Annotated in this window: 56 protein-coding genes (2 of these 56 running past the window's edge); 35 read left to right on the top strand and 21 right to left on the bottom strand. The window is 68.0% G+C overall.

From position 1 onward, the window contains the following. The 3 genes from AB0J62_RS14195 to AB0J62_RS14185 form a co-directional block, all read left to right on the top strand. Positions 1-1,252: the 3' portion of a ferredoxin reductase family protein gene (locus tag AB0J62_RS14195; RefSeq protein ID WP_363869229.1), read on the top strand. 170 nt of this gene lie to the left of the window's left edge; 1,252 of the gene's 1,422 nt are visible here — the last part of the coding sequence; its start codon lies beyond the left edge, outside the window; its stop codon occupies positions 1,250-1,252. 271 nt (positions 1,253-1,523) lie between these two features. Continuing rightward, positions 1,524-1,802: an FMN-binding protein gene (locus tag AB0J62_RS14190; RefSeq protein ID WP_363869225.1), complete on the top strand. Its 279-nt coding sequence runs from the start codon at positions 1,524-1,526 to the stop codon at positions 1,800-1,802. Further along, positions 1,799-2,251 (top strand): FMN-binding protein, encoded by a 453-nt coding sequence (locus AB0J62_RS14185; RefSeq protein WP_363869222.1) that lies wholly within the window; start codon positions 1,799-1,801, stop codon positions 2,249-2,251. The genes AB0J62_RS14190 and AB0J62_RS14185 overlap by 4 nt, the downstream gene beginning before the upstream one ends. Before the next feature lie 16 nt (positions 2,252-2,267). Here the strand turns inward: AB0J62_RS14185 and AB0J62_RS14180 are convergent, their stop codons facing one another. The 4 genes from AB0J62_RS14180 to AB0J62_RS14165 all read right to left on the bottom strand — a co-directional run bounded on the left by AB0J62_RS14180 (position 2,268) and on the right by AB0J62_RS14165 (position 8,732). Then, complete coding sequence (locus tag AB0J62_RS14180) at positions 2,268-3,959, bottom strand: SulP family inorganic anion transporter (protein ID WP_363869219.1); 1,692 nt, start codon at positions 3,957-3,959, stop codon at positions 2,268-2,270. A 366-nt stretch (positions 3,960-4,325) separates the two neighbouring features. After that, positions 4,326-4,586, bottom strand: coding sequence for a hypothetical protein (locus AB0J62_RS14175; protein WP_363869216.1), 261 nt, complete (start codon positions 4,584-4,586; stop codon positions 4,326-4,328). 116 nt (positions 4,587-4,702) lie between these two features. After that, positions 4,703-6,010, bottom strand: a complete 1,308-nt coding sequence (locus AB0J62_RS14170) for a cation:proton antiporter (RefSeq protein WP_363869213.1) — start codon at positions 6,008-6,010, stop codon at positions 4,703-4,705. Between the two features lie 100 nt (positions 6,011-6,110). After that, positions 6,111-8,732 (bottom strand): LuxR C-terminal-related transcriptional regulator, encoded by a 2,622-nt coding sequence (locus tag AB0J62_RS14165; protein WP_363869210.1) that lies wholly within the window; start codon positions 8,730-8,732, stop codon positions 6,111-6,113. 318 nt (positions 8,733-9,050) lie between these two features. Between AB0J62_RS14165 and AB0J62_RS14160 the strand changes: the two genes are divergently transcribed. Further along, complete coding sequence (locus tag AB0J62_RS14160) at positions 9,051-9,767, top strand: hypothetical protein (protein WP_363869207.1); 717 nt, start codon at positions 9,051-9,053, stop codon at positions 9,765-9,767. A 124-nt stretch (positions 9,768-9,891) separates the two neighbouring features. Here the strand turns inward: AB0J62_RS14160 and AB0J62_RS14155 are convergent, their stop codons facing one another. The 5 genes from AB0J62_RS14155 to AB0J62_RS14135 form a co-directional block, all read right to left on the bottom strand. Further along, complete coding sequence (locus AB0J62_RS14155) at positions 9,892-10,341, bottom strand: hypothetical protein (RefSeq protein WP_363869204.1); 450 nt, start codon at positions 10,339-10,341, stop codon at positions 9,892-9,894. Between the two features lie 104 nt (positions 10,342-10,445). Beyond that, positions 10,446-11,099 (bottom strand): hypothetical protein, encoded by a 654-nt coding sequence (locus AB0J62_RS14150; protein WP_363869201.1) that lies wholly within the window; start codon positions 11,097-11,099, stop codon positions 10,446-10,448. After that, positions 11,080-11,904 (bottom strand): hypothetical protein, encoded by an 825-nt coding sequence (locus AB0J62_RS14145; RefSeq protein WP_363869198.1) that lies wholly within the window; start codon positions 11,902-11,904, stop codon positions 11,080-11,082. The genes AB0J62_RS14150 and AB0J62_RS14145 overlap by 20 nt, the downstream gene beginning before the upstream one ends. A gap of 32 nt (positions 11,905-11,936) precedes the next feature. Then, positions 11,937-13,241: a hypothetical protein gene (locus tag AB0J62_RS14140; protein ID WP_363869195.1), complete on the bottom strand. Its 1,305-nt coding sequence runs from the start codon at positions 13,239-13,241 to the stop codon at positions 11,937-11,939. 88 nt (positions 13,242-13,329) lie between these two features. Then, the gene (locus tag AB0J62_RS14135) at positions 13,330-13,629 is read right to left on the bottom strand and encodes a hypothetical protein (RefSeq protein ID WP_363869192.1); all 300 of its coding nucleotides are present in this window, start codon (positions 13,627-13,629) and stop codon (positions 13,330-13,332) included. 234 nt (positions 13,630-13,863) lie between these two features. Between AB0J62_RS14135 and AB0J62_RS14130 the strand changes: the two genes are divergently transcribed. After that, on the top strand, positions 13,864-14,376 hold the full coding sequence (locus AB0J62_RS14130; RefSeq protein ID WP_363869189.1) for a DUF1269 domain-containing protein: 513 nt from the start codon (positions 13,864-13,866) through the stop codon (positions 14,374-14,376). Positions 14,377-14,439: 63 nt separating this feature from the next. Beyond that, positions 14,440-16,281: a glycoside hydrolase family 15 protein gene (locus AB0J62_RS14125; RefSeq protein ID WP_363869186.1), complete on the top strand. Its 1,842-nt coding sequence runs from the start codon at positions 14,440-14,442 to the stop codon at positions 16,279-16,281. Between the two features lie 80 nt (positions 16,282-16,361). Here the strand turns inward: AB0J62_RS14125 and AB0J62_RS14120 are convergent, their stop codons facing one another. From AB0J62_RS14120 to AB0J62_RS14095, 6 genes are all read right to left on the bottom strand, one after another. Then, positions 16,362-17,249: an HAD family hydrolase gene (locus tag AB0J62_RS14120; protein ID WP_363869183.1), complete on the bottom strand. Its 888-nt coding sequence runs from the start codon at positions 17,247-17,249 to the stop codon at positions 16,362-16,364. Between the two features lie 304 nt (positions 17,250-17,553). Continuing rightward, on the bottom strand, positions 17,554-19,326 hold the full coding sequence (gene sulP / locus AB0J62_RS14115) for a sulfate permease (protein ID WP_363869180.1): 1,773 nt from the start codon (positions 19,324-19,326) through the stop codon (positions 17,554-17,556). A 21-nt stretch (positions 19,327-19,347) separates the two neighbouring features. Next, complete coding sequence (locus tag AB0J62_RS14110; protein WP_363869177.1) at positions 19,348-20,280, bottom strand: polyphosphate kinase 2 family protein; 933 nt, start codon at positions 20,278-20,280, stop codon at positions 19,348-19,350. 101 nt (positions 20,281-20,381) lie between these two features. Continuing rightward, positions 20,382-23,168, bottom strand: a complete 2,787-nt coding sequence (locus tag AB0J62_RS14105; protein WP_363869173.1) for a cation-translocating P-type ATPase — start codon at positions 23,166-23,168, stop codon at positions 20,382-20,384. Positions 23,169-23,185: 17 nt separating this feature from the next. Continuing rightward, positions 23,186-24,421 carry a SulP family inorganic anion transporter gene (locus AB0J62_RS14100; RefSeq protein ID WP_363869171.1) on the bottom strand — a complete coding sequence of 412 codons (1,236 nt, stop codon included), beginning with the start codon at positions 24,419-24,421 and terminating at the stop codon, positions 23,186-23,188. 13 nt (positions 24,422-24,434) lie between these two features. After that, on the bottom strand, positions 24,435-25,976 hold the full coding sequence (locus AB0J62_RS14095; protein ID WP_363869168.1) for a DUF2252 domain-containing protein: 1,542 nt from the start codon (positions 25,974-25,976) through the stop codon (positions 24,435-24,437). Between the two features lie 278 nt (positions 25,977-26,254). Between AB0J62_RS14095 and AB0J62_RS14090 the strand changes: the two genes are divergently transcribed. The 4 genes from AB0J62_RS14090 (at position 26,255) to AB0J62_RS14075 (ending at position 29,157) form a co-directional block, all read left to right on the top strand. Beyond that, positions 26,255-27,553 carry a diacylglycerol kinase family protein gene (locus tag AB0J62_RS14090; RefSeq protein WP_363869165.1) on the top strand — a complete coding sequence of 433 codons (1,299 nt, stop codon included), beginning with the start codon at positions 26,255-26,257 and terminating at the stop codon, positions 27,551-27,553. Positions 27,554-27,599: 46 nt separating this feature from the next. Then, positions 27,600-28,184, top strand: coding sequence for a phosphatase PAP2 family protein (locus AB0J62_RS14085; protein ID WP_363869162.1), 585 nt, complete (start codon positions 27,600-27,602; stop codon positions 28,182-28,184). Further along, positions 28,181-28,642 (top strand): DUF6069 family protein, encoded by a 462-nt coding sequence (locus AB0J62_RS14080; protein ID WP_363869159.1) that lies wholly within the window; start codon positions 28,181-28,183, stop codon positions 28,640-28,642. Before AB0J62_RS14085 ends, AB0J62_RS14080 begins: the two co-directional genes overlap by 4 nt. Positions 28,643-28,737: 95 nt before the next feature. After that, positions 28,738-29,157 (top strand): hypothetical protein, encoded by a 420-nt coding sequence (locus AB0J62_RS14075; protein WP_363869156.1) that lies wholly within the window; start codon positions 28,738-28,740, stop codon positions 29,155-29,157. A gap of 24 nt (positions 29,158-29,181) precedes the next feature. On the opposite strand, the gene AB0J62_RS14070 is transcribed toward AB0J62_RS14075, so the two are convergent. Both AB0J62_RS14070 and AB0J62_RS14065 read right to left on the bottom strand, forming a co-directional pair. Then, positions 29,182-29,799, bottom strand: coding sequence for a hypothetical protein (locus AB0J62_RS14070; RefSeq protein WP_363869153.1), 618 nt, complete (start codon positions 29,797-29,799; stop codon positions 29,182-29,184). Positions 29,800-29,809: 10 nt separating this feature from the next. Then, positions 29,810-30,988, bottom strand: a complete 1,179-nt coding sequence (locus AB0J62_RS14065) for an AI-2E family transporter (protein WP_363869150.1) — start codon at positions 30,986-30,988, stop codon at positions 29,810-29,812. A gap of 241 nt (positions 30,989-31,229) precedes the next feature. Between AB0J62_RS14065 and AB0J62_RS14060 the strand changes: the two genes are divergently transcribed. From AB0J62_RS14060 to AB0J62_RS14030, 7 genes are all read left to right on the top strand, one after another. After that, positions 31,230-31,640 (top strand): hypothetical protein, encoded by a 411-nt coding sequence (locus AB0J62_RS14060; protein ID WP_363869147.1) that lies wholly within the window; start codon positions 31,230-31,232, stop codon positions 31,638-31,640. After that, on the top strand, positions 31,624-33,681 hold the full coding sequence (locus AB0J62_RS14055; protein ID WP_363869142.1) for an alkaline phosphatase family protein: 2,058 nt from the start codon (positions 31,624-31,626) through the stop codon (positions 33,679-33,681). Before AB0J62_RS14060 ends, AB0J62_RS14055 begins: the two co-directional genes overlap by 17 nt. Positions 33,682-33,736: 55 nt before the next feature. Further along, positions 33,737-35,332, top strand: a complete 1,596-nt coding sequence (locus AB0J62_RS14050) for a phospholipase D-like domain-containing protein (RefSeq protein WP_363869139.1) — start codon at positions 33,737-33,739, stop codon at positions 35,330-35,332. Between the two features lies 1 nt (position 35,333). Further along, the gene (locus tag AB0J62_RS14045) at positions 35,334-36,422 is read left to right on the top strand and encodes a hypothetical protein (RefSeq protein ID WP_363869136.1); all 1,089 of its coding nucleotides are present in this window, start codon (positions 35,334-35,336) and stop codon (positions 36,420-36,422) included. A gap of 88 nt (positions 36,423-36,510) precedes the next feature. Continuing rightward, on the top strand, positions 36,511-37,077 hold the full coding sequence (locus tag AB0J62_RS14040; RefSeq protein ID WP_363869133.1) for a hypothetical protein: 567 nt from the start codon (positions 36,511-36,513) through the stop codon (positions 37,075-37,077). Beyond that, on the top strand, positions 37,074-37,556 hold the full coding sequence (locus tag AB0J62_RS14035) for an RDD family protein (RefSeq protein WP_363869130.1): 483 nt from the start codon (positions 37,074-37,076) through the stop codon (positions 37,554-37,556). The genes AB0J62_RS14040 and AB0J62_RS14035 overlap by 4 nt, the downstream gene beginning before the upstream one ends. 10 nt (positions 37,557-37,566) lie before the next feature. Continuing rightward, complete coding sequence (locus tag AB0J62_RS14030; RefSeq protein ID WP_363869127.1) at positions 37,567-37,986, top strand: hypothetical protein; 420 nt, start codon at positions 37,567-37,569, stop codon at positions 37,984-37,986. A 34-nt stretch (positions 37,987-38,020) separates the two neighbouring features. On the opposite strand, the gene AB0J62_RS14025 is transcribed toward AB0J62_RS14030, so the two are convergent. Then, positions 38,021-40,480, bottom strand: a complete 2,460-nt coding sequence (locus AB0J62_RS14025) for a LuxR C-terminal-related transcriptional regulator (RefSeq protein WP_363869123.1) — start codon at positions 40,478-40,480, stop codon at positions 38,021-38,023. A 399-nt stretch (positions 40,481-40,879) separates the two neighbouring features. On the opposite strand from AB0J62_RS14025, the gene AB0J62_RS14020 reads away from it, so the two are divergent. The 5 genes from AB0J62_RS14020 to AB0J62_RS14000 all read left to right on the top strand — a co-directional run bounded on the left by AB0J62_RS14020 (position 40,880) and on the right by AB0J62_RS14000 (position 43,872). Further along, positions 40,880-41,146 carry a hypothetical protein gene (locus tag AB0J62_RS14020; RefSeq protein ID WP_134101504.1) on the top strand — a complete coding sequence of 89 codons (267 nt, stop codon included), beginning with the start codon at positions 40,880-40,882 and terminating at the stop codon, positions 41,144-41,146. Next, a complete protein-coding gene (locus tag AB0J62_RS14015; protein ID WP_363869119.1) occupies positions 41,133-41,396 on the top strand; it encodes a hypothetical protein in 264 nt (87 codons plus the stop codon). The genes AB0J62_RS14020 and AB0J62_RS14015 overlap by 14 nt, the downstream gene beginning before the upstream one ends. Positions 41,397-41,495: 99 nt before the next feature. Next, positions 41,496-41,942 carry a DUF6325 family protein gene (locus tag AB0J62_RS14010; protein ID WP_363869116.1) on the top strand — a complete coding sequence of 149 codons (447 nt, stop codon included), beginning with the start codon at positions 41,496-41,498 and terminating at the stop codon, positions 41,940-41,942. Positions 41,943-41,952: 10 nt separating this feature from the next. Beyond that, positions 41,953-42,291 carry an SHOCT domain-containing protein gene (locus tag AB0J62_RS14005; protein WP_363869113.1) on the top strand — a complete coding sequence of 113 codons (339 nt, stop codon included), beginning with the start codon at positions 41,953-41,955 and terminating at the stop codon, positions 42,289-42,291. A gap of 9 nt (positions 42,292-42,300) precedes the next feature. Beyond that, entirely contained in the window at positions 42,301-43,872 is a 1,572-nt protein-coding gene (locus AB0J62_RS14000) for an MFS transporter (RefSeq protein WP_363869110.1), read from the top strand. Here AB0J62_RS14000 and AB0J62_RS13995 read toward each other — a convergent pair. Beyond that, the gene (locus AB0J62_RS13995) at positions 43,856-44,392 is read right to left on the bottom strand and encodes an ion channel (protein ID WP_363869107.1); all 537 of its coding nucleotides are present in this window, start codon (positions 44,390-44,392) and stop codon (positions 43,856-43,858) included. The genes AB0J62_RS14000 and AB0J62_RS13995 overlap by 17 nt on opposite strands. Positions 44,393-44,533: 141 nt before the next feature. Here AB0J62_RS13995 and AB0J62_RS13990 point away from each other — a divergent pair, with 141 nt between their 5' ends. Next, positions 44,534-46,027 carry a DUF2252 domain-containing protein gene (locus tag AB0J62_RS13990; protein ID WP_363869104.1) on the top strand — a complete coding sequence of 498 codons (1,494 nt, stop codon included), beginning with the start codon at positions 44,534-44,536 and terminating at the stop codon, positions 46,025-46,027. A 39-nt stretch (positions 46,028-46,066) separates the two neighbouring features. Here the strand turns inward: AB0J62_RS13990 and AB0J62_RS13985 are convergent, their stop codons facing one another. After that, positions 46,067-46,447 (bottom strand): PLDc N-terminal domain-containing protein, encoded by a 381-nt coding sequence (locus tag AB0J62_RS13985; protein ID WP_363869101.1) that lies wholly within the window; start codon positions 46,445-46,447, stop codon positions 46,067-46,069. A gap of 162 nt (positions 46,448-46,609) precedes the next feature. Between AB0J62_RS13985 and AB0J62_RS13980 the strand changes: the two genes are divergently transcribed. The 6 genes from AB0J62_RS13980 (at position 46,610) to AB0J62_RS13955 (ending at position 51,033) form a co-directional block, all read left to right on the top strand. Then, complete coding sequence (locus AB0J62_RS13980) at positions 46,610-47,176, top strand: HdeD family acid-resistance protein (RefSeq protein WP_363869098.1); 567 nt, start codon at positions 46,610-46,612, stop codon at positions 47,174-47,176. A 128-nt stretch (positions 47,177-47,304) separates the two neighbouring features. Then, positions 47,305-47,502, top strand: coding sequence for a three-helix bundle dimerization domain-containing protein (locus AB0J62_RS13975; protein WP_363869095.1), 198 nt, complete (start codon positions 47,305-47,307; stop codon positions 47,500-47,502). 27 nt (positions 47,503-47,529) lie between these two features. Continuing rightward, complete coding sequence (locus AB0J62_RS13970) at positions 47,530-48,501, top strand: ring-cleaving dioxygenase (RefSeq protein ID WP_363869092.1); 972 nt, start codon at positions 47,530-47,532, stop codon at positions 48,499-48,501. Next, on the top strand, positions 48,501-49,130 hold the full coding sequence (locus AB0J62_RS13965; protein WP_363869089.1) for an alpha/beta hydrolase: 630 nt from the start codon (positions 48,501-48,503) through the stop codon (positions 49,128-49,130). Before AB0J62_RS13970 ends, AB0J62_RS13965 begins: the two co-directional genes overlap by 1 nt. A gap of 186 nt (positions 49,131-49,316) precedes the next feature. After that, a complete protein-coding gene (locus AB0J62_RS13960; protein WP_363869086.1) occupies positions 49,317-50,291 on the top strand; it encodes a glycoside hydrolase family 16 protein in 975 nt (324 codons plus the stop codon). A gap of 64 nt (positions 50,292-50,355) precedes the next feature. Continuing rightward, entirely contained in the window at positions 50,356-51,033 is a 678-nt protein-coding gene (locus AB0J62_RS13955) for a GntR family transcriptional regulator (RefSeq protein WP_363869083.1), read from the top strand. Positions 51,034-51,097: 64 nt separating this feature from the next. Here AB0J62_RS13955 and AB0J62_RS13950 read toward each other — a convergent pair whose 3' ends face one another. Beyond that, entirely contained in the window at positions 51,098-52,429 is a 1,332-nt protein-coding gene (locus tag AB0J62_RS13950; protein ID WP_363869080.1) for a vanadium-dependent haloperoxidase, read from the bottom strand. Positions 52,430-52,564: 135 nt separating this feature from the next. Here AB0J62_RS13950 and AB0J62_RS13945 point away from each other — a divergent pair, with 135 nt between their 5' ends. The 6 genes from AB0J62_RS13945 to AB0J62_RS13920 all read left to right on the top strand — a co-directional run. Beyond that, the gene (locus AB0J62_RS13945; protein ID WP_363869077.1) at positions 52,565-53,197 is read left to right on the top strand and encodes an RNA polymerase sigma factor; all 633 of its coding nucleotides are present in this window, start codon (positions 52,565-52,567) and stop codon (positions 53,195-53,197) included. Positions 53,198-53,199: 2 nt separating this feature from the next. After that, positions 53,200-53,895: a Rieske (2Fe-2S) protein gene (locus tag AB0J62_RS13940; RefSeq protein WP_363870451.1), complete on the top strand. Its 696-nt coding sequence runs from the start codon at positions 53,200-53,202 to the stop codon at positions 53,893-53,895. Between the two features lie 363 nt (positions 53,896-54,258). Next, positions 54,259-54,555 (top strand): cupredoxin family copper-binding protein, encoded by a 297-nt coding sequence (locus AB0J62_RS13935; RefSeq protein WP_363869074.1) that lies wholly within the window; start codon positions 54,259-54,261, stop codon positions 54,553-54,555. Further along, a complete protein-coding gene (locus AB0J62_RS13930; RefSeq protein WP_363869071.1) occupies positions 54,552-55,499 on the top strand; it encodes a metallophosphoesterase in 948 nt (315 codons plus the stop codon). Before AB0J62_RS13935 ends, AB0J62_RS13930 begins: the two co-directional genes overlap by 4 nt. Continuing rightward, positions 55,496-55,912: a hypothetical protein gene (locus AB0J62_RS13925; protein WP_363869068.1), complete on the top strand. Its 417-nt coding sequence runs from the start codon at positions 55,496-55,498 to the stop codon at positions 55,910-55,912. Before AB0J62_RS13930 ends, AB0J62_RS13925 begins: the two co-directional genes overlap by 4 nt. Before the next feature lie 40 nt (positions 55,913-55,952). Beyond that, positions 55,953-56,251, top strand: partial view of a hypothetical protein gene (locus tag AB0J62_RS13920; protein WP_363869064.1) — the 5' end (the start) only. The gene runs 1,072 nt beyond the window's last position; 299 of the gene's 1,371 nt are visible here — the first part of the coding sequence; its start codon is at positions 55,953-55,955; the stop codon falls past the right edge of the window.

Below are 56,251 nucleotides of genomic sequence, written 5' to 3'. Positions count from 1 at the left end.
CGCGAGCGGACCGGCAGATCTGTTCACGTCGCTCGGCAGGCTGTCCGGACTGGTCGCGGCTGACCTCTTGCTGGTGCAGGTGTTCCTGATGGCGAGAGTGCCGATGATCGAGCGGAGCTACGGTCAGGACGAGTTGGCGCGCCGCCATCGGCTGGTCGGTTTCTGGTCGTTCAACCTCCTGCTGGTGCACATCGCGTTGATCCTCATCGGGTACACACTGCGCGATCACGACAATCTGGTGCGGGAGACCTGGGACGTTGTCACGACGTACGGCGGGATGCTGCTGGCGGCCGCGGCGAGCGTGGCGCTGACGTTGGTCGTCGTGACGTCGCTCCGGGCGACGCGGAAGGCCTTGCGGTACGAGTCGTGGCACCTGCTGCACCTGTACGCCTACATCGGGGTCGGGCTGTCCATACCGCACGAGATCTGGACCGGTGCGGACTTCACGTCCTCGCGGGTGGCGCGCCTGTACTGGTGGTCGGCGTACGGCGTGGCGCTCGGCGCGATCGTGCTGTTCCGATTCGCCTTGCCGTTGTGGCGGACGTTGCGGCACGGGCTGACCGTGCGCGAGGTGGTCCACGAGGCGCCTGGTGTGGTGACGGTGCTGCTCGGCGGGCGTGGGCTGCACCGGATGCCGGTCCGGGCTGGGCAGTACTTCGTCTTCCGGTTCCTCGACGGTCCGGGATGGTCACGGGGCAACCCGTACTCGTTGTCGGCGTCCCCGGCGCCGGACCGGCTCCGGGTGACCGCGAAGGCGGCGGGCGATGGCAGCAGCCGCCTGGCGCGGTTGCGGCCCGGCACACGGGTCGCTGTTGAGGGGCCGTACGGCCGGCTGACCGCGGAGCGTCGGGTCACCGACCGGGTGGCGATGTTTGCCTGCGGCATCGGTATCACTCCGCTGCGGGCTCTGCTGGAGGAGCTGGACTATCGGCCGGGCGATGCGGTCCTCGTCTACCGCGCACACAGTCCAGAGGACCTGGTGTTCCGCGACGAGCTGGAACAGCTCGCGGTGCGACGCGGGATCACCTTGCGGTATGTGCTCGGGCCCCGGCAGCGGAAGCGGGTGTCGTGGCTTCCGGAGAGTGCGAAGGCGTGGTCCGACGCGGATGCGATGTGGGATCTCGTGCCTGGGATCGAGCGGTACGACGTCTATGTCTGCGGTCCGGACCAGTGGATGGACGCAGTGTGTGCGGCTGCTCTCGAGCTCGGGCTGCCGGCGAATCAGCTGCATCAGGAGCGGTTCTCGTGGTGAAGGGAGTGCGTGCGTGAGGCGTGGGATCAAGCTGCTGATGACGGTGGCGACCACGGCGGTGGTCGCCGTCGCGTTCCGGGCGAGCGTCCAGCCCCAACACTCAGTCGGTGGATCAGCCGCAGTCGTCAGCTCCTCGCCACCTGGACGGACCGTCGGCCGTGTATCGCCGCCGTCCAGCAGAGGCCGGGCACGAACCCCTGCGCCGCGACCGAAGCCGACTACCCGCACGTCGACTCCGCAACCGACGACACCTGCTGCCACGTCGGTTGTCGTGGCAGGCGGCGTTGTCGACACGCAGTACGGGCCGGTGCAGGTCGGGATCACTGTGCGCGGCGGGCGGATCAGCAAGGTCCACACGCTGCAACATCCGAGCGGTGACGGGCAGACGGACCAGATCAACGGTTACGCCGTACCGCAGCTCAACCAGGAGACGATGGCCGCACAGAGCGCACAGATCGACACGGTGTCGGGAGCAACCTTCACCTCGGAGGGGTATCGCCAATCGCTGCAGTCGGCGCTGGACGCCGCGCACAAGGCGGGGGCGCGATGACGGCGCACTCGGAGCGGCTTCGGCGCAATCTCCTGGTCGGCGGAAGCACCGGCGTACTGCTCGTCGTGCTCTTCCTGTTTCCGACGAGCCGGAACCACGTCTCCAGCCGGCCTGTTGCGACGGCGACGCCAGGCGTTGTCAGCACGCCATCGGGGACCGGCGATCTGACGGCGAACGGTACGTCGGAAGGCACGCGGTACGGGCCGGTGCAGGTGCGGATCACGATCCGGAGCCACCGGCTGGTCGGTGTGAACGCACTGGTGTATCCGTCGTCGGGCGGTCGCGACCGCGAGATCAGCTCGTTCGCGCTGCCGCAGCTGGAGCGGGAGGCGATCTCCGCGCAGAGCGCCCACATCGACACGGTGTCAGGGGCAACGTTCACCTCGGACGGCTACCGCCGCTCGCTGCAGTCCGCCTTGGACGCCGCACATTTCCGGGCCGCGGGCTGAGGCGTTCCAAGAAACCTTACTGATCCGGGACGTCGCCGCGGTGCCCGACTGCCCAGGTTTCCGCTTCGTGTAAAGCCTTCGCGGTCGATTCACCGACAAGCTCGCTCGCCTCGAAGACCTGGACCGGGCCGGATACGTCCACGCGGTCGGTGCGACGCAGCAGTTCGGCGAGGGCGTGGTCGACGCCGCTGAGGTACAGCCGGCCGCCTACCGTGTGCAGGGCGGCGGCGTAGTCGGCGAGAACCTTCACGAAGGTTGCACCGACGGCTGTCCGGCCACGAAGCCGGAGTACGACGGCAGGTGCCTCGGCGCCGGCCGGGTCGGGCAAGTGGACACCGAGAGTGCGGGAACCCGCGTAGAGCAGGCTTCCGTACACGTCGAGCACGATCGTCTGATGGCTCGACAGCACCTCGGGCGCCGGTTGCTCGATCCACCGGCCGTCGCCGGTGGGCTTCAGCTCGACGACCTTGAGATCCATCGCTCCCTGGTTGAGCTGGAGCAGCAGCGACAGCGTCACGCCGATCCCGACGGCGGCGGCGACCGGAAGGAACAGTGTCGCGAGGAAGGTCGAGACGATCGCGATCTGCGACGTCGGGCCGGTGCGCAGGATCGTCCTCAGTTCGCCCGGCCGGAGCGAACCTGCGGCCGCGAAGACGAGTACTGCGGCCAGGGTCGGCATCGCGACAAGGCCGACCACGCCGGAGAAGGCCGCGAGGATGACCAGCATCCACAGTCCCGAAAAGATCGCGGCCCATCTGGTGCGGCCGCCGACTGCTTGGTTGAGAGCGGTCTGGCCGACGGACCCGCCGACCGGTTGACCGCGGAAGAAGCCGGCCGCGAGGTTACCGACGCCCTGGGCGATGAAGTCCTGGTTCGCGTTCGAGACGGTCGCGTCGCGGTTGGGTGCGGCTTCGGCGACCCCGCTGCCCTGGACGAGAACGATGGCCGCAACGGCCAGGGCCCCGGTCACCAGTGAGAACGACAACAGGCTGAGGCCCGGCAGGTGCGGCAGCGGAACACCGCTCGGAATCTGCCCGACGTCCTCCACCCGTGCCACCGAATCGCTGCCGACGATCATCACGATCGCGGTCGGGACAACCAGCGCGACCAGTGCGCTCACCGCTCGCAGCCTCGTCCGGGACAGGCCGACGAGGATTCCGAGGGCCGTCAGCCCGGCCAGCAGTGACGTGATGTCGATCCGCGACGGATGGAGTACGACGTACAGCGCCTTGGCCAGCGCGAATCCGCCACTGGCCTCCGCGCCGGTGAGGTCGGGGATCTGGCCGAAGAAGATGTTGGCCGAGATCCCGGTCAGGAAGCCGATCATGACCGAGTGCGACACGAATCGCGTGTAGCGCCCCAGCCGTGCGATCCCCGCCACGACCATCGCCACGCCAGCGATGATCGTCAACAGGATCAGGGCATCCGGCCGGTCTGCGGGGTCGACACCTTCCAGTGCCGACCCGGCCGCCAGCGATGCCGCGGTGGTCGTGGTGATCACCATCAGCCGGGTGCTCGACGTCAGCCCGCCCGCGACCGGACCGGCGAAACTCGCATACAGGCCGTGGATCGGGTTCACCCCGACGAGTACCGCGCATGCCATCCCGTCCGGCACGCTGCCGATCGCGCCCGGCAGACCGGCGACCACATCGGCACGCAGGTCCGGCCGCTCCGACCGCAGGTAACGGAGTACGGGATGTGCGACCACGTCGGGGTGCCTCCTTCACAAGGCCCGTCCCGGCGCGGTCCGTCGTTGCCGCGTCCGCTCCGGAGGACTCTGCTGACGAGCACTCCGCACGCCAAGACTGGTTGTCGAGCGTAGGGACCGGCGACCTCCGGGGCCTCATCCCAGCGGGACGAGCCCGGCGGGCGGGACGAGTTCGTCCACCAGGGATGAGGCGCAGGCGTCCGGGCGGATCTAGCGTTGACAATGCAGGCGGAGCGTGCGATCACGGACGGGGCATCGATCCGCACTCTGACCGTCGCCGGCTCTTGACGTCATCCTCTGAGGGGCGGATGGCGCCAAGAGCCGAAACCAGGTGGGGACAGCACGCTCGCGCGCGTACTGGAAGTCCTACTCCGGAGCGAGGTCCTCGGCCTGAGGCGGATCATCGATCGCCGCGCGGCGCGCGGCTGCCCTGTCGAGGATCTCAGCGGCTACGGCGTCGGCCGAGCGGCCGAGGTACTCCGCCAGCACGAACAGCAGCGTGCGTGCCTCGCTCGGCTCGATGTGGTGTTGCTCGGCCAGTACACCGACGGCCCGTTCTCTGAGCGCGGCAGCCTCCGCGCTGTCGATCAGTGAAGGATCGACCTCATCACCGGGCTCGGAGCCCACGATTTCAAGCCTTCTGACTCTCCGCGTCCCCGCGGCATTCCCGGAACTGAACGGGACCACCGTACCCCTAAACGGTGAACCCGATGTCGGACGGTGTTGCCAGCCGTGCCCCGCCGTCATGGCTGGTCACTTCGGAAGGGTGTCGGAGGTTGCGCAGAGTTCTGGGCGGGGCGTCGGGATCGGGGGCCGGCGCTCTGGTCTTCGTCAGCCTGTTCGAGGTGGACGTAGCGGCGTCCGAGCGGACCGGCCGTGACGCCGTGGAGGACCACACTCACGAACACCGTCAGCGCGACGACCGCGACGGCTCGCTCGACCACCGGGATGTCGCCGAGCTGCTCGATCGCCAGCAGGGCGAACACGACCGATGCCAGACCGCGCGGGCCGAACCACCCCATGAACACAACGGTTCTGCGGTCGAGGCCCGTTCCGATCAGCGACAGGGCGACCGGAACCATGCGGACGACGGTCAGACTCAGTACGGCGTACGCGAGGAGCGTCAGGTCGAAGTTGTGAAGGGCGATCGGCACCAGCGCGGCTCCGAAGAGGAACCAGGCGGCGAGTGCCAGGACCTCACCGAGCAGCTCCGGTAGCTCGACGGCGGTGTCCGCGTCGACAACTTCCTGGTCCAGTGCGGCCCTGAAGGCGATGCCGGCGACGAACGCCGCGATGAAGCCGTTGCCGCTGAACGCGACGGCGAGCGCGAAGCTGCTGAGGGCAGCCGCGAGTGTGCCGAGCCGCCGTGCGCCCGTACTCATCCAATGGCGCCGGGAGCCGACCGTCAGGAGCCAGGCGCTTCCTGCCCCGATCACCAGGCCGACGAGGAGACCGACGGCCAGTTCGAGCAACGCTCCGCCGCCGTGGTCGGCGACGCCGTCGTGACCCGCTATCCCGAGTTGGCCCGCGGCGACAGCCAGCGTGAACGTGACGACAGGTGTGACGATGCCGTCGTTGAGACCACTTTCCACATTGAGTGCGCGACGCAGGCGCAAGGGGATCCGGCGATCGTTGATCACCTGGGCGCTGAGTGCAGCGTCAGTCGGCGCCAGCGTGGCGCCCACGAAGCCTGCAAGCGCCCAGGTGAAATCGTCGAAGAGCCAGGCGGCCAGCAGAGAGCCCAGGATCACGGACAGCGGGAGGCCGAACGCCAGCAGACGACCGGGCAGACGAAGATCTCGCTTCAGTCTTGACACGTTGACTCTGGCAGCGTCCGAGAACAACAGCAGCGCCAGCGTCAGTTCCGCGATCAAGTGGATGGACGGCGCCTTGACGTCCACTGAGAGAAGGCCGCTGTCAGGACTCCCCAGTGCGTAGCCGGCGACGGTGAACACGAGCGGGCCGGTGATGTTCAGGCGGGCCAGGAGATCCGACGTCACTGCCCAGACAAGGACGAGGAGCGCGAGGGCCGCGAAGGTGGCCTCTGTCACCTCTCACCTCCGGGGACCGGCGGACCCTTTCAAGCTAGTGCGGCGGCTTCTCCCGCAGCTTCATCCCAGCAGGATGACGGCGCGGAGGCTGCCCTGCTCGTCAGGTCTCCGGGCGTTGGGGCAGCAGTCCGAGGTCCCATGCTCGCCGTACTGCCTCATTGCGCCGGGAGGCGCTCAGCTTGCGCAGGATGCTCCGCACGTGGCTGCGGACCGTGTTGACCGAGACGTGCATGGTGTTGGCGATCTCTTCGGTCGTCAGCAGTTCGGCGAGGTACTCCAGCACCTCGTGTTCCTTGCTGCTCAAGGTGACTGTGACTACCAGTTCGTAGCGTCTCCGCCGATTCGCCTGATCCGCCGCGCGGTCGTGCTCCGATGCCGGCGGCCGGAGCCAGGCGTGACGCCGCATCAGTTCGCCGGTCGGCTGGAGCAACTTTCGCAGTCGTGGCGGCGCGTCCGAGAACGGACGGCGGAGCTGCTCGGGCGCGGCGAGCCTCAAGGCGTGCTCCACCTGGAGGCCGCTCCTGCCGGAGTCACCGGCCCGGATCGACTCCGCGGCTTGAACCAGCCACCGGTCGATCTGCGTCGCCAGGGATGTGGCCCGCTGCCTGAGCTGGGACGGCAGGGGAGGCCCCTGCCCACCGGCCTCGGTCGCCGCCCGCCGCAGTACCAGGATCGATTCGACCTGGGTGCGGCCAGGAGAGTCCTCGATCACGGCGATTGCCTCATGTGGCAGGTGCTGAGCGACGAGAATCTTCGCCTCGTCCACGACGAGCAACTGGCCGAGCCAGTCGTCGATCCCCAGGCCGTAGCTGTCGGCGGCCGCCCTGAGCTCGGCCTGGGCCAGCTCGGCGTCCCCTTCGGAACGGAGCACTCGTGCGCGGACCAAAGCCTCGAAGACGGCCAGAACCCGCGCATCGAACGTCGGTTCGGCATTCCGGGCGCGATGCACCAGTTCCCGGGCTGACGTGACGTCGCCCCGGTCGGCACTCACCCAGGCCTGGGCCACGATCGCCGACTGCGGCTCATCCAGGTGACCATCGGACTCGGCCAGCGTGGTCGCCTGCAGTGCGAGCTCGCCGGCCCGACCCAGATGTCCCCACACCGCCTCCACCAGCGCGGCCATCCCCAGGACGTCCGCGAGGGCCTCGTGCAGACCGGCGTCGTCGGCGATCGCGATCGCCTCGGAGAACGCCTCGGAGGCTCCGCGGAGATCCCCTCGCTGCAGGAGTGTCCGGCCGTTGCATCCGGCAACGAGTATCTTCACCTCCGGATGCGGGGTCGATTCCACCGATGCCGCCGTCACGGCCTCCTCGGCGGCGAGCGTGGCGTCCAGCGCCGTCGTGACGTCCGCCTCGAGACTTGTACAGATCGCGTGCAGCACTGTGATCGCCAGATCATAGAAGTTGGTCCGACGCGGGACGTCTTGGTCCAGGCTGGTCCGGGCCTTGTTCAGTTCCGCGGCGCACAGGTCGACATCGAACTCGGCGAGTGCCCGGGCGGCCCGGACGACCGCAGGACCCGCTCCGTCCAGGTGGTCCGGAAGGTCGGCGACCAAGCTCGTCAGTAGCTCACGTCGCCGGCCGACAAGTAGCTTCGCGAAGTCGAGGTCTTCCACCAGATACTGCGACGCTTCGCCCCATTCCCCGGCCGTGATGGCGTGGCGGACCGCTGTGAGCCGGTGCCCGTTCTGCGCGAACCAACCGGCGGCGGTCCGGTGAAGCTCCAGGACCAGATCCGGTCGCTCGAACATCAGCTGCGCCCGGAGGAACTCTCGGAACAGTGACTGGTAGCTGTAACAGTCGTCGGTCCCGGGAACCGGCTGGATGAACGCGTTCCCGTGCGACATGAACTCCAACGACCGCCGGTCGCACACTCGACCGGTCAATGCCTCGGCCAGCGCGGGCCAGAGCTTGTCAACGATGCAGGTCCGGAGCAGGAAGTCCCGCTGCATCGGGGGCTGCGCTTGCAGTACCTCGGTCATCAGGAATGCCGACACGTTCCCGACATCCCCACGAAACCCGGCAATGGCCTGGGCGGTGTCGGCCGTTCCGGCCAGGTTCATCGCCGCGAATGCCAGACCCGCCGGCCAGCCGTCCGTCCTGGCCCAGAGTTCTGCCACCTCGGTCGGCGCCAGATCAAGGTTCTCCTGCCGCATCAGACGGGCCGTCTCCTCCGTCGTGAAGGCGAGGTCGGCCGCACGAATCTCTGTCAAGGTCTCCGCGAGCCGATAACTGTGGAGAGGCAGCAGTGGGTCCGTGCGGGTCAACAGGACGATCCTTACCCTTGCGGCGTCGTCGCGGATGATGCGGTCGAGGCTCTTCCCGAGCTCAGGCGTGACAGTGAGGTCGCCGCAGTCGACCACGAGGACCAGCGCAGGATCTTCGGCGAGGGCGGCACCGCTGCGATGGAGACCGTCGAGTACTGACTGCATCGAGGCGGTGGACTGTTCGTCGGCGGCGTCCACAGCTAGGTGCCTGACCGGCCCGGGCCAGATGCCGAGTGCCTCCCACGAGAGCAGGAGCATCGTCTTTCCGAAGCCCGCGGGCGCGCTGACAAGCGTCAGTGGTCGCCGTACTCCTTGGCTCACCAAGTCCAGAAGACGCTGACGCGCGACCGTCCTCGAGAGCATCGCCGATGGTCCCGCAACGGGCATCTGCCCGTGCTCGCGCATCGGGGTCCAGCGATGTCCACGCCCCTCGTCCGCCTGCTGCCCCCCCGACATATCCCCTCCCGGCGATTGGCACTAGGACCGTTCGACGAGACGGTGAGCGGTGATTTCACCGCGGATTCAAGGTAGCGACGTCACCGAATCGTCGGATCTGCCCATGCTGCCCCAGGACCGACGGCGGTAGCTCACCCCGCGAGGATGAGGCGTGCCTCATCGTTCCCGGGTCCGGACCCACAACCGCTTGCGGTCGCGAGCCGCGGAGCCGTTCTCACCCCGGCAGGAGGAGGCCAGGACAGGCCGGTCCGTGCATGCTGACGCTCTGAGCTCGGTGGCGAAAGAAGCGATCGAGAACCGGGGCAAAGGACTGGGAACGTGAGCGACATGATGCGGTCTTCCGGCGCCGATGGATCCGATCCCAGCACAGTCCGCGGCCGCGGCCGAACTGTCCGGACGTGGTGCGTCGACCTGGCCGTCACAGCCGGACTCGTCTGTGCGATTGCCAGCTGGGGACTGGGGCGCGTGATCATCAGTGTGGTCGTTGTCGCGATGGTGACAGCAGTCGTCGCGTCGTCCACCTGGGAAGGGCACGGGCGGCCCGCGGTGTTCAGGGTCGTTCGGATCACACTCGCCATCGCGTTGATCATGCCGGCCGCCGTCGGCCTGATCGCCGTCCTCGGCTTCGCCGGCGTCTTGATCGTGGTGATACTGACGGTCACCACGCCGGCGCTCACCGCCCGCTTCCGGGTGCGACGGCGCGTGCACGGGGATACTCCTGTCGTACCGCCGGAGCCGGCGACACTCCGCGACCCCGCGCAGTCGGTCGCCGACGATCCTGCGGCCGCCCCGCCGCGAGAGCTCAGTTCCCTCCACGACATCGAGTTGTGCCTGCTGTGGCGCCGGAGCTTCCTGCTGCTGGAGACTGCCCCGACAGCTGCGGTGCGCGTGTCCGTCGTCGAACAGCGGCAGCGGTACCTCGACGAGCTCCATCGCAGGTCCCCGGAGGGATTCGCGGCCTGGCTCGCCTCCGGCGCACGAGCGTCCGGCAACCCGTTCCCGTACGTCGACGACCCCCGGCGCCGAGCAGGCTGAGTCAACGACGCAGGCCGGGCCGCCCCGGCCGCAGGCGCGCAGTGAACCGGCCCGCTCGTGGATCGTGAGCGGGCCGGTGCCGTTTCCGGGTGGCTGCAGAGCGCTTGGCGTTCCTCACCGCCCGTCAGAGGGCGGAATCGCGGACATCGCGTCCGTGCACGGCCAGCGCCCAGATGACGAAGATGTCGATGGCGATGATCGTCAGTGCCCAGAACGGGTAGTACGGGATGAAGGTGAAGTTGGCCAGTGCGCTCAGCCCCGCCAGGGCGATTCCCACCACCCGAGCCCAGGTCTGGCCCGCCATGACCGCGAAACCTGCGACCATCACCAGGATGCCGCCCAGCAGCTGGATCCAGCCCCACGCGGTGGCGTCGAACTGGAACAGGTAGTTACGGGTGGCCAGGTAGAACTCGTTCTCGAAGAGCGCCACCAGGCCGGTAAAAGCCTGGAAGCCTCCTGACAGGACCATCATGACGCCGGCGAACAGGATGAACCCGACTGCCCAGCCGCTGACCTCGTGTTCCTCGCCCGCGCTTTCGTAATGCGATGCTGCTGCCCCTTGTGCCACTGTCATTCACTCCCGTGATCGGACCGTTCCGCCGCAGCGGAGGATGAGACCAGGCTGGCCAATCGCCCGGGGCGCGGCATCATCCGCAGGGGACGAGCCGTAGGCCCTGGTCAGATCTGGACGCTGACCGGGAAGGTGGCGATCCAGGCGATGGTGATGACGAAGACGAGGCAGCCGATCCCGACGAGAATCCAGCGCAGGCGGCGGCCGGCGATCTTGGTGCTCATCCCGGCGAAGACCAGGACGACGGCATACAGAACGACGGTGAGCACGTAGTTGCTGGCCGTCTGGAGGTCGCGGAGCACCTGGGCCGTGGCGGCGTCGGCGGCCGCGTCGAGCCGTTCGGCCTCCTGCCTCGACGCGAGCTGGTACTGCGGCATGGCGAAGGGCGTCGGCGGCGCATCCGGGTTCGTGGACGGCCGGGTCGCCATCCAGGCGTTGAACGCGGGCCGGAACTCGGCGCGGAAACGGTGGGCGTAGAAATCGGCCACATCGGCCTCACCTCGGCGATCGGCGTCCGCCCAGGCGATGAATGTGGCAACGTCCACCTGGCTCTGGGACTGGGCCTGTCCTTGGGCGCGGGCAGCGTCGATCCTGATCGCGTTCATCCGGCCGGCGGCCTTGGCCTGCTCACCGTTCCACCTGGTGGCCTGGTAGCTGCTCCAGGAGGTGCCGAGCGCGGCGAGCACCAGCAGGACGGTGACGAGCACCTCCTGCCAGGTGCGCCCGTGCGCGGGCCACTCGTCAGCGCCGGCTGCCGTCATCCGCACACGGAAGGGTCGTGTCAAGCCCGAGCAGCTTGACCTGCGAGTCGATCAGGCCAATCGTCCGCTCCATCGCCGTCGGCTGCAGCCTGCCCACGCCCTCGCCGTGCGGATGGTCGAAGAACACGAGCAGGAACAGCAGCAGGGTGATGACCACCGTCACGCTGCCCATCAGGACGCCCTGGGTGAGCGCGCGCTCGCGTGGGTCGGCGAAGAACAGCAGGTACACGAAGATCACCACGGAGATCACCGCCAGGACCAGCCACACCGGCGTCGGGATGATCCCCTCCGCCCCGTGCACCCTGTCGATGCGCGCCTGTTCGCGATCGGCGGTCTGGTCCATCCACCGGTCGTACGCCGACTGCTCGGTCGGAGTTTTCGGATCGACGGTCGAGATCGTCCGGAACATCTGCACGCCCCACGGGTTGACGGAGTTGCCCAACGTGCCGGTGTTCAACGCGTTCCACTCGACCCCGGCCACGGACCGTGCGTAGCAGCTCAGCTCACCGGTGAGCTCCGCACGGGTCTTGCCAGGCATGAACTGTGCCGTCTGAAGCTGCTGCGCCACGATCGTCGCCTCCGACTCGGCGCCCGCTCGCGACTGGTCGTACGACGTGAACGACAAGAAGATGATGAAACCGAGCAGCACGGAGAACCCGGTGGCCAGCACGCCGAAGACACCCGAAGCGCGGTCACCGTCACTGAAGTAGCTGCCCTCGGGCGCCCGCCTGCGCACGAGAAGCATTGCAGTGACGGTGACCGCGGTCGAGACGACCATGACCACGGCGGCCCAGACGATGTTCATGTCCGCCTGCCTGCCGCCGCTGTCACAGCCGGCTAGTTCGCGGTTCCGGCAACTGCTTCGGCCGGTGGGACGGGACGGGAGGGGGTCGCTGCCCGGCCGGCGCCGACGAGGAGCTGCACGATGATCAGCAACAGAGCCACGAGCGCGAGCGACCAGAACAGCCTGCCCTGCGAGATGTTGTTGCCCCAGAGCAGGACGACGGCGCCCAGCAGGCCGATGACCACGCGCAACCAGCGGGCGTTGCCCGCAACCCATCGGCCGGCGGTGCCGACCGGGCCGTTGGCCAGGGCCGCGCCGATACCTTCCAAACCATCGCGGACCGCTGCGCGTACGGCGGTGCCGGACTTGTTGGGCCCCGCGAACCAGCCGATGACCACGATCGCCAGGCCCAGCCGGAAGAAGACCTGCCGGCCACGCTCGAGGTAGGACAGCAGCGTGTCGTAGAAGACCGCGCTCGCCGGACCGAACGTCGTACCCGACAGTGCGTCGATGAACAGCTGCCGGCCGATGGCCAGCGCCAGCGCGATCAACAGCGCGTTCGCCGCCAGTAAAGCCCCGATGATCACCGCCGTCCGGGGGCGGCGGAGCGAGAGCACCAGAGCCAGCAGATAGAGCGCGGCCACCACCACGATCAGCCACTGCGCCACCGGGTTCGCGAACGCATAGATCGTTCGCATCTGCTTCACCTGGGGCGCTTCCACCAACACGATCTGCTTGTCGACGTCGGGGACAGGCACGTTCTTCAGGATGGTCAGGCCCCGATCGACCAGGCGTTGCTTGACCTGGTCGATGACCTGGGAGACATCGAGCACGATCTGTTCACCCTGCAGCGAGACGGCTCCGGTCTGCTGTCCCTTCAGCACGCGCTGGAGGGACTGCTGGGCCCTGGTGTTGGCTGCCGTCCAGAGGTCGGCGAACTGGTCCGACGCGAGGAACTCCCGGACCTGGCGGTCGATCAGGCTGTTGATCGCGCCGGACAACGGCCCGACCAGTCGCTGCAGACGCGGCCGGTCGGTGATGACACCGGAGAACACGTCGTTGAGGAGCGCCTCGATGTCGACCTGTGCCTGGATCGCGTCGGTGACCTTCGTGGCGATGGCGTCCTGCACCTCCGGCGATGCCACCAGCGGGGCCACGGTGTCGACGTACCGCGTGGTGTCGTTCAGCGTTCGCTGTCCCCAGTACGCGACCGCCGCCGGTGTGGTCAGCAATGCCGCCAGCACCAAGCAGACGATCACCGCGGCCGAACGCCCCTTGGAAGGCCGCCTCCCCTCAGGCGTCCGGGCGGGCTCGCTGTTTTCTGCACGACCGGACAGCGTGGGGTCTGGAACAGCCATGCCGTGCCTCCTCGCCGGTCGGGCTAGGGGATCGATCGTCGCCGCCGCGGGCGAACGGAACCTCACCCCGCGCGGATGAACCTCGACATCAGGCCTGGACGCCGCCCGGGTAGCCGGGCGCCTGGCGGCGCTGGGTCCAGCCGGCGCCCCAGTGGATGACGTCGAGGAGCCCGGCGAAGACGACCCAGAACCAGTCGGAGCCGTGCAGGCCGCCGCCGGTGTAGAGGATGACGTACATGAGCGTCGCGAAGGGCAGGAAGATGATGCCGAGCAACGGCCAGAACCAGGTGTCGAACGCGGCGTCCACCAGTTTGGGGCGCGCCACCCAGACGAACAACAGCCCCAGACGCGGAAAGACCCCGGCGAACAAGGCGAAGAAGCACCCCATGTCGTTCCTCTCACGCTCCTGGCCGCCCTGCCCGGGGGGCGACAGCCGACTTGGATCGTTCCGCGAGGGCCGCTGGTGAGCATCATCCGCGCGGGGTGAACCGGCCCGGGCGCACGCCGCCGGGGGACCTAGTCCGCCCGGGGTGAGGCTTTCCACCCGGGGCCGACGCGATGGTGAGGGCGAGAAGTACGTCGGACCGCGCGGTCGCGGTCGCCCGATCCAGAGGAGAGACCCGTGGGATCTGACAGCAAGGCTCCAGTCGATCTGTACATCGCCGTGTATCCGGACGCCGGTGCGGCGGCAGGTGACTGGGACGCGATCAAGCAAGCCGCTTCGGACGATGTGATCAAGGTCGACGGGCTGGTCCTGGTCAGCCGCGACTCCGACGGCAAGATCCACGTCGACGACGATTTCCACACGGCCCGGAAGGGCGCGTTGCTGGGTGCCGCCGGGGGAGCCCTGATCGGGCTGATCTTCCCACCCAGCCTGCTGGCGGGTGCGGCGGTGGGCGCGGGTGCGGGACTCGGTCTCGGCGGCCTGAAATCCCACCGCGAGAAGAAGGAGATCAAGGCCGACGTCGAAGACACCCTGCCGCCCAACAGTTCGGGAATCGTGGCGCTGTTCGAGCAGACGTGGGTCACGGACGTCGACAAGGCCCTGTCGCACGCCGGCAAGATCAGCAAGCATGAGGTGGACGCGGACAGTGCCGCGGAGGTCAAGGCGGAGGCCGACAAGGCCACCTCGTAGTCCGGCACGCGGACGGTCGGCCATCAGCCACAAGGAGCCACGAGGAGCCAGAGGAGCACCGCCATGAAGGACTACCCGTTGATCGCGGACCACGGTTTGATCGGGGATCTACAGACCGCGGCCCTGGTCAGCACGGACGGCTCGATCGACTGGTTCTGCGCACCCCGCTTCGACTCGCCCAGCGTGTTCGGGGCGCTGCTGGATCACGAGAAGGGCGGCCACCTCCGGATCAGTCCGGCGTACGGCACCTTCGAGACCAAGCAGCTGTACTTCCCCGACACGGCGATCCTCATCACCAGGTTCCTGACCGAGGCCGGTGTCGGTGAGGTGATCGACTTCATGCCGGCGACGAGCAGTACGCACGCCACCGAGAACCACCGGATCGTGCGGCTGCTGCGCTGTGTCCGCGGCCGGATGACGTTCGACATGGAGATCGCGCCGCGGTTCGACTACGGGCGCCGGCCCCATCGCTGGCACGCGACCGAACACGGCGGTGTCTGCACGAGCGAGAGCGGGACGCTGACCTTCCACGTCGTGCGGGAGCCCGACGACGCGCGACTCGTCGAGCCGCGCGTGGGCGACACGGGAGACCTGCAGGTCTCGTTCACCCTCGAGGCCGGGCAGCTGCGCGGGCTGATGCTCGAGACGGCGGCCGACGGGCCGCCCCGGGAGATCCGGGTCGCCGAGGCACGGCAGCTGCTGGACGACACGGCCGCCTTCTGGCGGACCTGGTTGGCGCAGTCCACCTACACAGGTCGTTGGCGCGAGATGCTGCAGCGTTCGGCGATCACGCTGAAGCTGATGACGTACGCACCCAGCGGCGGCCTGGTGGCCGCGCCGACGGCCGCGCTGCCGGAGCAGATCGGCGGCGAGCGCAACTGGGACTACCGCTACACCTGGATCCGGGACGCGTCCTTCTCGATCTACGCCCTGCTGCGGATGGGTTTCACCGAGGAGGCCACCGCCTTCAGCCGCTGGATGCGCGATCGCGTGCAGGAGAAGGCGGGCGGGGCCGGCGGGCCGTTGAACATCATGTACCGCGTCGACGGCTCCTCCGACCTCACCGAGGAGACTCTCGACCACTGGGAGGGGTACCGCGGATCCCGCCCCGTGCACATCGGCAACGGTGCCGCCGGTCAGTTGCAGCTGGACATCTACGGCGAAGCACTGGACAGCATGTACTTCGGCGACCAGCGCGGTCTCACCATGAGCCACGAGGGCTGGGTCGCGGTCCGGGAGCTGCTCGACTGGCTCACCGACAACTGGGACCAGCCCGAGGAGGGCATCTGGGAGACCCGGGGCGGGCGCAAGGACTTCACCTACGGCCGGGTGATGTGCTGGACCGCGTTCGACCGGGCGATCCGGCTCGCCACCAGCCGGTCGCGGCCGGGTCCGCTGGACCGATGGATCCTCGCCCGGGATGCGATCTACGACCAGGTGATGGCCCGTGGATTCGATCCGGAACGTGGCGCCTTCGTCCAGCAGTACGGCAGCAAGGTGCTCGACTCGTCGCTGCTGCGCATGCCGACGGTCGGGTTCGTGGCGCCACAGGATCCGCAGTGGCTGTCGACCCTGCGCGCGATGGACTCCGAACTGGTCACCGACAGCCTCGTCTACCGCTACAACCCCGAGGCGTCGCCGGACGGCCTGCGCGGGTCGGAGGGCACGTTCTCGCTGTGCACGTTCATGTATGTCAACGCGCTCGGCAGGGCCGGCCGGATCGACGACGCACGGCTCACCTTCGAGAAGATGCTCACCTACGCCAATCACCTCGGCCTGTACTCCGAGGAGATCGCCCTTACCGGCGAGCAGATCGGCAACTTCCCCCAGGCGTTCACCCACCTCGCCCTGATCGACGCGGCCATGGCCCTGGACGCCCAGCTGGACCGGAAGCAGCGTCCCTGAACGAGCGCGGATCGCCGGCAAGGAGGCAGGCATGGGCGGAGTACTCGGGGACATCCTTGCCGTCCGCCGCGGGCAGCGCCTCAGCTCTCGCCGGCGAACACCGTTGCCCAGTCGTTCTTGATGCTGACCACCGTCCAGTCCTGGGCCTGGGCCTGGGCGAGCGACGTCTCGGCCCCGGCGGTGTAGCTGAACTCGCGGTCCGCGTCGTCGTGCAGGATCAGCAACCGGAGCGCCGGACGCGACGGGCGCCCGGCGTACCCGAGCATCGGGATGTCGCCGTTGGAGTTGCCGGCGGCAACGACCGGTCGCCGGCCGGTCCGGCTCCAGATGCGTACCGGCTTCATCGGGCCGTCGTCGAAGCCGTCGAGTTTCGCCTGGTAGACGACCGAGCCTCCGGTGTCGTCATCGCGGTACCGGAGCCCGGCCGAGCTGCCGATGATGCGCTCGGGCGGGATGCCGTAGACCTCCTCGGTGATCGGCCGCATGAAGTCGCGGTCGCCTCCGGACGCGATGTAGATCGTGAAGCCGTGGGCCTCCAGGTAGCGCAACAGTTCGATCATCGGCAGGTAGGTGCAGTCCCGGTGCAGCCGCCCCAGGGTCGGGTGTGGCGTCGTCCGGAGGAAGCGCTCGGCGATCTCGGCGTAGGTGTCGACACTCATGTCGGCGAACGCCTGGAGGACGCCGTCCAGGAGCACCGTCAGCCCGCTGTCGTCACCCTGGTAGTGCTTGGTGATCGCATAGCCTAGCCAGGCGTAGTCCTTGTCCCGGGCGGCCTGCCACGGCTGATGTGCGCGCAGACTCAAATCCTGTTCGGCTCTCTCGGCGAGCTGCTGCAGGACGAAGCCGAGCTCGACCGGCATCGGCTTCTCGCACCACAGCGTCCCGTCGTTGTCGAACACCGCGATCCGCTCGGAGGGCGGGACGTGCTGCGCCCCGCTCTCCTGCACGGCTCGGTCGACGTACTCCACGATCGCCTGTTTCGGGGGTGCCGATCGGGCACCAGACCGAGCTTCTTCTGGCGGGCCAGGGTCTCTTCCCGCATCGCCTCGTACCCCTGGTCGAAACGGCCGGCGAACTTTCGATCCACTCCTTCGGCGCGTGGTGCAGCGCGTGACAGGCACCGGGTGCGTAGTACAGGAGGAACGGCTTCTCCGGAGCGATCGCCTTGGCGTCCTTGATGAACTGCACAGGCATGACGTCCTCCATCCTCGATGTCAGGCCAGGTTCGATGACGCGTGATCCGGAATCGTCACCCTCGAAGGATGATCCGGCTCACCGACGCGAACCCTCGCCGCCGGCCTCCGGCTGAGGAGTGCGCCAGGTGGCGCCTGTCTGCCGGATGTACTCCGCGACCGCCGCGTCGAGCGTCGGCAGGAAGTGTGCCGGGTTGATCGTGCGGGTGAGTTCGTACCGCTCGATCTTCGAGCGGACCGGATCCTTCATCTCCGCGAAGACCAGGGACACACCGCGCTCGTTGAGCCAGGCATCCAGCTCCTGCAACATGTCGGAGGCCGTGGTGTCGATGTCGGTGATCGGCTCGGCGGCCACGATGATCCACCGGACGTCGGGATCGTCCGTGGCGATCTCCCGCATCTTCTCACCGAACATCCGCGCGTTCGCGAAGATCAGCGGTGCGTCGAAACGGTAGACGACCAGACCGCGGAGGAGTTCGGCGTCGGGATAGCTCCTGGTGTCGTGCAGGCCCGCGATTCCCGCTACCCGGCCGAGCTCGGCCTGGTGCGGCCACCAGGCGCGGCGGAAGACGTTCAGGATGGACAGGCCGACGGCGATCAGAATGCCGGGCAGGACGCCCAGCAGGGCAACGCCGAGCAGCGCGACGATCGACAGCCCGAACTCGGTCCGCCGCTGATGCCACAGCCGGCGCGTCCCGGCGATATCGGCCAGCGACAGCGCAGCGGCGATGACGATCGCGCCCAGGGTCGGCTGCGGTACGTACTGCATCAGGGAGGTGGCGACGACCAGGACCACGGTGATCGTCGCGGCGCCGACGATGCCGGTCACCTGGGACCGGGAACCGGCCTGCTCGGCGACGGCCGTGCGGGACCCGCTGGTGCTGACCGGGAAGCCCTGGAAGAACCCGGCCGCGATGTTGGCGGCGCCGATGCCGACCATCTCCTGGTTCCCGCGAACCTGGTCGCCCCTGCGAGCGGCGAACGCCGATGCTGTCGACATCGTGTCCGCGAGTGCGACGACGGCGATGGCCAGCGCCCCGATGAACAGCGGCGGCAGATCGCCCCAGCCGACGCCCGGGACAGTGAACGGTGGGAAGCCCTGGGGGAGCTTGCCGACCGTGTCGACGTCGTGGGACTGCAGGTCGAACGCGCTGACCACGATGGAGGCGAGCACCACGATGATCAGGACGCTCGGCAGCTTGGGCAGCAACCGGTTCAGCAGCAGGATGCCGACGAGCGAACCCACCCCGAGGACCGCGGCCGTCGCGTTGGCTTTGCCGTCGGCGAGCCCCGCCAGGAACGCGTGTGCCTCGGCCAGCAGCCCGTCGGCGTCGACCTTGAACCCGAACAGCTTGCCCAATTGACCGATGACGATGGTCAGCGCGAGCCCGTTCATGTAGCCGATCTGGGTCGGCTTCGACAGCAGGTCCGCGACGAACCCGAACCGGGCGAGTCCGGCGACCGTCATCACCACGCCGACCATCACCGCGAGCATCGACGCGAGCGCGACGGCCCGGGCGGGATCACCGTTCGCCAGTAGGAGTGGCGCTATCGTCGCCGCGATCATCGGGCCCAGCGACGAGTCGGGGCCGAGTACGAGCACTTTCGACGGCCCGAAGACCGCGTAGCCGAGCAGGCACAGGATCGACGTATAGAGACCGGTGACCGGCGGCAGCCCGGCGAGCTCGGCGTACGCCATCCCTTGCGGCACAAGCAGCGCGGACAGGACCAGGCCGGCAACGATGTCCTTGGGCAGCCACGCCCGCTGGTACGACCTGGCCACAGCCGCAGCAGGCACGTAGTTCTGCCACGAAGGCGGATGGATCGCCGGATGGTCGCCGTCGTGAGCCACCGTCGTCGTCCTCTCCTCGGTCTACGCGTCGTGCTCGAACGGATCGGCCGCCGCGCCCGCCGGGGCCTGTGCTTCGAGGTCGCGCCTGATCTCCTGCAGCGCTTCGCGTGCCTTCTTCCCGACCGTGGGATAGCGAGGGTCGATCTCGATCAAGGTGTTCGCGAGCACGGCGCCCGCGGCGATGCGCCCGTACCACTTGCGGTCGGCGGGAATCACGTACCAGGGCGCCCAGTCGGTGCTGGTCCGGGACAGCATCGTCGAGAACGCGCGCTGGTAGTCGTCCCAGTAGTCGCGCTCGCGGATGTCGGCCGCGGAGAACTTCCAGTTCTTGTCGCGCAGGTCGATCCGGCGCAGGAAGCGGGTGCGCTGCTCCTCCTTGGACAGGTTCAGGAACAGCTTCACGATCTTGATGCCGTTGTCGTTCAGGGTCCGTTCCCACTCGTTGATCTCGCGATAGCGCCGTTTCCACAGCCCTCGGCGGGAGCCGGGCGGGAGTTTCTGCCGGTCGAGGAGTTCCTCGTGCACGCGGACGACCAGTACTTCCTCGTAATGCGATCGGTTGAAGATGCCGATCTGACCGCGAGCCGGTAGGCGCAGCCCGTAGCGCCACAGATAGTCGTGATCCAGCTCCTCGCTGGAAGGGACCTTGAAGCTGCTCACGGCCACACCCTGCGGATTCACTCCGGTCATGACGTGGCGGATGGTGCCGTCCTTGCCGGCGGCATCGAGCGCCTGCAGCACCACCAGCACACCGTGGGTGTGCTGTGCGTACAGCCGGGACTGGTATTCGGCGAGGAGTTCGATGCCCTGCTTCAGCAGCTTGCGGCCGCGCTTCTTGGAACGGATCGTGCCCCTGAAGTCCGGCTCGAAATCCTTGGCCAGGTCGACCTTCGAGCCCGGTTCGACCCGGAAGGGCTCGATGAAGTCGGCGATCCGCTGCTCACGAGATGTCATGCGTTGTCTCCTGCCTTCGCATCCACCGGCCGACACCAGTCGACCGCCGGATGGAACGCTGTGCATCACCCCGTGCGGACGAGCCGGACGCCGGCGGGGACCTAGGCTCCAGCCGCGCTCCGCGCACGGGCCGGCGCGACGGCGTGCTCCGGCGCGAGAGTCGTAGGCCGCTGCTGCCCTCGCCTCCTGACCACCTTGTCCAACTCGACGACGATCGGCAGGAGCGCGGCCAGGCCGACGCAGGTGAGCCATTGTCGCGGAGAGAGCGAGACCGTGAGCAGCCCGCTCTGGAGCGTCGGGAGCTGGGTCGCCAGGAAGAGCAGGACGACGGGAATCAGGCCGATCGCCAGGGCCTTCACAATCGGTGGTGTCACACCGCTGGTCGGGTCGCGACGGTTGACCACGGCGTTGAACGTGGTCCCCAGGCCCATCACCACGAACGTCATCGTCATCGACACGCTGCCGTGCGTCGTACTCGGCTCGTCCGGTCCCGCGACCAGCGGCAGCAGGGTGGCGACGAACAGCACCAGGGCATAGCAGATCCACCTGATCACGGCGCTCCGGTTCGTGATCGGTACGCCGGCGTCGCGCGGTGGCCGATGCATGACGTCGGGATCGCCGGGGTCGACGGCGATGATCACGACACCGACGGCGGTGGCGAAGAACAACAGGAACAGCACCATCGGCGGAGTCATCGCCACCCCGTCATTGATATCGAACACGGTGGCGGCGAGGAAGAGGAAGACCAGCGACAGCAGTTGCGTCATCTGGTAACGCACGTACGAGACAACCTTGTCGTAGATGCGCCGCCCGATCTCCACTGCGTGGACGAGGGTGCCGAAGTTGTCGTCGGTGAGCACCATCCGCGCGGCCTGCTTGGTGACCTCGCTGCCGCTTCCCATCGCCACCCCGATGTCGGCCTGTTTGAGGGCGGCCGCATCGTTGACCGCGTCGCCGGTCATCGCGACGATCATGCCCTGCTCCTGCATGACCCGGGCGAGCCGCAGCTTGTCCTCGGGGGTGACCCGTCCGAACACGTGCAATGCGGGCATCTGCTGCTTCAGCTGCTCGTCGGTGAGCGCCACCAGTTCCGTGCCGCTGATCGCTCCGGGACCGAGGCCCAGCTGCGCGCCGATCGCCTGAGCCGTGACCGCGTGGTCACCGGTGATCATGCGTACGTCGATGCCGGCCGTGAGCGCCGTACCGACCGCGCTCTTGGCCTCCGTGCGCAGCGGGTCGATGATTCCTGCCAACCCGACGAACGACAGCCCTTGGGTCAACGACATCGGATCGTCGGTCATCGCGGTCAGCTCGTGGTCGGCGACAAGGCGGGCCGCGAACGCGAGGATGCGCAGACCCTGGCGGCCCATCCGGTCGTTGGCCGCGGCGATGCCGTCCTGCGACTGCGCGATCGGGACCTGCGAGCCGCTGAGTGGTCCACCCGCCTGGCTGCAGCGCGCAAGGACGACGTCCGGTGCGCCCTTGATCAGCTCCATCACCTGCTCGACGCCGTCGACGGTCACCCGGTGGAACGTCGCCATGAACTTGTACTCGGAATCGAACGGGACCTCCGACAGCCGCGGGTAGCTGCGCCGGGTCTCGTCCGCGTCGATGCCGAGCTTCGCGGCCAGCACCACCAGCGCCGCCTCGGTCGGGTCGCCGATCACCGACCCGTCGTCGCCGACGACCGCGTCGCTGTCGAGGGCCAGCCCGAGGCCGAGCCGGGTGAAGTCGGGCACCGGGCCGCCTGCCACCGAACGGATCGCGCCGCTGGTGCGGTATCCCTCTCCGTCGACGGTGAACCACGTCCCGTTCACGTACAACGTCGAGACCATCATCTGGTTCAGCGTCAGCGTCCCGGTCTTGTCGGTGTTGATCACGCTGGTCGCACCGAGAGTCTCGACGTCGGTGAGGTTCTTCACCACGGCTTTTGCCTCGGCCAGCTGCTTCGCACCGAGCGAGAGCAGGCCCGAGACGAACGCCGGCATGCCGGTCGGGATCGCCGAGATGGCCATGGCGGTACCGAGCAGCAGCAGGTCCTTGGCCGGCGTCCCACGGATCAGGCCGACGACCACGATCAACGCAACCGAGCCCCAGGCAACGACACCGAGGATCTTCGTCAGCGAGTCGAGCTCCCGCTGCAGCGGTGACCGGGTGCGCGTCACCGAGGTCAGCATCGTCGCGATCCGGCCCATCTGCGTCTGCATTCCGGTCGCGGTGATCACGATCGTGCCGGTGCCCCGGGTCACTGAAGTGCTCTGGAACAGCATGTTGGTCCGGTCGCCCAGGCCGACGTCGGACGAGGCCAGCGCGCCGGTGCCCTTGGCGATCGGCGCACTCTCTCCGGTCAGCGCGGCCTCCTGCGCCTCGAGCGTCGCGGAACGGACGATGCGACCGTCGGCGGGCACGATGTCGCCCGCCTCGACCTGCACGATGTCGCCCGGAACCACCTGCGTGGCCGCGATCATCGCCACGTCGCCGTCGCGAACCACCCGCGCCTGCGGTACCTGCAGGTTGGACAGGGCATCGACGCTTGCCCGTGCCGTCAGCTCCTGGCGGGTGCCCAGTCCCACGTTCAACAAGATGAGCAGGGCAACGATGATGCCGGTCGAGAGTTCCCCGATCACCAGGCTGACGACGACGACGGCGACCAGCATGAGGTTCATCGGGTCGCGCAGCTGCTGAACGGCGACGACCCAGAGCGAGGGCGGCTTCTCCGCGGCGATCTCGTTCGGACCGTACGACGAGAGCCGGCTCGCCGCCTCGGCTCCCGCAAGCCCCGCATCGGCATCGGAGCCGGCCGCGGCAACCACCGCGTCGGCCGCCAGCGCGTACGGAGCCGTCTCGACGCCGGTCGCCGATGACGCTGCCATGCCGGTCTCGCTCATGAGTCTCTTTCTCCTGTCTAGGGACCATCACGGCGTGCTAAACGGGCGGGGTCTGCCGGCCCCTGAGTCGGCACAGGCATCGCAGCCGGGTCAGCGCGGTAGGCGCGGAAGGCCTCCACAAGCGTCGGGAAGATGTTGTCCTCGCCGATCGCGTCCAGCGTCTGGTAAGCACGCAGCGTCGCAAGCAGTTGGCTGTCCGCCCGGACCAGCACGAAGCGCGCGTTGTGCGCCTGGCAATACTTCACGAGGCTGCCCAGTGTCACGCCGGCCGAGTAGTCGATGTCATCGATCGCGCCGCAGTCCAGCACGACCCAGCGGACGGGGTCAGGAGCGCCGGAGATCACTGCCTCGAGGTCGTCGGCGAAGCGGTTGGCGTTGGCGTAGAAGAGTTCCGCGTCGTACCGGAACACGATCAGGCCGGGCAGGCTCTGCGCCCCCGGCACCGCCGGCTGATAGGTCGGTTCGCCGGCCCGGTCCTGACCGATGACGTAGTCACCCGGAGTGTACTGCCGCCGGACGAGGTCGAGCAGTGAGAGCAGGACGGCGAGGATGATTCCCTGCTCGACGCCCACGGCGAAGACCGTGATCGTCGTGATGAGAGCTACTACGAACTCGTTCCTGCGTCGCGTCCACAGCCGCCGGAGCCCGGGTACGTCGATCAGGCTGACGCCGATCAGGAAGACGATCCCGGCGAGCACTGCCTTGGGCATGTCCGCCAGGAGCCCGGTGAAGAACAGCGTAAACAGCAGCGCGGGCGCCGCCATCGCCGCGTTGGCGAGCTGGGTGTGCCCTTTCTGCTCGTCGAGGATCTGCGTCTTGGTCGGGCTGCCGTTGACCACGAACGTGCCGCTGAGGCCGGCGGCGCTGAGGAAGTCTCCCACGAAGCCCAGTCGCAGCAGCCGCGCCAGGATCAGCAGCACACCGCAGACGAGCGCCGTCAGGCTCGTGAAGGCGAGCCAGTCGGGCGATCCGGGGGTGACCCCGGCGATCCCGAGACCGGTCAGCCCCGCGGCGAGCACCGCGGCGGTGGCCGAGTCCGCGCCGACGACGAGCAGCCGCGACGAGCCCAGCAGGGCGAAGACGAGTGTGGGGAAGATGATGGTGTACAACCCGGTGACGATCGGCGTACCGGCGATGGACGTGTAGCCCATCACCTCGGGGATCGCCACTGCCGCCAGCGTCAGACCGGCGATGACGTCGCGAGGCAGCCAGGCCCGGTGGTAGCCGCGCAACGACTCGGGCATCAGCTTCATGCGTCACCCCGGGTCATACCTGCTGGATGGCTTCGATCCGGTGCGTGCTGATCGCATTGGTGAAGTCTGCGAAGTCCTGCTCGTTCTGGGCGGCGTACCGCTCGGAGAAGTCGGTGATCGACAGGTCGAAGGCATCGTCGTCGCCGAGATAGGCGGCGATGGACACCGCGTCACCCGATCGTGCGTGCGCACGGGCCAGCGTCCATCCGCAGATGCGGGCGTAGAAGGCCAGGGTCGCGGGCGCCATCAGCTCCACGAGCGCAGAACCCTTCATGTCACGCAGTTGACGCCAATAGTAGTAACGATCGGCCTGCACCCCTTTGGACCAGCCGAGGAAGATGTCGCTGCTGGCCTGCATCAATCGCTGGCCCTGGACCACTCGCTCGCCCGGTTGGCTGTACGCACTCTTGCGCAAGGGCCCTTCGAGCACCGACCTGGTGGCTTCCTTGACCTGGAGGAACAGCGGATCGTCGCGGTCACGGCCCTGGAGCAGGACGATGAACGCCCGGGTTCCGACACTGCCGACGCCGACGACCTTCCGGGCCCAGTCGATGATCTCGAACCGCTCCAGCAGTTGCCGGACGTCGGGCCGAAGGGTGGAACGGTAATCCCGGAACAGGTCGAAGACGACGTCCTCGAGCTCTCCGGGCTTGATGCCGTACGCCATGTGCAGGTCCCGGGCCGGCACGATCACCGGCGGGGCGCTGGCGATGCGGTAGCGGCCGTCGACCTCTTCGCCGAGCTTGGTCAGCGCCTGGTCGCTGTTGCGGGAGTGGGCCTTCAGCGCGTTCTTCTCGAACCGCCTCGTCGCCTCTTTCCGCTGCTTGCTCGTCATGCTGGTCGTGCCGTCGGTGCTGCCGTTGCGCTTGTCCTTGCCTTTGTCCCCGTCCTTGTCCTTGCTCTTGTGCTTGCCCTTGTCTTTGCCCTTCTCCCTGCTCTTGCCCTTGGAGTCGGGTCCGGACAGGAACGCGGCGACCGATTGCTTGATCTGCTCCTCGGAGGTGTGGGCGTACCACACGTCGAGGGTTTTCATCGAGGCGAAGTCGGCCATCGCCTCGCGGTAGGACGTGACCGCGGCCTTCGTGATCGCACGGGCGTCCGACTTCGAGCACCCGTTGTTGAAGGCCGCCACCGTGAGACTCGCGGCCAGGCGCTTGACGTCGTACTCGAACGGGCCCGGAAGGGTCTCGTCGAAGTCGTTGATGTCGAACACCATCGTTCGCTCCGGCGAGGCGTACGCGCCGAAGTTCGACAGGTGCGCGTCACCACACAGTTGCACCTCGAGACCGGAGGTCGGCGTCTCGGCGAGGTCCGCGGCCATGATCTTGGCAGCACCGCGGTAGAACGTGAACGGTGATGCCATCATCCGGCCGTGCCGCACCGGGACCAGGTCCGCGTCACGCCGGGCGTTCTGCTCCTCGATGAGTGCGACCGGGTCCGGCCGGTCGGGGGCCGGCATCCATCCGGTATGACTGTCCGGATTGGCTCGCGCGCGCGCCGCCAGACCGCGTGCGCTGCGCTCGTCCAGAGTCAGGTGTTCAACAGTCGTCGACATGGTCGGCCGCCCTTCTCGCCGTCGCCGGCCCGGCTCGTCGGACGAGCCCGGTCCCCAGAGTGCGATCCGCGTACTCCGGCGACGATTCAGCAGAACCCGGGGTCGTCGCATCACCCCTCAGGGAGGATCAGACCCCGCGGTCGTCTTCCCGGTCGGTCCGGGGGACGGATCATCCCGGGTGTGGGATGCCTCGGGGGCCTAGGCCGCACAGGATGGGCCTGGCGTCGGGACTCGGCGCCGGAGCGGAGATTCTGAGGCGGGCCGATGGGGTGGAACGCGTGAGGCGCCGGATGGCGGCGGTTGTGGCGCTGCTGGTAGGGGCGGCGACGGTCGTGCTTGCCGTGACGGTCGCCGTGATTCATTTTCCGCGGGGGCTCGGTGTGTTGGCCTGTGTGGTGATCGCTGCTGTCGCGGCCTGGTTCGGCCTGTTGCGACGCGGGATCGCGCGCGTGGTGGGGCTGGCCGTGGCCGCGGTGGCGCTTGCCGGTGCGGTGGTCGTTGTTGTCGTGAGTGGGAAGTTCGGCCTCGATCTGTTGGTCGTGGTGGGGCTCCTGGTGACCTTGGCAGCAACTCGAGCCAGCTTTTCCGCGCACGTCGATCTGTCGCGCGTGCCACCCCCGGAGCACCCGGTGCTGTTCTTCAATCCACGGTCCGGCGGTGGGAAGGCCGCACGCTTCGCCATCGCCAAGGAGGCGCGCGACCGCGGCATCGAGCCGATCGAGCTGAAGGGCGGGGACGACCTCGAAACCCTGGTCCGCGACGCAGTCGCCCGGGGCGCCGACGGACTCGCCATGGCCGGCGGGGACGGATCGCAGGCGATCGTCGCCGCGATCGCGGCCGAGCGCTCGCTGCCGTACGCCTGCGTGCCCGCGGGTACGCGCAACCACTTCGCGCTCGACCTCGGGGTCGATCGCGACGATGTGATCGGTGCCCTGGATGCCTTCGTCGACGGCGGCGAGCGGGTCGTGGACCTCGCCGAGGTCAACGGCCGGGTGTTCGTCAACAACGTGTCGCTCGGCCTGTACGCCGAGGCCGTGCAGCGCACCGGGTATCGCGCCGCCAAGATCCGCACCCTGCTCGACACCGTTCCCGACGCGCTCGGTCCTGGCGGTAGCGAACTCGACATGCGCTGGACCGGCCCGGGTGGTGACGGACACCGTGGCGGCGCGGCCCTGCTCGTGTCCAACAACCGGTACCGGCTCGGTCGTGCGGTGGGTTCCGGCACTCGTCCGCGCATCGACGACGGCGTACTCGGCATCACCGTCATGGGGGCGTCCAAAGGTGGCGATCCAGGGCAGCGTCAGCGTCCTTGGCGCGAGTGGTCGGCTCCCTCCTTCGAGGTCGATGCCGATCGCCAGCTACCTGCAGGCGTCGACGGGGAGGCGCTCGTCCTCGACACACCGCTGCAATTCCGGATCCGGCCCGGAGTTCTCCGGGTACGCATCGCACAGCACCACCCCGGTACGTCGCCGTCGGCACTTGCTCCCGAAGGCCTTCGGGACGGCTTGGCCGAGCTGGTGCGCATCGCCCTCGGCCGCGACCGGGCAGCGGTAAGTTCAGCGACCCGGAGGCACTGATGCATCTGACCGAGGTCGGACGCCCCATGGTGACGGAAGCCGCTGCGTGACCGACTCGCTGCACCGTCTCGCCGGCTACGACCGCGCCGTCTACCGAACGGTGGCGCGGTTGTCGACGCCGGTCCTGGACGAGCCACTGCGGCGGGTGTCCAACCTCGCGAACTTCTCCAAGCTGTGGTTCCTGGTGGCCGGTGCTGTCGCACTGTGCGGCGGCCCGCGCGGCCGGCGTGCCGCGTTGGCGGGCCTCACCGCGATCGGTGCGACCTCCCTCGTGGTGAACCAGCCGATCAAGAAGCTGGTGGGCAAACGCCTCCGGCCCGACCGGCCGGATCTCGGCGTTCCGGTGCAGCGGTGGGTGCGCATGCCCTCTTCGGGATCCTTCCCGTCCGGGCACTCCGCGTCCGCGGCGGCCTTCGCTGTGACGGTCGGCGCCGTGCTGCCCGGGCTCCGGCCGGCGCTGCGGGTGGTGGCGTCGGTCGTCGCGTTCTCCCGGGTGTACACGGGTGTGCACTACCCCAGCGACGTTCTGGCCGGGGCGGCCGTAGGAGCGCTGTTCGGGCGGTTGACCGCGCGGCTGGCGCTCCGCCGCTGGCCACCAACGCAGCCGAACGACAAGGAGGACGTGTCATGACAGTTCACCCGACGCAAGGTGATGCGAACGCGGTGGCCGGCGGTCGGCTGTGGGCCGGCGGCGCGGCCACGGCCGTCGTCGCCGCACTCATCGCGGTTGTCGGCATCCTGATCGCTCGCGGCGTCTTCGGCGTACCAGTGCTCGCACCCGAGGGCGAGGGCACCTGGGGAGACGCGGACACGGCCAAGTACGCGATGTACTGCGCCATCGCCGCGCTGGTCGCCACCGGCCTCCTGCACCTGCTGCTGATCTCCACACCCCGGCCCCAGAAGTTCTTCAACTGGATCATCATGCTTGCCACAGTGGCGGCAGCGCTGGCTCCCTTCGCGACCGAGAGCACGACGTCCTCGAAGGTTGCGACGGGATTGATCAACCTTGCCGTCGGGATCGCCATCGGCACACTGCTGGGTGGAGCGGCGCGCTCGGCGACGCGCGAACGCCGCACAGGTCCGCAGTAGCCGGACACCTCGGCATCTCACCCTCGCAGGACGATGCGGTGCCGGGGTCCGGCGGGCATCGTCGTTCAGGAAGCCGACCAGGAGGGCGGGGGACGATGACGTACAGCGACCTGGACAGACCGGACTCAGGCAAGCATGTTCCCAGCGGGGCGGTGGGCGGCATCGCGTTCGCCGGGTTCACCCTGCTCATCATCGGCACGTTCTCGACGGTCGCCGGGCTGGCCGCGATCCTCGACGACGATTACCTGGTCGTCAGCCGGCGCTACGCCTTCGACCTGTCCACCGTCGGGTGGGGCTGGATCCACCTGGTGCTGGGGATCGGCGCCATCCTGGTCGCCGGCGGCGTCTTCGCCAACAGGGCCTGGGCGGGAACGGTCGCGATCGTCATCGCCGGCCTGATCGCGTTGGACTACTTCTTCTTCATTCCCTACCAACCGGCCTGGTCGCTGGTGGTGATCGGGCTCAGCGTGTGGATCATCTGGTCCATCACACAGGCCCGGGGGAGCGATATCTGACTCCCCGGCGAGACCTGTGCGAGATCAGGATCTGTGGTGCACCGCTGCCACGTGCCGACGCGGCCAGCGCGCGTGGCGGCTGAGCGCGCGGACGGAGAACTCGCCCAACTGATAGTGCGGGTCGGACGAACCGGCCGGCGACTCGGGCGAGCCGAAGGCGACATCCTCGATGGTGAGCCGTGATCCTCGGCTCAACGCATCGTGGTAGCCGACGAGCCGCCGGTCCACCCGAAGGTACGTCTTGCCGCTGGTGTGCCAGTCGAATCCCAGTTCCACGAAGCTCGAGCTGGGGTTCGGCAGCTGGCCGATGTCGTGCCAGACCCGGTGGACGCGGACGCGGACCAGGGCTTGGAACGTGGTCAACGGTTCGAGGCTCAGCATGAACTCCTCGCCGAGGCGGATGATCCGCACGGACGAGCTGACAGCTCGACCGGGATGCCTGAACCGCACGCTGCAGCTGACCCCGACCACATCGAGCAGAGGGGTTTCCAGGACGTACTGGAGACTGCGGCCCGGTGCGATCAGGATGATGCCTTCGGACGGGCTCAGTGCGAGCGAGCCCGGCGACAGGCTCCCGGGCAGGCCCTGAAAGGATCCGGGGTTGCGATCCACGAACCCGTGCAGCAGAACTGAGCGCCACATGGCGACCTCCTCATCCGACTTGTTCGGCGGGGACTTCGTCCGGAGGGAGCTCCGCCGGCGCTGCCGGCGGAACCTGTTCCGGGAGTGGGCCACCGGAGATCAGGCCGGCGAGCCAGTGCGTGGAGGGGGCGGCGTCGAGGAGCAGTGCCTTGACCAGGAGCGACAGCGGAATGGCCAGTACCGCGCCCAGCGGGCCGAGGAGCCAGGCCCAGAAGACCAGGGAGAGGAAGGTCAGGGTTGTCGACAGCCCGACCGTGTCGCCGACGACCTTCGGCTGAATGACCGACTGGATGATGAAGTTGATGACGCTGTAGGCCACGATCACCCATAACAAGGTTGCCCAGCCCTGGTCGAGAAGTGCCAGCAGCGCGGGCGGGATCACGCCGATGAAGAATCCGACGTTGGGGATGTAGTTGGTGATCAGCGCGAGCAGTCCCCACAGCCAGGGCAGCGGGATGTCCAGCAGGTAGAGGACCGCGACGTCGAACACTGCCACGATCAGGCCGAAGACGGTGGAGACGATCAGGTAGCGCGTCGTACCTCGCGTGAAGCCGGTCAGAGCGGCGATGACGTCCGGCCTGACCTGTGCCGCCTGCTTCAGGCGGGCCGAGAAGTTCGCGGCGTCGATGCCCATGAAGAACAGTACGGCGACGGTGAAGGCCAGCAGCGAGAAGACCCCGAGGAGTCCGCTCAGCCAGCCTTGCAGGGTGTCGACGAACTTCCCCAGGTCGAGCTTCTGCAAGGCTGCCTGGAGTTGTTCTTCGCCCACGCCGCGGTCGGCCAGCCAGGCGCGGGTATCCGCGACCAACTCGGCGAACTTGTCCTGATACGTGGGCAGCAGGCCCGCCAGTTCGGCGACCGAGTAGGCCAGCATCGCCGCGACTCCGAGCAGGAAGGCGTTCACGACGACGAGTGCGATCAGGCCGGCCAACCATCCCTGGACGCCTCGCCTGACCAGCGACCGGCGCAGTGGACCGACCGCGATCGTGAGGACCAGCGCGAGGAAGACCGGACCGACGATCTCCGCGAAACTGCGGACTCCGGCGGCCGTCACGACCGCGGCCGCAGTGCCGAGGAGGACGACGACTCCGCGCGGCAACGTCTCGGGGGCAGGCAACGTCTCGGGGGCAGGCGGCTGGTCGGCTGCCGACACCCTGCCGTCGGGGGAGCCCGTGGAGCCTGCGGACATCCTCGCAACCTCCCTGTCCGACCGACCTGGGCTTCGAAGATCGCTCAGATCGTCGTGGCCCGGCATCACCCACCTGGGATGAATAGTTCACCGGGCGGCGACCGTGCCATCCCGCGGAGTCGTCCCACTGCACAGGTCCCGGATGTCGTCCGCCAAGGGTGACGCACCGACGGTCGGCGCGGTCCTACTGTCGACGCGCACTCGGCGTCCGTCGAGGACCTGGCAGGAGAGGTGGACACAGATGACCGACGACCGCGCTGTCAAGTCGCAGGCCGACTCGGGCTGGGCGATGAGCGGAGTCGCCTTCGCCGCCACGATGATGCTGATGATCGGTGGCTTCCAGGTGATCGCCGGCCTGGCCGCGATCCTCAACGACGAGTACTTCGTGCGGGTCAGGGGCTACGCCTTCGATCTGGACATCACCGCCTGGGGATGGATCCACCTGATCCTCGGCCTGGCGCTCATCGCGGCCGGGGTCGGCCTGTTCTCCCGAGCCGTCTGGGCCGGTGTCGTCGCCCTCTTCCTGGTGGTGCTGAGCGCGATCGACAACTTCTTCTTCATTCCTTACCAGCCGTTCTGGGCGCTGCTGCTGATCGCCCTCGACGTGTGGATCATCTGGGCGCTGACGCGTCCGCGTGCCCTCCGTACGTGACGGCCGGACGACCGTGTCCACGCCGCTGGTCCGCGCCGGCGATCTCGGCCGGATCGTCGCGACCTATGTCAGCTCGGTCCTCGCCCTCGCCTTCGCGGCCGCTGTGCTGCCAGGTCTGCGGTTCTCATCGTTCCCGCAGCTGCTCGCCTCGGCCGCGGCGACGTTGCTGGTCGGTGCGCTGGTGCGACCGTTGCTGGTCGCCGCGAGCGCCGCGGTCGGATGGCTTGCGGTACTCCTGGTGGCGGTGCTCGGACAGGCCGTGATCCTCGCGGCGGCGCTCACCCTGATCCCGGGGGTCGAGGCGGACTCGTTCTGGGTCGTCCTCGCCGCGGCGTGGATCGCGGCGGCCACGGCGACGATCGTTGCGTGGCTGTGCACCTCCGGTACGTCGGAAGCCTTCACAGCGGCCCTTGTCCGCCGGACCAGGCGGCGGCAGAAACCGGTCGACGATCCCGAGGCTCCTGGCGTCATCTTCGTACAGCTCGACGGCGTGCCCTTCCCGGTCCTGCAGTGGAAGCTTCTTGCCGCCACCCTGCCCACCATGGGGCGCTGGATCCGCGAACGTGGCTATCGGCTGGTCGAATGGACGCCGGTGCTGCCGCCCACCACACCCGCCAGTCAGTTGGGGATCCTGCACGGCCGGATCGACGGCGTACCCGCGTTCCGCTGGTACGACCGGGCGCTGGGGCGCGTGCTGGTGGCCAACCGGACCGCTGATGCGGCCGAGATCGAGCGCCGGGCCTCCGACGGCCGCGGTCTGCTGGCCGATGGCGGCGTGAGTATCTCCAACCTCTTCAGCGGCGACGCCGAGCGGTCGGTGCTGACCATGAGCAAGATCGAGCTCGCCCGCGGTTCGGCCGACACGCGTCGCCGCGCTGCCTGGTATCTCGCCCGGCCGGACGGTTTCGCCGGCAGCCTGTCCGGGGCGATCGCTGAGATCGCGCGGGAGAGGTTCGAGTCCCGCCGGCAACGCCGTCTCGATGTTCGCCCGAGGGGAGAGCGTGGCTGGCTGTTCGCCGGCATGCGGGCGGTGACGAACGTCGTCCTGCGCGACCTCAACACCGCACTGGTGGCCGAGGAGATGATGCACGGCACGCGGGTTGTGTATGTCGACTATGTGGACTACGACGAGGTGGCCCATCACGCCGGCGCCTTGCGGCCGGAGTCGCTGAACACGCTGGATCGGCTCGATCGAGTTCTGGCGTGCTTGGAGGCCGTCGCCGCGGCAGCACCGCGGCCGTACCGGCTGGTCATCCTGTCCGACCATGGGCAGTCCCAGGGCACGATCTTCGCGGATCGGCACGGGATCGACCTGGCTACGGTCTGCTCGCAGCTGACCGCGGCACAGGTGGAAACCGTCGAGCAGTCGGTCGAGGGCTGGGGCCGCCTGAACGGCCTCCTGGCAGATCTGGCCGACGGCGGCTCCGGCACTGGACGGGTGGCCCATCATGCGGCGCTGCGGGTGCAGCACCGCGCCGCGCCGCCGGCGGTCACTACGAGTTCGGAGCTGGTCGTCCTCGGATCGGGCAACCTCGGCCTGGTGTACGCCGCTGAGGAGCGCCGGCTGACGATGGAGGAGATCACCGACCGCTGGCCGGCTCTCATCCCCGGGCTGGTGAACCACGACGGGGTCGGCTTCATCGCGGTGATGAGCACCGAGCACGGGCCGTTGGCACTCGGGCCGTCGGGTGTACACCGGCTGTCCGACGCGAAGGTGACCGGCATCGACCCGCTGGCGCCGTTCGGCCCGCATGCCTCGGCAGACCTGCTGAGAGCAGTATCGATGCCCGAGGCACCCGATCTGTATGTGAACAGCTCGGTCGACCAGGACACCGGCGAGGTATCCGCGTTCGAGGGTCTGGTCGGCTCGCACGGTGGCCTCGGCGGGTGGCAGGGACGGGGGCTGCTCCTGGCTCCGCCGGACCTGGTGGTCCCGGACCGGCCGATCCGCGGCGCGGACGAGCTTCACCGGGTGTTCGTCAGGTATCTCGAACAGCTGGGTCAGCGCAGCGGGCTGTCCCGCGATACCGCGGACGTATGAGGTAGCAAATGCAGCCAGTGGTGAGCGGCCACCCACTCGACCGAGGGATGTCACGATGATCGACGACACTGCCGGCCAGTGGTTCCTCCGACCGGACGAGCGTGGCAATCCCGGAACGGACATCGACCGGGTGGGAGACGTGGACGGATCCTGGGTCGACGGCAACCTGGTCCGGCCGCTGATCCACGGGGCGACCTACTTCCGTCGTTTGTACGAAGAGCTGTGCACGCTGCGTCCCGGTGACCGGGTCTATTTCACCGACTGGCGTGGCGACGCCGACGAGAAGTTGCTGCCCGACGGTCCGACGATCGGAACCGTGCTGGCCGATCTGGCCCGATCGGGAGTCGAAGTCAGGGGGCTGCTCTGGCGCTCGCACTCGGATCACCTGCGGTTCAACGCACGGGAGAACCAGCGGCTGGGGACGAAGGTCAACGAGGCCGGCGGTGAGGTCTTGCTCGACCAGCGGGTCCGGCATCTGTCGTCGCACCACCAGAAGTTGTTCGTGATCCGGCACAAGGGCCGGCCGGAACTGGCCGTCGCGTTCGTCGGCGGGATCGATCTCTCCCACCAGCGCCGTGACGACGCCGAGCATCTGGGGGATCCGCAGCAGGCGCCGATGGATCGCAGGTACGGCGACCGCACGCCGTGGCACGATGCGGCGCTGGAGATCCGCGGACCGGTCGTCGGCGATCTGCTCCGCACCTTCGTCGAACGCTGGGACGACGGCCATCCGCTCGACCGGCGGACGCCGTACCGGATGATCGTGCAGCGACTCGCCCGGATGCCGCGCCATCCGCAGTCGCTGCCGGAGGAGTTCCCCGATCCGCCGCCCGCGGGGCCGCACGCCGTACAAGTCCTGCGAACGTACGCCCGCAAGAGTCCGGGCTATCCGTTCGCGCCGCAGGGGGAGCGGAGCATCGCCCGGGCTTACGGCAAGGCGTTCGCCAAGGCCCGGAGATTGATCTACCTCGAGGACCAGTACCTGTGGTCCGAGCTGATCGCGCAGGGGATCCATGATGCCCTCGAGCGGTCGCCCGGCCTGCGCGTGATCATCGTCGTACCGCGGTATCCCGATGCCGACGGCCCTGTGAGCGGCCCCCCGGAACGCTTCGGTCAACTGCGCGCCGTGCGGATGCTGCGCCGTACCGCGCCCTCCCGGGTCGGGATCTACAACCTGGAGAATGCCGGGGGGGCGCCGATCTACGTGCACGCGAAGATCTGCATCGTGGACGACGTGTGGTTCACCTGCGGCTCGGACAACTTCAACCGGCGTTCCTGGACCAGTGACAGCGAACTGACCTGCGCGGTCCTGGACCCGACTCCCGCCGACCGGGATTTAGTTGCTGAGGGCACCCGTCGGCTCGCCCGCGACCTGCGGCTCGAGGTGTGGTCGGAACATCTCGGACGGCCGCGCTCCAGTCTCGCGCAGCTGGACCTGGCGACGGGGTTCGAGTTGTGGCACCGCACGGCCGCGGAGCTGGAGGCCTGGTACGCCGATGGCAGGAAAGGGCCGCGTCCGTCCGGAAGGATCCGTCCGCACGAGACGCAACCCCTGACCCGCTTGCAGGCGCTCTGGGCCGAACCGCTGTACAGGCTGATCTACGATCCCGACGGCCGCCCCCGCCGGATGCGCCGAAGTGGGGAGTTTTGACATGAGTACCGAGGTCGTCTTCTGGTGTGTGGTTCTCGCGCGCTTCGCGCTGCCGTTGCTGATCCCGTTGTTCCCGTTGCCGGCGATCATCGCCTGCCTCCTGCTCGACGGCGTCGACCAGACGATCTTCCAGATCTTCGGCGTCGAACCGCCGAACTACCAGAGCTACGACAAGGCGATGGACGTGTTCTACCTGTCGATCGCCTACCTCGCGAGCCTGCGGAACTGGAGCAACCCAGGTGCGGTCAAGATCAGCCGGTTCCTGTTCTTCTACCGTCAGGTCGGTGTGGTGCTGTTCGAGCTCACCGGGCTGCGGTTCCTGCTGATGGTGTTCCCGAACACGTTCGAGTACTTCTTCATCGCCTACGAGGGCGTGCGCACGCGGCGGAATCCGATGCGGTACGGGTTCCGGTTCTGGGTCAAGGTAGCGGCCGGGATCTGGATCTTCGTCAAGCTGCCGCAGGAGTACTGGATCCACATCGCCCAGCTGGACCTCACCGACACGATCCGCGACGTACCGTGGTTCCTCCCGACGCTCGTCGTCGCCGTGCTCGCTCTGCTCGCGGTCGTGTACTTCGTCATCCGTCCGCGGCTGAGTCCGGCCGACTGGACCTGGCGGTTCCGCGCCGATCCGCTGCCCGAGGGAATCGACGAGGCCAGTGAGCGTGCGGCGTACCAAGCCGCGCACCGGAAGGTCTTCGACCTCACGACGCTGGAGAAGGTCTTCCTGATCGGCCTGATCAGCGTGATCTTCGGCGAGGTACTGCCTGGCGTCGAGTCGAACAACCTCGAGCTGTTCCTCGGCATCGCCGGCTTCGTGGTGATCAACTCCGCGCTCGGCCTGTGGGCCGCGAGGCGCGGATATTCCTGGAACTCGGTGGCGGTCTCGTTCGGGATCGTCTTCGCGACGAACGTCGTCCTGGTGGTGCTGGCCGACGTGCTGCTGTCCCGGGGCCCGGGCCGGCTGGACCTGACGGACGCGCTGTTCTTCGTCCTCCTGTTCAGCATCCTCACGACGCTCTACGACCGCTACCGCCCGATCGCCGACTATCGCTCCGCCGCCGCTGCCCGGACCGAGGCGGAGCGCTGACTCGCCGGGAACCGAGGCGGACCGACGGTCAGGTGGTTCCTCCGCCATGGATGAGGTGGCGCCCGGCGTCGGGACGGAGCATGGTCGCGTGGGTACTTCAGAGCAGTCCGAGAACCCGCCTGACGCGCCCGCGGCGAGCCAGGACGCCAGTGTCATGATCGACGCGGCCGTCGGAGCCGCCGCACTGGCGGCGGCTGCCGCCCAGTTGGTCGGACGCCGGGTCGGGCAAGTTGTCCGCCCGGTTCGACGGCGGGTCGGAGGAGTGCTCACCCCGGTCGCCGTCGTGATCCTGCGGCCGCCCATGCTGGCGGAGCGGTACCAGGCAGCCACCTGGCTGGAGGGCCTGGCCAGGCGCGGTGGCGAAGAACGTGCGGAGTTGCAGCGCCAGCTGTCCGTCGCGCTGGACCGGATGGTCCCCGCGGTGGCAGACGAGGTACTGGCCCGGATCGACATGGCCGGGCTGGCGGAGGGGGTCATCGCGGAGGTCGATCTCGCCGAGATGATCCGGCAGTCCACCGGATCGGTCGCGTCCGACACTGTCCGTGGCGTTCGAATGCAAGGCATCTCCGGCGATGAGGCGGTGGGCCGGGTGGTGGCCCGGCTGCGGCTGCGGCGCCCCCGGGCCGAACCCGAGATGACGCCCCAGCAGCCATGAGAACGGATGTGCGGGCGTGGATCGTTCCGCGGGAGGGGCTGCAGTACCAGGGACGACGAGCGGGACTCGTGACCCGATCGATCGCCGGTGTCATCGACGGCATCGTCGTGCTGGTGGCGGTGCTGGCCGGCTATGTGGGCGTCAACGGACTGCGGTTCCTCGTGCGTCCGCGGACTTTCCAGTTCAGTGAGGCATCGCCGCTGCCGAGCGTGGCGATCGTCCTGCTGGTCCTCGCGGGCTACCTTTTCGTCGCCTGGTCGCTCACCGGACGGACCTACGGCTGCCACCTGATGGGGCTGAGGGTCGTCGGTCGTGGTGGTGAACGGCCGGGCCCGCCGGTCGCGTTGCTGCGGGCCCTGTTCTGTGTCTTGTTCCCGCTCGGACTGCTGTGGTGTGCCGGCGGCCGCCAGCACTCCGTGCAGGACATCGTCCTGGGTACGTCGGTCATCTACGACTGGAGACCCGGATCGCCACGATGAGGAGTTGACCATGTCGGACATCGACAGGCGCGTCCGTGCGCCGCACGGGGGCTGGGTGGGCCCGATCGTCTTCGCCGCCGTGGTGATGATGGTGATCGGCACCATGCACGGCTTCGAGGGGATCGTCGCATTGCTGAACGACGACTACTACTTGGTACCGAAGGACGGTCTGGCCATCCACGTCAACTACACCGGCTGGGGCTGGACACATCTGATCATCGGCACCGCCGTCCTGGTGGCCGGATTCTGTGTCCTGCTCGGTCAGGTGTGGGCGCGCGCCGTCGGGGTGATCCTCGCGGTCGTCAGCATTCTGACGAACATGGCGTTCCTCTCCGCATCTCCGGGCTGGACCACGATCATGATCGCTCTCGACGTCCTGGTGATCTGGGCGCTGACCTTCCACGGTCGTGACGTCCGGCCCAGGCACTGAGCCCGAACCGGACGGGACCGGTGGACCAGGTCAACTAGGCCTCGGGGCGTGAGGGGAGCAGTCCCAACTCCCACGCCCGCCGTACGGCCTCGTTCCGCCGTGATGCGCTCAGCTTGCGCAGGATGCTCCGGACATGGCTGCGAACCGTGTTGACGGAGACGTACATGGTGGCGGCGATCTCCTCGGTGGTGAGCAACTCGGCGAGGTACTCGAGTACCTCCTGTTCCTTGCTGGTCAAGGCTGCGGTGACGATCAACTCGGGTCGTGACACTGCCCAGCGACCGGCAGTCCGGTCGCGACCACGAGGACCCGGTGCGCGCAGCCACGGGTGATGTCTCATCAGCTCGCCGGTGGGCTGTAGCAGCGTTCGCAGCAGCGGCGGCGCCTCCGCGAACGGGCGGCGGAGCTGCTCGGGTGCAGCCAATCTGAGGGCCCGTTCCAGGCAAAGCCCGCTACGACCGGTGTCTCCGGTCCTGATCGATTCCGCGGCTTGGACGAGCCAGCCGTCCACCTGGGTTTCGAGTGCGACGACGCGCTCGGTGTCCGGGAGCGGCTGAGCGGGCGATGGCTCGCCGGCCTCGACAGCTGCTCGCTGTAGCACCAGACGCGATCCGACCTGGTCCCGGCCCGCGGACTGCTCGATCTCCGTGATGGCCTCTCGTGGCCGGTGTTGTGCCACGAGCATCTTCGCCTCGTCGATGGTCAGGGCCTGACCGAGCCAGCCACCCTGCGCGCCGTAACTGTTCCGCGCTGCCCGGAGCTCCGCGGCGGCGCGATCGATGTTGCCGCTCGCCCGCAGCAGCCTGGCCCTGACCAGGGCGAGCGCGGCAGCGAGAACTCGCGCGTCGTGGGTGGGAACGGTGTCCGCGGCACGCTGCACCATCTCTTCGGCGCTGGGTAGATCTCCCCGGTCGGTGTGCACCCAGGCCTCGGCCACGATCGCGGACTGCGGCAGTTCCGCCCCCGGTTCCGCCACCGATGCCGCGTGCGCGACGACCTCCCCGGCTCGCCGCAGATGTCCCCACGCCGCTTCGACCAGCGCGGCCATGCCGAGGAAGTCGACGAGAGCGTCGCGGGCACCGTTCTCCTCCGCGAGCGCGATCCCTTCGGTGAAGGCTCCCAGGGCCGCCGCGAAGTCTCCGCGCTGGAGCAGCACGCGGCCCTTGCTGCCGGCCACCAGGAGCCTCGGCTCTGGATGCGCGACGGCCGGCGATCCCGACCTCAGGTCGGCCTCGGCTATCAGGACCGGGACCAACCCGCTCTCAGGACGCTCGCTGCGGCTTGCGCAGACCGCTTGCAGCACCCTGATGGCGGACTCGGCCGGCTGTCGCCGGGCGGATGCCTGATGGTCCAGCAGATCTGTGGCCCTGTCGAGTTGGGATGTGCAGCGGTCGACATCGAACTCGGCCAGCGCGCGGGCGGCGCTGATGATCGCGGCCTCGGAACCGTCCAGATCGTCGGGAAAGCCGTCGAACAAGCTTGTCAACTGCTGTCGCCGGCGCCCGACGAGGAGACCGGCGACCTCGTAGTACTCCACCAGGTACCGGGCTGCGTGCTGCCACTCACCGGCCGTGATGGCGTGGTGGATCGCCTGCAGTGGCTGACCGTTCTGGGCGAACCAGGCAGCGGCATCGCGATGGAGTGCCGGGACCAGGGCAGGCATCTCGAACAGCAGTTGCGCGCGAAGGAACTCGCGGAACAGTGCCTGGTAGCTGTAGCCGTCCGCTGTCCCCGGAACAGGCTGGATGAACGAGTTGCCGTGAGAGAGGAACTGTAACGATCGACCGGCAGAAGCCTGGCCGGTCAGCACCTCGGCCAGCGCCGGCCGGACCTCGTCGACAATGCAGGTCCGGAGCAGGAACTCGCGCAGCTCCGGCGGCTGGGCATCGAGGACCTCGGTCATCAGGTACGCCGCCAGGTTTCCGGTGTCGCCACGGAACTCCCGGATGACCCGCTCCGGGTCGGCCTTCCCGGTCAGGTTCATCGCGGCGAACATCAGGGCGGCCGGCCAGCCGTCGGTCCGGGCCTGCAGTTCGGCGAGTTCCGACGTTGTCAGCTCGAGCTTGTGCCTGCGCATCAGTGCCGTGGTCTCGTCGGGGGTGAAGGCCAGGTCGGCGGCCCGGATCTCCGAAACCGTGCCTGCCAGTCGGTAGAGGTGCAAGGGCAGAGGCGGGTCGGACCGTGTCACCAGCACCATCCGGACGCGTCCGGCAGTGCCGTGGATGATGCGTTGGAGGCTTCGCCCGATCTTGGGTGTCACGGTCAGGTCGCCACAGTCCACCACGAGCACCAACACGGTGCGATCGCGGCGGGACAGATCGTTGCGCACGGACTCCAGCAGGGCCGGGGGATCTTCACTGGTCGCATCCAAGGCGATGCGCCTGACGACCGCGGCACCCTGGTACTGCGCTGCCCACGACTTCAGCAGCATCGTCTTACCGAAGCCTGCCGGTGCGACGACCAGCGTGAGCGGCCGCTGGACCCCCAGGCTCACTCGATCGACAAGCCGTGGCCGCGGCACCGTGCCCGGTGGGATCGCCGACGTTCGCGGTCCGGATCTGAGGCGACCGTAGAAGGGTGCGTCCGGCGATGTGCTGCGCCGGCTCTCCTCCCTTGCGTGCTGCTCGCTCGGCATGTCCCCTCCTAGCGACGTGCGACATCACGGAACGCTGGGGAGGCGGTGCGCGATTAACCGCACCCATCGACGAAATCACGGAATCCCCTTTAAAACCAGCGTTTTTCGTCCGATTGCCGAACAATCTGAGACTGGCTTGTATCGAGTTGAGAATGCGCGGGTCCTGCACCCGGACGGCAGTTCACCCCACAGGGATGAAGCCGTGCCACGCGACCTTTGCGAGCGTCGAACGCACACGTTGGGAACGGAGTGGGTTCGATGGTCGACGCGACGTACGAGATCCGCGTGGCGGGCGCCGTACCCGAAGAAGACCTTCGAGACATGGAAGCCGTGACGCTGGCAGTCGACCAGGTGAGCACCGTCGTGTACAGCATTCCCGACGAGTCGGCGCTCTACGGTCTGCTCGCCAGACTCCGGGCCCTGGGCATCGAGGTCGTCGAGGTGCACCGGATCCTGGGCGCTGCGTCGGAACCGAGAGAGTGGATCGACATCGATCCGGAGGGGGGAGACGATGGCAGCGCATGAACGCCGTGGCCCGACGTACCAGGTTGCCGTTCAGGGGGAGCTGAGGCCGCCCGTTCTCGTCTTCTGCGCGGGTCCGCGGGCTCATCACCAGACGTCCGGTGTCTTTCGGTTGCAGGTCCACGACCAGCAGGGGATTGCCGACCTGGTCGCGATGCTCCAGACCGCGGGCATGATGATCCTGAGTATCCGGCAGGTCACGCCGCCGGTGGTTGCAGGCAGTGGCATCACCTCCGCGAACCTGTCCTCCTGAGCTCATCCCGCGTGGGTGATGACGCCGTCCGGAGCGCGAGGGAACGTTGCGGTCAACAGGACGCAGAGTCGCGGAGATCCGTGTGGAGGGTGGAGAGTCATGCCAGACGCAGAGGTCCATGGACCCATCGACTACATACTCATCGAGTTCACGGGCGACAAGTTGACCGGTAGAGCGGCCGAGGAACTGGTGAACCTCGTCGAGCGCGGCATCGTCCACGTGTACGACGTGATGGTGGTCGGCAAGGACGCCAACGGCTCCATGTACATGGTCGATCTGGCCGAGTCATCAGGTCAGGCCGGCGGATTCGCCGACCTGAACGGTGCCCGGTCCGGAATCCTGGCCGAGGACAACCTCCGCGAGGTCGCCGGCGCGATGCAGCCCGGCACCCTGGCGGCGCTGATCGTCTACGAGAACACCTGGGCGATCCCGTTCGTCGCGGCCGCCGTGGAGTCCGGTGGCCAGATGATCGCCGGCGGGCGTATTCCGGCCCAGGACGTGATGGACGTCCTCGACGCCCTGGAAACCCTGGAATCGACGAGTTGAGGAGCCTGACATGCCACTGTTGCGAGGATTAGCGAGGACCGCGGCTGTCGCCGGCACCGCCTCTGCTGTCGCAGGACGGGTGCGGCGGCGCCAGGACGCCAAGTTCGCCAGGCAGGACGCCGCGGCCGCACCGGCGCCCGCCGCACCGGCGCCCGCCGCCCCGGCACCCACGTACGCCGCGCCGGCACCGGCCCCTACCTACGCTGCGCCGGCACCCGCTCCGGCTCCGGCATCCGACAGCACGGCCGACCGCTTGGAGCAGCTCAAGTCGTTGGGTGAGCTGAAGCAGGCGGGTGTTCTCACCGAGGCGGAGTTCCAGGCGCAGAAGGCCAAGATCCTCGCGGGCTGAGGCCTTGTCATGACCGAGGAGACACGGAGCGTTCCGCCGGGGACGGCAGCCAGCCCAAGGCTCGCCGTCCTCTTGGCGATGGCGATGTTCGTGCTGGTCGTGGACACCTCGCTGATGAACGTGTCCATCTCCTCGGTGGTCAGGGACCTCGACACGACGGTGAGCGGCGTCCAGTCCGCCATCGCGCTCGAGGCGCTGGTGTCCGCGGCCTTCATCCTGATCGGGAGCAAGGTCGGTGATCTGATCGGCCGCAAGCGCGCCTACCTGCTGGGTCTGCTCGGCTACGCGATCGGCGCTCTGGCGATGGCCCTGGCCCAGAGCCTGACCGCGATCATCGTGTTCTGGGCCCTGGTCGGCGGACTCGGGGCGTCGCTGCTGCTGCCCGCCATGCAGTCCCTCATCCACGGCAACTTCGAAGGCGCGGCCCAGGTGAAGGCCTATGCCATGGTCGGAGCGGCCGCTGCGCTGGCTGCTGCCGTCGGGCCGCTGCTCGGAGGCTTCATCACCACCTACCTGTCGTGGCGGATAGCGTTCCTGCTCGAGGTTCTGGTGATCGCGATCGTGGTCACCGGTCAGCATCTCGTTCACGACGTGCCGTACACCGGTTCCCGGAGAGTGGACGTGGTCGGCGCCATCTTGTCGGTGCTGGGCATGGGCGGCATCGTGCTGAGCGTCCTCGTGTGGCAGGAAGGTGGGGAGTATGTCGGTCTGATCATGGCCACGGGCGCCATCGCCCTCGTGGCGTTCATCCGCTGGCTGGTGCGACGCAAGCGGCAGGGCAAGCCGACGCTCCTCGACCCGGGCCTGTTCAGTTCCGCTGTCTATCGCCTCGGCATCTCCGGTCAGATGCTCCAGCAGATCGCTCTGGGCGGCACCATGATCGTCCTGCCGATCTATCTGCAGATGGTCCTCGAGTACAACGCGATGCAGGCGGGCCTGTCGCTGGCACCGCTCTCGCTGAGCATGTTCGGGACGGCGATCCTGGCCGAGAAGAAGGCGGGCGGGCGACGCCCGGGCAGCATCATCCGGTGGGGATTCACGTCGTTGACCGTGGGCCTGCTGCTGCTGATCCCGATCGTGCCGCGGGCGGACTCCGGCTGGATCCTGATCGGGCCCCTGATCATCGCCGGTCTGGGGCTGGGGCTGCTGGTGTCGCAGCTGAACAACTACACGCTGGGGCCGATCTCGGAGGAACGGGTCAGCGAGGCGGCGGGAGTCAACTCGGCGGCGGGATCGTTCGGGCTGTCGTTCGGGCTGGCATTCGCCGGTGCCATCATGCTGGCCGCCCTGTCGTTCACCTTCACGAATCTGGCGGATTCGAGCACGGTCCTCCCGCCGGCGCAGCAGGAGCAGGTCGCCCAGGCGCTGGAGAGTGACGCGGAGGTGATGAGCAACACCGAGCTCGAGAAGCAGCTCGCCAAGCAACCGCAGGCGATCCGGGACGAGATCATCCGCATCAACACCGACGCACGGCCGATCGCCCTTCAGGTAGCGCTGGGGATTCCGATTCTCGCCGGTCTGGCCGGGCTGGTGAACTCGTTCCGCATGGTGCGGGCGACGCGAGTCACTCCCGATGACTGAGGCTGTGCTGGACGGCACCGAAGAGGGTGCGAGCGACAAGACCGACGATGATGAGATCACCGATCATCTGCACGGTGGCAACCGCGCGGGCGGATTGTGACACCGCCACGATGTCGCCGAAGCCGACGGTCGCGAAGACCGTCACGGTGAAGTACGCCGCATCGAGCCGGCTCAACGGCTCGGAGAAGTTCGCGGGCTGAGCACGTCCCATCAGGAAGTAGGTCGTGGCGAAGACCGTGAGGAACAGCGGCACCGACGTCGCCAGCGCCCCGACCGCCCTGAGACGGGGATAGGGCGAGCGGGCGATCTCGCGGATCTGCCAGGCCAGCAGGACCGCCACGAAGATGAGCCCGCCGACCAGGGTTACGACAGCCACGGCGCCGTCCAGCCGCAGGGGAAGGAGGAAATAGCCGGCACCGATGGCCACCGACACCAGCAGCGAACGCAGCAGCGATACGGCCGCGACGCGGCGGCGGGTCCGCGGGGGGAGCTGGGCGTAGCCGGCGTCGCGATTTCTCACACCGTCAGTGAAGCCCGAACCCGCCTCGGCCGGTTCATCCGGCGGGGGTGATGCCGGCTGAGCGCCCCCGGTGTTGGCTGGGGCCCCTGGGGGATCAGAGTCTGCTGACCTGGCGTGAACCTGTCCGGAGGGAAGAGCGGCATGAGCGCACGGATCACGATGGTGGAGGCAGGGAAGGCGTCACCGGCACCGCGATCGGCTCGTGCCGACGGTGGACCGGCGTACGCTTCCCGTCGTCTCGCGCCGGCCGACCGGGCCCGCCTGGGACTCGCAGCGCGGGCAGCGCTGCCGCCACGCGAGCAGGCGGAGCTGGTCCTACCCTCCAATCGTCCGGATCCGGTCACGCTGCTCGAGCGGCAGGCCCGGCCCCGCATCGCCGAACTGGTGCCGGTGCGGCACGGCAGGATGATGGTGTCGCCGCTCGCCTTCTTCCAGGGCAACGCCCTCGGGATGGCCACTGACCTCGGCGCGGCACCGGTATCGGGTCTCGGCGCGCAGTTGTGCGGTGACGCGCACCTGTCGAACTTCGGAGTGTCCGTGTCGCCCGAACGGCGACTGCTCTTCGACATCAACGACTTCGACGAGACCGTCGCCGGTCCCTGGGAGTGGGACGTCAAACGTCTCGCCGCGAGCCTGGCGGTGGCCGGCCGCGGGAACGGGTTCTCCCGGAAGGAGCGCCGCAAGTGCGTGCTGGAGAGCATCCGGCGCTATCGCGATGCCAGTGCCGAGTTCGGAACCATGCGGGCTCTGGACGTCTGGTACGCCCGTGCCGACATCGATGAGGTGGAGGCGGCACTGCGCAGCAAGATGACCTCGAGCCGGCGCATCAACGTCGACGAGACCTTGCTGAGGGCACGCGGCAGCGGGAGCCTCAAGGCCTCCGCGAAGCTCACCGAGATGACTGATGACGGCGTCCGGCTCAAGGCCTACCCGCCGTTGATGGTTCCGATCGCCGAGTGCCTGCCCGACACCGATCGGGAAGAGCTCGAGAACGGGGTCAAGGAGCTGCTGACCCTCTACCGCCGGTCGTTGCCACCCGAGCGGCGGGACCTGTTCGACCAGTTCGAGTTCGTCGACATGGCCCGCAAGCTGGTCGGGGTGGGCAGCGTCGGCACGCGGTGCTGGATCGTGCTGCTGCGCGGCAGGGACGACGGTGATCCACTGCTCCTCCAGGTCAAGGAGGCCGAGCCCTCGGTGCTCAAGACGATGGTGCCCACCGTGCTCAGGCAGCGGTCCGCTCCGCGCAACGAGGGGGAGCGCGTGGTGGTGGGGCAACGTCTGATGGAGGCAGCCAATGACATCTTCCTCGGCTGGCAGCGGGTCCCAGGCATCGACGGACGGACCCGCGACTTCTACGTCCGGCAGTTGCGGGACATGAAGGTTTCGGCCGCGGTGGAGAAGATGGACCCGCGCAGTATGACCATGTACGGCCAGTTGTGCAGCTGGACCCTGGCCAGGGCCCACGCCCGATCCGGTGACCGGATCGCGCTGGCGACGTACCTCAACAGCGACGACGCCTTCCCCGAGGCGATGGCGGAGTACGCCGAAGCCTATGCCGACCAGAACGAGCGCGACTACCAGGTGTTCCTGGACGCCATCAAATGCGGCCGCCTGGACGCAGAGAGTGGCTTGTAGCGAAGTCTGGCCGGCATTACGCGTAGGACGGACGACAGGTCAAGCGGCCAGGGCCTTCGCCTTCAAGGCGTCGAACTCAGCTTGCGAGATCTTGCCGTTGTCGAGCAGCGAGCTGGCCTGGGCGATCTGGTCGGTCGGACTAGCCGATCCCGCGACCTGCTTGATGTAGTCCTCCTGCTGGCGCTGGAGGGCGGCGCGGCCGGTAGCCTGCCGCTCGGCCATACCCCTGCCGCGGACGATGACATAGATCAGCGCGGTGAGGAAGGGGAAGAAGAGAAGGGCGACAAGCCAGATCGCTTTGACCCATCCTGAGGTCGCGCTGTCGCGGAACAGGTCCGTGATGATCGAGAACAGCATCATCAGGTAGGCGACGAACGCGAAGCTGATGATGATGAACCACACAATGTCCCAGAAACTCATTGCAGCGTCCTTTCTCGGGTGCGCGAAACGCGCCTGATCAACCCTGGCGTCTCGCGGACGGAGCGTCCTCACCTCTCGGGGATGATCTTCCGCGCCTCGATCCGGACCAGGATGAGCCTGATCGCACAATCTGTCGTGTGCGCCGGCCGGGGAGGTCTGGACATGGATCGGGAGCTGTTCACGTCGAGCTGGAAAATGACGGTGGTCCGCGGAGCGGTCGCCGTCGTGTTCGGGATCGTGGCGATCGCCTGGCCGATCGAGACCGGGCTCGCCCTGATGCTGCTGTGGGGATTCTGGGCGTTGCTGGAAGGCGTCAGCCTGCTGGTGCAGGCGTTTCGGTCCAGCGGGCAGGAAGGCCGGTGGGGACGTGCGCTCCTTGGCGTGACCGCACTGATCGTGGCGTTCTTCGCGATCTTCAGTCCGGGCGTGACGGCGCAAACACTGACCTGGATCTTCGGCATCTGGCTCATCGTCCGCGGGGTGTTCGAGACCTTCACGGCGTTCAGCAGCTACCGGCTCACACCCCGCTGGCTACTCCTCCTGGGGGCCGCACTGTCGATCCTCCTGGGCGTGTTCTTCGTCGCCAACCCCGGCCGCGCCGCGGTCGGTATCGCGGTCTGGCTCGGTCTGATCGCGTTGTGCTGGGGCGTCGTCTTCATCGTGGCAGGCTTCCTGAACCGCCGTGAACACCGCTGGCCCGCTGCCCCGGCCAACCCCGCACCAGCCTGAGTTCGGGACCTCGGCCGGCTCGGTCCTGGACAGTTCGAGGGGCGCGCACCTCATCCGTGGCGAGTGATTGGTGCGGCCATCACCGCGGGCAGGTTGTGTGCGGGATGGTCGGAGTTCATGGTGGAGGTATGAACAGTGCGGATGAGGACCGTGCGATCGGTGAGGTGGTCGATCGGCTCGCCAAGGCGTTTCCGAGCGTCGGAGTGGACAAAGTGGCCCAGGTGGTGAGTGACACCCGGCCGGAGTTCGCGGATGTGCCGATCCGAGACTTCGTGCCGTTGTTCGTCGAACGGGGCGCCAAGCAGCGGCTGCGGGAGCTCGTGTAGCCACGAACCCGGCGGGAGAGGGACGTAATGGCTGATTCGGTTGCACCGCACGGACTGCATCACGTGACGGCGATCGCGGAGGATCCGCAGCGCAACGTCGACTTCTACACGACGGTGCTGGGGCTGCGGCTGGTGAAACGAACCGTCAACTTCGATGCCCCGGACACCTATCACCTGTACTACGGCGATGCCTCGGGCCGGCCGTCGACCTTGCTGACGTTCTTCCCCTGGCCCGGAGCGCCGAACGGGAAACAAGGCACCGGCCTCACCACAGCCACTGCCTTCAGCGTTCCGCCGGAGTCTCTCGGCTGGTGGCAGCAGCGGCTGCAGGCCCTTGGTGTCGACGCGGACGCGCCGGTCGCCGGCGCTGACGAGGAGATCTTGAGACTGCGCGACCCCGACGGCCTGGTGATCGAGTTGGTCGCCTCCGAGGGCGACAGCCGGTCCGGTTGGGACGGTGTCGCGGCCATACCGTTCGACCAGGCGATCCGCGGCCTTTTCTCGGTGACCATGACCGAGCAGCTGCTCGACCCGACGGCCGAGATGCTCGACGGCCTGCTGGGGATGCAGCACGGCCAGGACACCAAGGACGGAACCCGATTCGTCATGTCGGGCGGAGCTGAGGGTACGGCGGTGGACGTCCGCCCCAGCAATGAGAATCGCGGAGTCCAGGCTGCCGGAACGGTGCATCACATCGCGTTCCGGGCGCCCGACGGCGAGACGCAGGCGAAGTGGCGTCTCGAGCTGATCGAGGCCGGAGTACAGGTCACCGAGATCCTCGACCGGCAGTACTTCACCTCGATCTACTTCCGCGAACCGGGCGGGGTCCTCCTGGAGATCGCGACCGACCAACCGGGCTTCACCGTGGACGAACCGCTGCTCGAGCTCGGCCAGCACCTGAAGCTTCCGCCCTGGCTCGAACCGAACCGCGAGCAGATCGAGAACACGCTGCCGTCGCTGCGCGTGCCACCGGCTCCGAAGCCCAGCGAAGACGGCTGATGAGCGAGGACCCGCTCCGGCGGCCGCACGTCTGGCAGCCGGGCTCGTCCGCGCCGCCGCTCCTGTTGCTGCACGGCACCGGCGGCAACGAGCACGACCTCCTGGTACTGCGCCAGCACCTCGCGCCTGACGCTCCCGTGCTGTCGCCGCGTGGGACCGTGTCGGAGCAGGGGATGGCTCGATTCTTCCGGCGGCTCCGCGAGGGTGTGTTCGACGAGGATGACATCCGGTTGCGTGCGGACGAGTTGGCCGACTTCCTCACCGCGGCGGAGACGACATACGACGTACCCGCTGGTTCCTGGGTAGCGGTCGGCTTCTCCAACGGGGCGAACATGGCGTCCGCGCTGCTCCTGCGCCACCCTGAGTCGCTCGCCGGCGCGGTGCTGCTGGCTGCGATGGTCCCCTTCGCGGAGGACGAGCCCCGGGACCACGCTCTGGCCGGCAAGCGGGTGCTGATCGTCAACGGTGACAGTGATCCGATGGCCACGCCCGACCAGACGAGCAGGCTGGCCGAGCAACTGCGCCGGCGAGACGCCGACGTCGCGCTCCTGCCGTTCTCCGGCGGCCACACCATCGATCCCGGCCAACTACCCGACATCAAGAAGTTCATCCAGACCATGGGGGACTGAAAGTGGTAAATACCCAACTACCCGGCACAACGTGCGCAAATGAATTGTTGGTATTTACCAGTGACCAGGCGACGATTCTCCGCCGATACTGCCTATGGTGAAACTCTTGCAGTTCACTCCCACGGCATTCATGCTCGACCCTGATCGGCTTCCGCCCGTCCTTGCCGTGAAGGAGACCCAAGAGCCATGTCACGTCAGCGAACGACCATCTTCCTCGCCGCCGCCGCGTCGATCGCCGCGGTGGTGAGCGGCACCTCGGCTGCGGCCGGCTCGACCGACCAGGCCGACGGCAAGACAGGCACCTGCGGCGTATTGTTCGACGACTTCCAGTACACCGCGGCGACCGATCCTGCGCTCGCCGACCACGGCTGGAATGCGCGCAGTGAAATGGGTGGTCCCGGTGTGCCGGGCACTGCCTGGCCGGCAAGCAACATCTCGTTCGTCACCACCGACGGCCAGAAGGTTGCGCAGCTCCGGGCGACGACCAACGGCACGGTCGCCGGTACGACGAACGCCGAGCTCCGCCGGACGACCATGAATCTGCGGAACGGGACCTACGCGACCCGCGTCCGGTACACCGACCAGCCTGCCACCGGAACGGACGGCGACCACATCAACGAGACCGCGTTCGCGATCGGTCCGACGAAGTTCGACTACGACCCGATCTACAGCGAGCTCGACTTCACCGAGTACCTGCCGAACGGAGGCTGGGGCGAGGTCGGCCCCGTCAACTTCCAGACGAGCTGGCACACCTTCCGTGAGGACCCGTGGGACGGGCGGACCGCGGAGGCCCGCCAGGACCGGTCGCTCGACGGCTGGCACACCTACGTGACGCAGGTCGGCAACGGCCACGTGAGGTACTACATCGACGGCAAGCTCACTGCCGACCACACTGTCGACCAGGACGGCAACACCGTGCTGCCGCGTCAGGACATGAGCATGAACTGGAACCTGTGGTTCATCGATCTGGACGGGCACCAGGGAACGTCGACAAGTGAGTACCGCGAGCAGGTCGACTGGGCGTACTACGCCAAGAACGACACCGTCTCGCCCACACAGGCAGACGCGCGCGTGCAGAAGTACCGCAAGCACTCCACGACCTACGAGGACTCCTTGAGCAACGCCGGGAGCTGCGAGAACTACCAGCCACCGGAGCACTGAGCCTCTGGCCCGAGCGCTGCGGCGTAACATACGAGACCTTCCGGCAGAACCAAGGAGGGTCCTCGTGGCAGGCAGCCTGCGAAAGCGAGATCGGGCGCGCGAGCACCTGCTGGGGCTGGTCGAGTCACGAGCGGTCGGCCAGCCCATCCCGTCCGAGCGCCAGCTGTCTGCCGAGCTCGAGATCTCCCGGCCTACGCTCCGAGCGGTGGTCGACGATCTGGTGCGCGACGGCCGGCTGGTTCGCGAGCACGGCCGCGGCATGTTCGTCGGAAGCCCCAAGGTCGCGCAACAGATCAGCGGCACCCACGGAGCGACGTACCCGACAGCACCGGGGACCTGGACCAGCAGGGTTCTCAGCCACGCCACGATCCAGGCCGGCACCTTGGTCGGCAGCCGGCTGCGCGTCCCACCGAACACCGCCGTACTGCGGATCGCCCGGCAGCGCTTCGTCAACGACGACCCGATCTGTCTGGAGACCATTCACGTCCTGCAGGAGATCGTCGCCGAGTTCGACGTACAGGCGATCGAGCAGCACTCGTTCTACGCGTTGCTCGAGGAGCGGTACGGCGTGATCCCGACCGACGCCGAACAGACCCACGCGGCAGCAGCGGCAGACGCCACCGAGTCGGCCCTGCTCGGAGTCGGCTTGGAAGCTCCCATTCTGGTCGTGGAGCGCACCACCCGCGACCAGAACGGCCGCAGGTTCGAGTTCACCCGTGCGGCCTACCGCGGCGATCGCTAACAGATCACAACTCACCTGAACCTTTCCAAGCCGGCAGCCGATCCCGCGAAATAGGCCGCCACTGTTACGGTCGCAGTTCCGGCTGGGTGATGACGGACCTCGCCAGCCTGTGGCCGAGTTCCTGCCCGGCGTAGTGGTCGAGCCTGGTGTGGACGCCGGCGTACAGGCGGCTGAGTCCGGCCTCGTCGGCGATGGCCTGCAGGGAGCGGAATCTCCGGGTGACGCCCGGAAGCACGTCGGACGTGACCGCGAGCCGCAACCGCGGATCGAACTCCTGACTCAGCAGGGTCGCGGCGGTCTGCGAGACCACACTGTGCGCGCCTGGGTACGACGGGTCGGCCGGTGTGGTGGCCAGCGGGTTCCAGCTCGGATTGGCCGTGGTGGCCGGGTTGCCGTCCTGATCAGCGAGCCGGATCGCCGTGATGGGCCGCCAGATCCGGAAGTGGTACTTGGCGTCGTAGAACGCGATGACCGCGTCGGCCAGCGCCAGGTTGAGCTGCGCGAACACCCGCGCCGCACGCACGAGGTCGTTGCCCTCGGCACCGATAGCCGTCTGGGTGATCTCGTTCCAGTAGTTCCAGATCGGCGCTGCCCAGAAGTTGGCCTGTTCGGTCTGGTCCTCGCTGCGGCCGCCGCTCGTGTCCTGGCCGAGCCGTTGGACCTCGTTGATCGCCGCGGCGTACCGCCGGCTGGCGAGGTCCGGATACGCTTCCGGGCGGAATCGGTCGGCCCGTTTGATCAAGAACGGCCTGACGGCTGACCAGTGCGTGAACACAGCGGGGGAGTTGGCCGGCGGCGTCGGCCGGTACTGGCTGGGTTCGGTGCCGGGAGCCAGCGGCGGCGGGACGGCCGCCGACCCGTCGTCTGCGCGCAGGTCGAGCAGGAGACGAGCGGTGAGCCGGCCCGCGGTGATGCCCGCATCGCGACCAGGCGTGTGGCCGAGAGCGCGCAGTTCGTCGGCGAGCCGGTGGCCCAGATCGACGGTCGCGGCCGGATACAGTGCGGCGAGAATGTCGTGTCCTGCTTGGGCTGCGGCGGCGACCGGCGAGGCTCCGGACGGCGCGTGCACCGCGAAGCGGTAGGGCGTACCCTTCCCGGTGGTGGCGACCACAGCGTTGTGGATCGCCGCATGCAGAAGTGCGAAGCTGCGGGTCGGGTGGATCGTGGGCGGCTGCAGACCCGCGGTGCGGACGATCTCGAGCAGGGCCTGGTTCCAGGCGATCACAACGGCAGCACCCGTCCGGGCTTGTCTGGTCACTTCGAGGGAAGGAACGCGGGCAGCCGTCTGAGCAGCAGCGAAGCTGGTGCTTGTTGCGCCGACGGCTACGGCCGCGACGGACACAACAGTCGTGCCACCGGCGATCAGCAGGCCGCGACGTGAGACTGGAGAGGTCACGATGACTCCACGGAGAAGATTCGATGGACATCAAGGGATAGCCGGACGGGTTACAGCCGGGGACTCGTGTAACCCGGGCACGTATTACAGGTGTGGTGTTGTGGCGGACCTGACGTGCGAACTGGACGGTGACGGGTGGCGGGACAGAAGGTGTGGGGACGGCGGAAGCTCGACGAGGGAGCGGACCCTGAGTTGGACCCTGAGTCGGACCCGGTGTCGGTCTCGGTACCCGCGGCCGCAGCGGTTCGTCTTCACGTGGTGACCGAGGACAGCTATTCCGACTGGGAGGCCGTCTACAACGACAATGTGGGCCGGGTCTACCGGATGATGTTCGCCAAGGTGGGCAACCGTCCCGACGCGGAGGATCTTACCGCCGAGGTGTTCGTGACGGCGTTGCGGCCGTTGCAGCTGTCGGCGAGCGTCGGCGAGGTCCGGGCTTACCTCTCGGCCACGGTGCGAACGGTGCTGGCGGCGTACTGGCGGCGAACACTGGGCCGGGAGATCACCCGGCTCGAGGAGGATTGGGCCTTGACCGAGCCGGTGACCGACACCGGCGACGGTGGCGCTGGTGGCGCGGTTGCCCGGGCGGAGGCGATCCTCGCGGAGCTGCCCGAGCGGTACCGGCGCATTCTGCAGTTGCGGTTCATCGGGTCGTGCTCGTTGAAGGCAGCCGCGAAGGAGCTGGGAGTCACCGTGGGCAACGCGAAGGTCCTGCAGCACCGGGCGCTTCGGCAGGCCGCGGCTGTGGCAGAGAGAATGGAGGTGTGACCATGCGCGGAGTACGCCGATTCGTCGAAGATCTACTGAGCCGGCGTCGGACGAAGCCTTTCGCTGTCGACCCGGCGGACGAGTCACAGATTCGGACCGCGATCGCGTTGCGCGCTGCCGGTCCTGACACCGAGCCGAGCGACGAGTTCGTCAGCTCCCTGCGCGAGCGCTTGCGGACCGAGCTGGACGATGCGCCGCCGGTGCGGGAGGTGTCGCCGGTGCGCGAGGTGCGCGGCAGCCGTCGCCGGTTCGTGTTGTCGATCGCTGCGGCTTCCGCGGCATCGGCCGCGGTCGGCGTCGGCGCCGAGATGGCGCTGAGCGGCGGGGGAGCGGTGACGGCGGAGCCTGGCGACGCGACGGTCACGCCCGACAACGGGGAATGGCGCGGGATCGTGGCAGTCAAGGATCTGCCGGATGGCGCCGTGCGGCCGTTCGACGCGGGGAGCATCGTCGGCTTCGTGCACCGCTCCGGCGACGAGCTGAACGCCGTGTCCGGCGTGTGCACTCACCTGGGGTGCAAGCTCGCTCTTGATGGCCCGGCGCGCCAGTTGAAGTGCCCTTGTCACAGTGCGACCTTCGGAGTCGACGGCGCGGTCGTGCAGCACCGGCTCCCGATTGCCCTTCCACCCCTGCCCAAGCTGATGGTCCGCGAATCCGAAGGTGTGGTCCAGGTCTTCGTCCCACCCCGCCAGGCGTAACCAACCACCGCCCATCACAGACTGAGGGCCGGACGAAGTCACCGCCACGACAACCGCCCGGCCCTCGGCGCGTACGCCGGTCGGCGTCTCAGTCGGTCTTGCCGAGGAGCAGCCGGACGTCCGTACGCGAGGTGACCCCCTCATGAGGGGGGCGGCACGGAAGCAAGGTCGCATCAGGTGTAACCCGGCCGGCTATTGATGGGCATGAGAAGCATTCGTTTAATCCGGCCCGCGGTCACTGCGCTCGCGGCGACCGGTGGTCTGATAGCCCTCGCTGCGTGTGGAAGCGCCGATAACCAGTCCGGAGCGGCGCCGGCCGCCGCCTCGTCCCAGCCGTCTCCGACGGACTCGGAGATGCCTGGTATGTCCATGTCGCCCGCACCGAAGGCCGGTCCGGCAGTCGCCGCCAATTCTGTGGACATCAAGGAGTTCGCCTTCGGTCCGCAGAACATCACCGTCAAGGTCGGTACGACGGTGACGTGGACGAACGACGACCAGGACCCGCATACGGTGACCAGCCAGAACGGTAGCGGCCCGTTGAAGTCGAAGACGCTGCAGAACGGTGACAAGTTCCAGTACACGTTCACCAAGGCCGGCACGTTCAACTACCTGTGCACCATTCACCCCTTCATGACCGGCACGGTGGTGGTCACCGCATGAGCGTCGAGAACGATCAGAGCCCAGAAGGTATGACGCGTCGTCAGTTGATGCGTCACACCGCGTGGTTCGGTGCGGCCGTGGTGCTGACGGTGGCAGGTGGCGAGGTGATCAGCCAGGTCACCGGCCCCGGCGAGGCGCCCGCTGCGATCGCCAATGATCCGAACGCGTTGCGATTCATCCAGATCAGCGATAGCCACCTTGGCTTCAAGGGCACCGCGAACACCGCCGTCGAGGAATCCTTCACCGAGGCGATCGACCAGATCAACGCGCTGCCGTACCGGGCGGACTTCGTCGTACACACCGGAGACCTGACCCATCTGTCGACACCCGCGCAGTTCGACCAGGTCAAGCAGATGATGAGCGGCCTGAACACCGGGCATGTGTTCACGGTCCCGGGGGAGCACGACTCGGTCGACGATCACGGCCAGAAGTACCGGGCCGCCTTCGGCAAGGGCACCGCCGGCGACGGCTGGTACAGCTTCGACATGCACGGGGTGCACTTCATCTCGCTGGTGAACACGCTCGGGCTGGAGTCGCTCGGTCACCTCGGCACCGAGCAGCTCGCGTTCGTCCAGAAGGACGTCGCGAAGCTGTCGTCGGACACCCCGATCGTTGTCTTCAGCCACATTCCGCTGTTCGCGCTCTATCCCAAGTGGGGCTGGGGAACCAACGACGCCACGCAGGCACTCAGCTATCTCAAAAGGTTCTCGTCGGTGACGTGCCTCAACGGCCACATCCACCAGTTGTTCACCAAGACCGAAGGCAACGTCACCTTTCACAGCGCGACCACGACCGCCTACCCGCTGCCCCACCCTGGCGAGGCTCCAGCACCGACACCGGTCACCTTGCCGGCCGGAAAGCTGAAGGACGCGCTGGGCATCCGCGAGGTCCAGTACCTCGAAGGCACCGACCGGCTTGCGATCAAGGACGTGAAACTGGCATGAAGGTTCCCCGCCGTACGCTCGAGGCACTCCCGCTGTCCATCTGCCTCGCGACCAGCGGCTACATCCACGCGCAACTGTACGTCCGCAGCTACCACTTCATCCCGACCATCGGGCCGTCGTTCCACTGGGATGCGGCCGCCTCGATGGCAGTGGCCGTACTCCTCCTCATCCGCAATGCCGGCGTACTGCGGATCCTCGCTGCCGGGCTGTGTCTGAGCGGCCTCGGCGGGTTCACGCTGTCGCGCACAGTGGGCCTGTTCGGATTCACCGAGCGCGGCTGGGAGCCCTCGCCGCAGGCTCCGCTCAGCGTGGTCGCCTGGGTGGCTGCGCTCGTTCTGCTGCTGATCCCTGCGGTCCGACAGTTCCGGGAGCACCAGAACTCCACGAAACATGTTGCCGTCGGCCACGAATAAGGGTCGGGCCGGAATCGATCGAACGGAGCGCCTTGCAGGTATGGAGAATCATCAGCATCAAGCCGTAGTGCTCGGGGGAAGTATGGCCGGTCTGCTCGCCGCGCGGGTGCTGGCCGAGCACTTCGAGCGAGTGACCATCGTGGACCGTGACGAGCTGAGCGGGGAGTGGGCCGGCGATCCGGTGGCCGATCCGCGAGAGCGCGAGGTACGGCGCGGCGTACCGCAGGGCCGGCATCCACACGGAATGCTGACCGCCGGGCTCAATGTCGTCGAACAGCTGTTCCCGGGAGCGACCGACGAGCTGATCGCAGCCGGTGTGCCGAGTGGTGACGTGCTCGG

Source organism: Kribbella sp. NPDC049584 (genome assembly GCF_040675555.1).
Lineage (GTDB): Bacteria > Actinomycetota > Actinomycetes > Propionibacteriales > Kribbellaceae > Kribbella.
This window is presented reverse-complemented; position numbering and strand designations above follow the sequence as displayed.

What these genes read in the sequence shown, in the direction of transcription:
- AB0J62_RS14075 (WP_363869156.1), top strand. Translation starts at nt 28,738, where the DNA reads ATGACGTACAGCGACCTGGACAGACCGGACTCAGGCAAGCATGTTCCC.
- AB0J62_RS14035 (WP_363869130.1), top strand. Translation starts at nt 37,074, where the DNA reads ATGAGAACGGATGTGCGGGCGTGGATCGTTCCGCGGGAGGGGCTGCAG.
- AB0J62_RS13975 (WP_363869095.1), top strand. Translation starts at nt 47,305, where the DNA reads ATGAACAGTGCGGATGAGGACCGTGCGATCGGTGAGGTGGTCGATCGG.
- AB0J62_RS13990 (WP_363869104.1), top strand. Translation starts at nt 44,534, where the DNA reads ATGAGCGCACGGATCACGATGGTGGAGGCAGGGAAGGCGTCACCGGCA.
- AB0J62_RS14070 (WP_363869153.1), bottom strand. Translation starts at nt 29,799, where the DNA reads ATGTGGCGCTCAGTTCTGCTGCACGGGTTCGTGGATCGCAACCCCGGA.
- AB0J62_RS14140 (WP_363869195.1), bottom strand. Translation starts at nt 13,241, where the DNA reads ATGGCTGTTCCAGACCCCACGCTGTCCGGTCGTGCAGAAAACAGCGAG.
- AB0J62_RS14105 (WP_363869173.1), bottom strand. Translation starts at nt 23,168, where the DNA reads ATGAGCGAGACCGGCATGGCAGCGTCATCGGCGACCGGCGTCGAGACG.
- AB0J62_RS14015 (WP_363869119.1), top strand. Translation starts at nt 41,133, where the DNA reads ATGGCAGCGCATGAACGCCGTGGCCCGACGTACCAGGTTGCCGTTCAG.
- AB0J62_RS13940 (WP_363870451.1), top strand. Translation starts at nt 53,200, where the DNA reads ATGCGCGGAGTACGCCGATTCGTCGAAGATCTACTGAGCCGGCGTCGG.
- AB0J62_RS14125 (WP_363869186.1), top strand. Translation starts at nt 14,440, where the DNA reads ATGAAGGACTACCCGTTGATCGCGGACCACGGTTTGATCGGGGATCTA.
- AB0J62_RS13925 (WP_363869068.1), top strand. Translation starts at nt 55,496, where the DNA reads ATGAAGGTTCCCCGCCGTACGCTCGAGGCACTCCCGCTGTCCATCTGC.
- AB0J62_RS14165 (WP_363869210.1), bottom strand. Translation starts at nt 8,732, where the DNA reads ATGTCGGGGGGGCAGCAGGCGGACGAGGGGCGTGGACATCGCTGGACC.
- AB0J62_RS14045 (WP_363869136.1), top strand. Translation starts at nt 35,334, where the DNA reads ATGAGTACCGAGGTCGTCTTCTGGTGTGTGGTTCTCGCGCGCTTCGCG.
- AB0J62_RS13935 (WP_363869074.1), top strand. Translation starts at nt 54,259, where the DNA reads ATGTCCATGTCGCCCGCACCGAAGGCCGGTCCGGCAGTCGCCGCCAAT.
- AB0J62_RS14010 (WP_363869116.1), top strand. Translation starts at nt 41,496, where the DNA reads ATGCCAGACGCAGAGGTCCATGGACCCATCGACTACATACTCATCGAG.
- AB0J62_RS13930 (WP_363869071.1), top strand. Translation starts at nt 54,552, where the DNA reads ATGAGCGTCGAGAACGATCAGAGCCCAGAAGGTATGACGCGTCGTCAG.
- AB0J62_RS13965 (WP_363869089.1), top strand. Translation starts at nt 48,501, where the DNA reads ATGAGCGAGGACCCGCTCCGGCGGCCGCACGTCTGGCAGCCGGGCTCG.
- AB0J62_RS14135 (WP_363869192.1), bottom strand. Translation starts at nt 13,629, where the DNA reads ATGGGGTGCTTCTTCGCCTTGTTCGCCGGGGTCTTTCCGCGTCTGGGG.
- AB0J62_RS14005 (WP_363869113.1), top strand. Translation starts at nt 41,953, where the DNA reads ATGCCACTGTTGCGAGGATTAGCGAGGACCGCGGCTGTCGCCGGCACC.
- AB0J62_RS14100 (WP_363869171.1), bottom strand. Translation starts at nt 24,421, where the DNA reads ATGAAGCTGATGCCCGAGTCGTTGCGCGGCTACCACCGGGCCTGGCTG.
- AB0J62_RS14030 (WP_363869127.1), top strand. Translation starts at nt 37,567, where the DNA reads ATGTCGGACATCGACAGGCGCGTCCGTGCGCCGCACGGGGGCTGGGTG.
- AB0J62_RS14145 (WP_363869198.1), bottom strand. Translation starts at nt 11,904, where the DNA reads ATGAACATCGTCTGGGCCGCCGTGGTCATGGTCGTCTCGACCGCGGTC.
- AB0J62_RS14185 (WP_363869222.1), top strand. Translation starts at nt 1,799, where the DNA reads ATGACGGCGCACTCGGAGCGGCTTCGGCGCAATCTCCTGGTCGGCGGA.
- AB0J62_RS13980 (WP_363869098.1), top strand. Translation starts at nt 46,610, where the DNA reads ATGGATCGGGAGCTGTTCACGTCGAGCTGGAAAATGACGGTGGTCCGC.
- AB0J62_RS14060 (WP_363869147.1), top strand. Translation starts at nt 31,230, where the DNA reads ATGACCGACGACCGCGCTGTCAAGTCGCAGGCCGACTCGGGCTGGGCG.
- AB0J62_RS14150 (WP_363869201.1), bottom strand. Translation starts at nt 11,099, where the DNA reads ATGACGGCAGCCGGCGCTGACGAGTGGCCCGCGCACGGGCGCACCTGG.
- AB0J62_RS14080 (WP_363869159.1), top strand. Translation starts at nt 28,181, where the DNA reads ATGACAGTTCACCCGACGCAAGGTGATGCGAACGCGGTGGCCGGCGGT.
- AB0J62_RS14095 (WP_363869168.1), bottom strand. Translation starts at nt 25,976, where the DNA reads ATGTCGACGACTGTTGAACACCTGACTCTGGACGAGCGCAGCGCACGC.
- AB0J62_RS14065 (WP_363869150.1), bottom strand. Translation starts at nt 30,988, where the DNA reads ATGTCCGCAGGCTCCACGGGCTCCCCCGACGGCAGGGTGTCGGCAGCC.
- AB0J62_RS13985 (WP_363869101.1), bottom strand. Translation starts at nt 46,447, where the DNA reads ATGAGTTTCTGGGACATTGTGTGGTTCATCATCATCAGCTTCGCGTTC.
- AB0J62_RS14050 (WP_363869139.1), top strand. Translation starts at nt 33,737, where the DNA reads ATGATCGACGACACTGCCGGCCAGTGGTTCCTCCGACCGGACGAGCGT.
- AB0J62_RS14000 (WP_363869110.1), top strand. Translation starts at nt 42,301, where the DNA reads ATGACCGAGGAGACACGGAGCGTTCCGCCGGGGACGGCAGCCAGCCCA.
- AB0J62_RS14020 (WP_134101504.1), top strand. Translation starts at nt 40,880, where the DNA reads ATGGTCGACGCGACGTACGAGATCCGCGTGGCGGGCGCCGTACCCGAA.
- AB0J62_RS13970 (WP_363869092.1), top strand. Translation starts at nt 47,530, where the DNA reads ATGGCTGATTCGGTTGCACCGCACGGACTGCATCACGTGACGGCGATC.
- AB0J62_RS14155 (WP_363869204.1), bottom strand. Translation starts at nt 10,341, where the DNA reads ATGACAGTGGCACAAGGGGCAGCAGCATCGCATTACGAAAGCGCGGGC.
- AB0J62_RS13960 (WP_363869086.1), top strand. Translation starts at nt 49,317, where the DNA reads ATGTCACGTCAGCGAACGACCATCTTCCTCGCCGCCGCCGCGTCGATC.
- AB0J62_RS14110 (WP_363869177.1), bottom strand. Translation starts at nt 20,280, where the DNA reads ATGACATCTCGTGAGCAGCGGATCGCCGACTTCATCGAGCCCTTCCGG.